This window comes from Streptomyces sp. NBC_00328, from assembly GCF_036139655.1.
Classification (GTDB): domain Bacteria; phylum Actinomycetota; class Actinomycetes; order Streptomycetales; family Streptomycetaceae; genus Streptomyces.
This window is the reverse complement of record NZ_CP108013.1, coordinates 1,208,615-1,266,285: the sequence shown is the minus strand read 5'-3', so window position 1 is coordinate 1,266,285 and position 57,671 is coordinate 1,208,615. Positions and strand designations below refer to the sequence as shown.

The following is a 57,671-nucleotide window of genomic DNA, read 5'->3' as shown; positions in this document are numbered from 1 at the left end:
CACCGCGCTCGTCTACTCCTACGGCAAGTCCTCGCCCGGCTCCGTCCGCGACGTCCTGACACGCCAGCTGGACCCGTACTACGTGGCCCCGCTCTGGCCCGACTCGGTCGCCCTCGCCGCACTCCAGGCGCAGGCGCTCATCGACGCGGGCGAGACCGACGAACTCGCGCTCGCCTCGGTCGCCGCCCGCAGCAGGACCTCCGCGACCGCCAACTCTCATGCCCAGCTGCGGGGTTCCGTACCGCAGGGCGACTACCTCGTACGACCGCTGCGCACCGGAGACTGCCCGCCCATCGGCGACGGCGCGGCGGCCGTGATCCTCGCGGCGGGGGACCGGGCCCGTGAACTGTGCGAACGGCCCGCCTGGATCCGGGGCATCGACCACCGCATCGAGGCGCACTCCCTCGGCGTGCGCGACCTGACCGACTCCCCGTCCGCCCGGCTCGCCGCCGAACGGGCGGGCGCCTTCGAACGACCCGTCGACACCGCCGAGTTGCACGCGCCCTTCTCCTCCCAGGAAGTCGTCCTGCGCAAAGCGCTGCGGCTCGGCGACAGCGTGCGCGTCAACCCGTCGGGAGGCGCCCTCGCCGCCAACCCGATCATGGCGGCAGGGCTCATCCGCATCGGCGAGGCCGCCGCACGCGTCCACCGCGGGGAGTCCGACCGGGCGCTCGCCCACGCCACCTCCGGCCCCTGCCTCCAGCAGAACCTGGTCGCCGTACTCGAAGGGGACGCCCGATGAGCAAGGAGCCCGTGGCCGTCGTAGGGATCGGCCAGACCAAGCACGTGGCGGCACGCCGGGACGTGTCCATCGCGGGACTCGTCCGCGAGGCCGCCCAACGCGCGCTGGCCGACGCCGAGTTGACGTGGGCCGACATCGACGCCGTTGTCATCGGCAAGGCGCCCGACTTCTTCGAGGGCGTCATGATGCCCGAGCTGTACCTGGCGGACGCGCTCGGAGCGACCGGCAAACCCATGCTGCGGGTGCACACGGCGGGCTCCGTCGGCGGCTCGACGGCACTCGTCGCCACCAACCTCGTCGCCGGCCGTGTCCACGGCACCGTCCTGACCCTCGCCTACGAAAAACAGTCCGAATCCAACGCCATGTGGGGCCTGTCCCTGCCCATCCCCTTCCAGCAGCCGCTGCTCGCCGGCGCGGGCGGCTTCTTCGCACCGCACGTACGCGCCTACATGCGGCGCACCGGCGCACCCGACACCGTCGGCTCGCTCGTCGCGTACAAGGACCGCCGCAACGCGCTGAAGAACCCCTACGCACACCTCCACGAGCACGGCATCACCCTGGAGAAGGTCCAGGCCTCGCCCATGCTCTGGGACCCGATCCGCTACTCGGAGACCTGCCCCTCCTCCGACGGGGCCTGCGCGATGATCCTCACCGACCGCGCGGGCGCGGCCCGTTCACCGCGCCCGCCCGCCTGGATGCACGGCGGCGCCATGCGCAGCGAGCCGACCCTCTTCGCCGGCAAGGACTTCGTGTCCCCCCAGGCCGGCAAGGACTGCGCGGCGGACGTGTACCGCCAGGCCGGGATCGCGGACCCCCGCCGCGACATCGACGCCGTCGAGATGTACGTCCCGTTCTCCTGGTACGAGCCCATGTGGCTGGAGAACCTCGGCTTCGCCGACGAGGGCGAGGGATGGAAACTCACCGAGTCGGGCGTGACCGAACTGGAGGGCGACCTGCCCGTCAACATGTCGGGCGGCGTCCTCTCCACGAATCCGATCGGCGCCTCCGGCATGATCCGCTTCGCCGAAGCGGCCCTCCAGGTACGCGGCCAGGCCGGAGAGCACCAGGTCGACGGGGCGCGCAGGGTGCTCGGCCACGCCTACGGCGGCGGATCCCAGTTCTTCTCGATGTGGCTGGTCGGCGCCGAGCCGCCCACCTCCTGACACCGTCCCCCTCACATGGCCTGTGCGTGGCACGGACCGATCGCTAGGCTGGCCGCGGACGACGAACCGGGAGGAGCAGGACGTGGCCGAGAGCACCATCGAGCAGCACCCGCTCGCGGGCTGGGACAAGCCGGAGCTGGACCTCAGCAACGCCGACTGGCAGTCCAGCAGCCGAGGGCGCGGAGATGTCCAGATCGCCTTCGTCGAGGGTTTCATCGCGATGCGCAACAGTGGCCTCCCCCAGAGCCCTTCCCTGATCTTCACGCCCGCGGAGTGGGGGGCGTTCGTATCGGGGGCCCGCGAAGGGGAGTTCGACCTGACCTGAACCGACGGCCGACGGGCCCGCCCCGCCCCCCCGGTGAGAGGAGGGCGGCGGCCCTGGCCCGCGCCCGGAACGCCGCCCACCGGCCGGTCCTCCCACGGCTCCGCCGTCGCTCACGAGGTTCTGACCAGGAGCGTCCGAACGGGCTGCCCCGTGGATGATCGGGGCGTACGCTGAGGTGCCTGGAGGTCACGGTGCGCATCCGCATCCCCGCGCGGACGCGTGATCGTGGCAGGGGGTGATCATGGGGCAACGCAGCCTTCGCAGCCGTCGGACGCTCTTCGAGCGTGAGAGTGAACTCTCGGCCGCAGACGAGGCGTTGAGCGACCTCGTCGGCCTGCGCCGGGAACCCGGCGAGCCGCCCGGCCGCCCCCGCGGCGCGCTCCTCGCCTTCGCCGGACGTGCCGGGATCGGCAAGACGACCCTCCTCGGCGAGGTCCGCAGGCGCGCCGCGGCCAAGGGCTGCACCGTGCTGAGCGCGCGCGGCGGAGAACAGGAACAGCGCGTCGCCTTCCACGTCGCCCGACAGCTCCTGCAACCGCAGCTCGCCGGATTCACCGAGGCCGAACTCCGTGCCTCCCTGGGGAGTTGGTACGCCATCGTCGGCCCCGCGCTCGGCCTCTGCGCGCCGTCCGAGGGCGCCCCGCCCGACCAGCAGGGCCTGCGTGCCGGACTCGACTGGGTGCTCACCCACCTCGCCGTACAACGCGCCCCCATGGTGCTCCTCCTGGACGACGCGCACTGGGCCGACGCCGAATCGCTCAGCTGGCTGGCCGCGTTCGCGCCCCGCGCCGAGCAACTCCCGCTGCTGCTCGTCGTCGCCTACCGCCCCGACGAACTCCCCGAACACGCCGAGGCGTTCAGGGGACTGCCCGGTCGTGCCGGACAGCGCCCCATAGGCCTCGAACCGCTCAGCGCGGCGGCCGTCGCCCGGCTCGTCCGCGAAGACCTCGGCACCCAGGCCGACGACGCGTTCTGCCGCGAGTGCTGGGCCGTCACCGCGGGCAACCCCTTCGAGGCCGTCGAGCTGACCGCCAAGGTCCGTGACCGCGGGCTGACCCCGACCGAGGACGGAGCGCACCTCCTGCGCGACCTCGCCGCCGCCGTCAAGGGCAGTGGCATCGTCGCCCGCCTCGAACGCCTCGGCACCGCGACCGTCCGCTTCGCCTGGGCCTGCGCCGTGCTCGGCACCGAGATCCACCCGACGCTCGCCGCGGCCGTCGCGGGCCTCGGCTCCGAGGAGGCCGCCGACGCCGCGGACGCCCTGCGCACCGCCCGCATCCTGACCGGCGCCGACCCCCTCGAATTCGTCCACCCGCTGATCGCCACCGCCGTCTACCGGGACATCCCCGGAAGCGTCCGCGTCGCCCTGCACGGCCAGGCCGCCTGGTGCGTGATCGACGAAGGCCTCGGCCCGGCCGCCGCCGCCCGCCACCTCATGGAGACCCACCCCGACGGCGACACCTTGATCGTCCAGCAACTGCGCGCCGCCGCCCGCGAGACCCAGCGCGCCGGCGCCCCGGACGCCGCCCGCCGCTATCTGGCGCGCGCCCTGCGCGAACCGCCGCCCTTCAAGGACCGTGCCGCCGTCCTGTACGAACTGGGCTGCGCGTCCCTGCTCACCGAGCCGGGAACCACGGTCAACCATCTGCGCGCGGCCCTCGAGGAACCGATCACCGACCCCGATCTGCGCCACAACATCGTCTACCGCCTCTCCCAGGTGCTCGCCCACAGCGACCGCCTCGCCGAGGCCTCCGAGACCCTCGCCCGCGAGATCCCCGTCACCGGCGACGCCCGGGTACGCCTGCGCATGCAGTCCGAGCAGTTCATGTGGGACGCCTTCCGCGCCGACGAACCCGACTCGCCCGCCCGCTCCCGACGGCTGGCCCGCCTCGCCGACCGGCTCACCGGCCACGACCTCACCGAGCGCTATGTCATCGGGCTCCGCGCCTGGGACGCCACCCTGCGCGGCGAACCCGCCCCCGTCGCCCTCCACCACGCCGAGCGCGCCCTGGCCGGCGGCCTCGGCTGGGCCGAGGCCGACCGCGGCTTCGAGGTCCCGGTCCTGGTCGCCATGACCTTCATGTACGCCGACCGGCCGGGCCGGACCGAAGAACTCTTCGCCACCGGGATCGCCGACTTCGAATCCCAGGGCTGGCACGGCGCCCACCTCTCCTTCGGCTACACGATCCTCGGATACGTCCGCTTCCGCCGCGGCCGTCTCGCCGAGGCCGAGGATTTCGTCCGCGCGGGGCTCAGGCTCGCCGAACGCGTCGGTCCCGGTACACCCGTCCACTGGTACGCGGTGGGCACCCTCATCCAGGTCCTGCTCGCCCGGGGCCAGGTCGAGGAGGCCGCGCGCACCGGCGAGGCCTACGCCTTCCACGCACCCTTCTCGGCCGCCGTGACCTTCCCCGACGCCCAGACCGTGTACGGCGAACTCCTGCTCGCCCGTGGCCTCACCAAGGACGCCGCCGACGAGCTCGCGTCCGCCGGCCGCCGGCTCGACCGGCGCGGCATGCGCAACCCCGCCTGGTGCCCCTGGCAGCTTCACCTCGCCCGCGCCGAGAGCCACGACGCCCCGGAGCGCGCCGTCGACACGGCACTCGAAGCGGTGAACCGCGCCCGCCAGTACGGCGCCCCCTCCACGATCGGCCAGGCTCTGCGTGTCGCCGCCGAGGTCTCGCCCGGCCCGGCCCGCGTCCAGCTCCTCGAGGAGTCCGTCGGTCATCTGGAGCGTTCCCCGGCCGCCTACGAACTGGCCTGCTCGCTGGTCGCCCTGGGCACCGAGCTGCGCCGGTCCGGACGCCCCAGGGAAGCCGCCGAGCACCTCTACCGCGGCCTCGACGCGGCGGTCCAGTGCGGTGCCGACGGACTGATCGAGGACGCCCGGGACGAGCTGGCCTCGGCGGGGCTGCGGCCGCGCCGTCTGCACAGCACCGAGACGGACACCCTCACCGCCCGTGAGCGCACCGCCGCCGCGCTCGCCGCACGGGACCGGACCCCGGCCCAGATAGCCGAGGAACTGCACATCGACGAGCACGCCGTGACCCGGCTCCTGTCGGCGGTCTACCGCAAGGTCGGCACCGACCGCAGGGGACTCGGGGCGGCCCTGGGGGACCAGGCCACGTCCTGACGCGGCCGGTCCGTCCTCCTCCCCCCACACGCGCAGCTGCCATGAGCCCGGTAGGAACAGCACCCGCGGGCCGGGTGCGCACAGCTTCCGTGGGACCGGTACGCACAGCTCCCGTGGGCCCGGTACGCGGCCGTGCACGTACCATTGCGGCATGTCCTTCCTCCGCCGCCGCAGTGCCACGCCCGCCGGGCCCGAGTTCGATGTTCTGGCCATGGATCCGGGCGACTGGCCCGGCAATCTCGGTGCGGGCCTGCTGCCCGCCCCCGACGGCAGCTGCCAGGGCGTCTTCCTGCGCTACGACCTGTTCGGCGGCCGCGGTCCCGCGATGATCATCGGCAATCTGCCCGAGGGCTCCCAGGCCCGGGACGTCGCCGAGAACGAGGTCCCCTTCGAGGTGGCCCAGCTCCTCATCGCGCTGGAGAACAACGAAGAGGTCACCGTCACCGGGACCGAGGACATGCCGGTGATGCAGGGCGACAACCTTCTGATCGTGCGCAGGCTGAAGCTCTCCGAGACCCGTATCTCCTGCGTCCAGTTCGACCGCAGCGACAACGTCCTGGTGACCATCGCCGCCTGGGACCGTCCGATCACGGACGACCTGTACGCGCTCCTGAAGCCGCTCCCGGCGGAACTCTTCCAGCAGGGCTGAGGCCCGACGCGGCCTGACAGCCCACCCGGCGTCACAGTTTGAGGGTGAACCAGGTGGTCTTGCCCGCGTCGGTGGGACGCACACCCCAGTTGTCGGCGAGCGCGCGGACCAGGATCAGACCCCGTCCCGACTCCTCGCCCTCGCCGGCCGTCCGGGGCTGCGGCAGATGAGGGCTGCGATCGCTGATCTCCACGGTCAGGTCGGTCGCGCTGCGGCACAGATGCAGACCGATGGGCCCCTGCGCGTGCTGCACGGCGTTGGTGAGGATCTCGGAGAGCAGCAGCCGGGCGTCGTCCGCCGCGCGAGCGCAGTCCCAGGCGGTCAGCGCCTTGCTGAGGAAGGCGCGGCCCTCCGGGACCGACTCGGGTACCGCGGGCAGGTCGGTGTCGACGGTGGCCAGGGGCCCCTGGGGCAGCCGGGTGAGCAGCAGCGTGACGTCGTCGTTGTGCCCGTCGGTGTCCGGCAGCAGGGCGGACAGCACGTGGTCGGCGGCGTCCTCCAGATCCGGCGCGGCGACGAACAGGTCCGTGAGAGTCGTGGTGAGCTCGGTGAGCTGGTCCTCGATGTCGCTGCCGGGCGTCTCGATGAGACCGTCGGTGTACAGGACGAGGGTCGCCCCGGGCGGGATCACCGACGTCGCCTGCTCATAGAGGATGTCACCGACACCGAGCGGCGCGTTCACCGGCGCGGGAAGCGGCCGGGCGCCGACGCCGGGCGTGGCCACCAGGGTCGGCAGATGCCCGGCCGAGCAGACCGTCACCTCGCCCGCGTCGGCGGAGATGACCAGATAGCAGCAGGTCACCAACTGGTCGGGCACGTCCAGATCACCGACGACGGCCTCCAGCGCCTGCATCAACTGGCGAGGCTGCATACCGGTCTTGGCCAGGGCGTGCGCGGCCGACCGCAGTTGGCCCATCACGGCGGCGGCCTCCAGACCGCGGCCCATCACATCGCCGATCAGCACCCCGACCCGGCCGGCTCCCAGCGGGATCAGGTCGAACCAGTCCCCGCCCACGCCCGCTCCCTGCGTGGCGGGCCGGTAGCGGCTCGCGGTGGTCAGACCGGGGATGGCGGGCGGGGTGCCCATGAGGCTGCGCTGGAGGGTCAGGGCGATGTGCCGCTGCTGCTCGTAGAGGAAGGTCAGCTCCGCCTCGGCCTTCTTGCGGTCGCTGATGTCCCGGACGATCGCGCACGCGCCGATCACCGTGCCGTCCGCGTCACGGGTGGGCCACAGCGTGATGTCCACGTCCAGCAGGGCGCCCGAGCGGGTCAGCCGCAGGGTCTCGAAGTGTTCGACCTTCTCACCGCTGCGCAGCCGGTCGAGGAGCAGGTCGATCTCGCTCCGCCGTTCCGTGGTCGCGAGAAGGGACACGTGCCTGCCCATCACCTCGGCACGCGAGTAGCCGTACAGCCGCTGCGCCGCCGCGTTCCAGTAGGTGATGTGACCGTCCAGGGTCTTGGCGAGGATCGCGTCCTGCGAGGACTCCACGAGACCGGCCAGTTCGTTGATCCGGGCCTCGGCGCGCTTGCGCTCGCTGACGTCGCGGACGGCGGCGGAGACGAGGAGCCCGTCGGTGGTCTCCAGCGGGCTGAGACTGATCTCGACGGGGAACTCGGTGCCGTTCTTGCGCAGTCCGTGGAGTTCGAGTCCCGCGCCCATCGGGCGGACCTGCCGGTTGTCGGCGTATCCGTCGCGGTGACGGTGGTGGTGGCCGCGGAAGCGCCCCGGTACGAGCAGTTCCACGGAGTGACCCAGAAGCTCCTCGCGCCGGTAGCCGAAGAGGGCTTCGGTCTGGGCGTTGACGAGTTTGATGGTTCCGGTGTCGTCGACGATGACCATGGCGTCCGGCGCCGCCTCCAGCAGACCCCGAAACCTTTCCTCAGCGGCCTTGCGGTCGCTGACGTCGCGGACGGCGGCGGAGACGAGGAGCCCGTCGGTGGTCTCCAGCGGGCTGAGACTGATCTCGACGGGGAACTCGGTGCCGTTCTTGCGCAGTCCGTGGAGTTCGAGTCCCGCGCCCATCGGGCGGACCTGCCGGTTGTCGGCGTATCCGTCGCGGTGACGGTGGTGGTGGCCGCGGAAGCGCCCCGGTACGAGCAGTTCCACGGAGTGGCCCAGAAGCTCCTCGCGGGTGTAGCCGAAGAGGGCTTCGGTCTGGGCGTTGACGAGTTTGATGGTTCCGGTGTCGTCGACGATGACCATGGCGTCCGGCGCCGCCTCCAGCAGACCCCGAAACCTTTCCTCGGCCCCCGCCGGCGCGTCGTTGCGCGGTTCCCCACCGCACTCGCATCGCTGGGGGACCGCCGCACCGGCCGGCCGCGTTGAAGTCTCTTTGACGAAGTTGCCCATGCCTGCCCCAGGGTGTCCCGTGTTCCGTGAACGGCCCATCAGAGCGCACGGAGAGCGGCCACGCCGTTACATGTCGTTAACTGGCCCGACCGCGGCCGAACCTGTCCTCGACGGCGCTTTCCCTGGCCGGTTGCCGGTGTCAGTCATTGTCTTCGGCGATCCGGACGCCGGGCCCGCCCCGCACGGGCCCGGACCGGACCGCCGGACGCCCTACGGAACCAGGTCCACGTCCGCCGCCCGCACGAACTGCACCCGGTGCCCGAACTGGATCTCGTAGTACATGTCCGCACCGATCACGACCCGGTGCGGTGTGGTGTCGAAGGTCGGTGCGTAGAAGTACTCGCCGGGCACCTTGTCGCCGGCCGCGTAGCGCTGGCCGGCGAGGATCTTGTACGGCAGGGGTGAGACCGCCTGGACGGGCACGCCCGCCGGGTACGCCTCCTTCTCCGGGTACGCCCTGCCGTACACGGGGATCTCCGCCAGGCCTGCCTTGGGTGTCACGGCCGGCCCCGACGCCCTCACGGCGGTCGGCTGCTTGCGCGGGTTCTCGAACCAGGCCTTCTGGCCCAGGTACCAGATCGCCGTCCAGTCGCCGTCGCGTCCGGCGAGCGCGTACCGCTGTCCGGTGGAGACACGCGAGGCGACGTCGTTCACCCCGGTCGTCGAGGCGTCGCCCTTCGGGTACAGGCCGATGTCCTGGACCAGTGGCGCGTTCTCGTCCGGCTGGGAGTACAGCCGTACCTCGCTGGAGCCGTGTGCGGCGCAGGGCTCGCCCTTGGTGACGCAGCCCGTGTACACCGGCTGGTTCGCGTCGAAGTCGGGCAGGACCGTCACCAGGTCACCGCCCTTGCCGAGCGCGGGGTGGAACGGGTGCCCGAGGAGAGTGAAGTAGTGCTGCCAGTCCCAGTACGGGCCCGGGTCCGTGTGCATCCCCGGGATGGTGGAGGCGGTGGGGCCCGGTACGTTGTCGTGCCCGAGAATGTGCTGCCGGTCCAGCGGGATGTCGTACTTCCGGGCGAGGTACCGCACCAGACGGGCGGAGGCCCGGTACATCTCCTCGGTGTACCAGGTGTCGGGCGCGGTCAGGAAGCCCTCGTGCTCCAGGCCGATCGACTTCGCGTTGATGTACCAGTTGCCCGCGTGCCAGGCGACGTCCTTGGCCTTCACATGCTGGGCGATGTGCCCATCGGTCGAGCGCAGGGTGTAGTTCCACGACACATAGGTCGGGTCCTGGACGAGGTTCAGCACACCGTCCCAGGTGCCTTCCGTGTCATGGATGACGATGTACTTGATGCTCTGCGACGCGGGCCGGTCGCCCAGGTCGTGGTTGCCGTAGTCGCCCTCGCCGAACTCCTCGTACGGGGCGGGGATCCACTCGCAGGACACGGTCCTCGGGCACTCGGTGTTGTCGGCGGAGGCCGTCCGCAGTCCCGCACGGCGCAGCTGCGCGGTGTCCGGGCTCAGTCCGGGCCGGGCGGCGAGCGTCACCTGCTGGCCGGCGTCCGTGGTGCGCCGCTCACCGGTGCGCATCACGTCGTACGCGTCGTCGGCGTAGGCCGCGGCGGTGCCGCTGTCGTCCGCTCCCGAGAAGCGTGCCACCGCTCCGTACCAGTCGGAGGGGTCGTCGCTCAGGGGCTGGCCGAGGTCCCGCTGCGCGGCGGCCAGGAGCGCCGCGCCGCCCGCGACGTTCGCCGCCGCGTCGGTGCGCAGCCGCTCCGCAGGCAGGCCGGTGAGGCCGGCGGCCTTGGTCAGCGTGGTGAGCCGGGCCGGGAGCCGGGACTCCGCGGGCACCCGCGTGTCAGGCAGGAGCGCGGGGCGCGAACCGTCGCCGCGGGCGTCCTCCGTGCCGTCGCCGTGATGCGGAGTCGCGGCGATCGCCGTCCGGGCGTCGGTCAGGTGCATGGGGCCGTAGCCGCCGGTGACGCTCGGAGCACCGTCGTGCGTGTCCCAGCGGGACTGGAGATAGGAAACCGCGAGCAGCACACTCTGCGGAACGTGGTACTCGCCGGCCGCGGCGGCGAAAGCCTGCTGCAACCGGGTCGTGGGCACTTCCTCGGCCGACCCCGAAGGGGCCGCGCCGAGCAGCGGCAGCAGCAGCGCCGCCGAGGCGACGGCTCCTGCGGTTCTGCGCGCGCGTCTGTGCCTGGTGGTGCCCTGGGGTTCGGTGACGGACCGGTGCAAAGCAGCCTCCTGGGACGGTCGGGCGCGGTGGGGCGTGCGAGAGCCGAACGCGTCAGTGCTATCGGCTCTCGGACGATCCGTCAATCATGCGCAGCAGGAGGCGATTTCCCATGTCAACGTAGGGTGAGCGGGGTTTCGTGGCGACTGCCTCCCGGCCTGCGGGGCGTCAGTGGCCTGGACCATTGCCCTGAACGGCGGGTCGTGCATGAGGGAGGTCCGCGGTGCGCCGGTGTGTCGGCGTCACCGCGGACCTCCCTTCCCCTTCAGCGAGTGCCGACAGCCGCGCGTACGGCCCGGCGGGCCAGCTGGCAGTCGTCGTGCAGCCGCCTCAGCAGCAGCCGCTGTTCCTCGCCGGACGGCGCAGCAGCCGGGTGGGCGGGGCCCGCTGCCGCCGGGGCCGCGTCGTGCAGGGAACGCTGCACGGCCATCTCGTACGTACGGATCTCGCGGGTCAGGACGATCATCAGGTTCACCAGGAAGGCGTCCCGAGCCGTCGGGCCCGCCGACTGCGCGAGCTGGCTGATCTGACGGCGCGCCACGGGAGCGTCGCCGAGGACAGCCCACAGCGTCGCCAGGTCGTAGCCCGGCAGATACCAGCCCGCGTGCTCCCAGTCCACCAGCACTGGACCGGCCGGGGAGAGAAGCATGTTGGACAGGAGGGCATCGCCGTGGCAGAACTGGCCCATGCCCTGGCGGCCGGAGGACGTCGCGATGCCGTGCACCAGCTTCTGCAGGTCACCCATGTCCCGGTCGGTGAGCAGCCCCAGCTCGTGGAAGCGGGAGATTCGTTCCGCGTAGTCCAGCGGGGCGTTGAAGGTCCCGGCCGGCGGCCGCCAGGCGTTCAGCCGGCAGATCGCGCTCAGCGCGGCGCGGATGTCCGCTCGGGGCGGGGCCTCGACCGGGTGGCGCTGGAGCGCGGCGACCCGGCCCGGCATGCGCTCGATCACCAGTGTGCAGTTGTCCGGATCCGCCGCGATCAGCCGGGGCACCCGAACAGGCGGGCGGTGCCGGACGAACAGACGGTATGCAGCTATTTCGTGCCTGATCCGCTCGGCCCAGACGGGGGAGTGGTCCAGTAAGCACTTGGCGACGGCCGTACTGCGTCCCGTCGTGCCGACAAGGAGCACGGAGCGTCCGCTGCGGCGCAGCACCTGGACCGGAGCGAACTCCGGACAGATCCGGTGCACCGACGCGATCGCCGTGCGCAGCTGGGCGCCCTGAGGGCCGGACAAGTCGAGTCTCCCGCTGAGCGGTTGGGTGCCGAGCCCCGGCACGCGCCGCGTCCGGCCGGCACCGAGCACGGGGGCCGCCTGACGTGCGGGGTCGAGGTAAGGGCCGCTGCCCACCGGGCGGGGGTGCAACGACCGGGGCGGAGCGGACACGGAGGACGATGCTGTGTACATGGGCGAAACAGATCCCTTCGTGTGCCTGCGAGTTGCCGCGCTGCCCGCCCCGGCCGCCTGGTTCATCCTGGGGAATGTCCCTGGCAACCGGGTCGGGGTGGCGCGTTCCTACCTGACACCCGACGTCCACTGGCACACCATCTGGCGCACCCTGGCGAACCCTGGCGAATAGTCGCTCAGCAACTGACAGGCGGTTACTGTCGAAATCAGCCGAGAACCTGGGGGCTTGACGTGAACGGACAACCCAACACTCGTCTGTCGGACCTGTTCGGCCTGGCCGGCTGGTCCAAGGGTGAACTCGCGAGGCTGGTCAACCGGCAGGCGGCGGCCATGGGCCACCCCCAGCTGGCGACCGACACCTCGCGGGTGCGGCGGTGGATCGACATGGGAGAGATCCCGCGTGATCCGGTGCCGCGGGTGCTGGCTGCTCTGTTCACCGAGCGTCTCGGCCGTGTCGTGACCATCGAGGACCTCGGTCTGGTCCGGCACGGGCGCGCGGGGAAACGGCAAGGCGCCGCCGGGAGTGCGGAACATCCCGACGGAGTGCCGTGGGCGCCCGACCGAACCGCCGCGGTCCTCACCGAATTCACGGGAATGGACCTCATGCTCAACCGACGCGGCTTGGTGGGCGCGGGTGCCGCGCTCGCCGCGGGATCCGCACTCAGCCCTGCCATGCACGACTGGCTCCGCAACGATCCGGCCCTCGCGGCCGACGCTCCGAAGTTCGAAGACCCCCTGCACGCCGACCCCGCCGGGTTCGACCGCTACGAGGCCGCCCCCATCGGGTCGCAGGAGATCGAGGAACTGGAGCGCTCCGTCGAGGTGTTCCGGGCCTGGGACGCGGCCCGCGGTGGCGGGCTGCAACGCAAGGCCGTGGTGGGCCAGCTCAACGAAGTGGGAGGCATGCTCTCCTACCGGCACCCCGACCATCTCCAGCGACGCCTGTGGGGCGTCGCCGCCAATCTCGCCGTCCTCGCGGGCTGGATGTCGCACGACGTCGGCCTGGAGCCCACGGCTCAGAAGTACTTCGTCATCGCGGCCCACGCGGCCCGCGAGGGAGGCGACCGGCCCCGCGCGGGGGAGGCGCTCTCCCGGGCCGCCCGTCAGATGGTGCATCTGGGCCGTCCGGACGACGCGCTCGACCTCATGAAGCTCGCCAAGTCCGGATCCGGTGACGAGGTGCTGCCCCGCACCCAGGCGATGCTCCACACCATCGAGGCCTGGGCACAGGCGTCCCTGGGCAAGGGGCAGGCCATGCGGCGCACCCTGGGTGTGGCGGAGGACCTGTTCGTCTCCGACCGGGGTGACGTCCCTCCTCCCAGCTGGATGCAGTTGTTCGACGAGGCCGACATGCACGGCATGCAGGCACTCGCCTACCGCACGCTCGCCGAGCACGAGCCGGCCGCCGCGGCGACCGCGCAGCGTCACGCCAAGGAGGCGCTGAAGCTGCGGGAGTCGGGGCGGGACCGGTCGAAGATCTTCGACCACATCTCGCTCGCCTCGGCCTGCTTCATCGCAGACGATCCCGAACAGGCCGACCGCTACGCGCGACTGGCGCTGACGTCGATGGGCGCCAACTCCTCCCATCGCACGTGGGACCGGCTGCGTGAGATGTACCGGCTCACCGGGCAGTACTCCAGCTATCCGAAGATCAGCGATCTGCGTGAGGAGATCAAACTCGCGCTGCCGAAGGGTTCGCTCAAGCCCCGGCGCGGCGACGGCGCGCGAGTCTAGGCGCCGACTGCGGGGGCCCGGGTGCTCTACGTCTCCCGCGCGAGCGGGCGTTCGGCGCCGGCCGCGCCGTGGCGGCTCGGTTGACAACGGCGTCAGCCGCCGTCAGGGGAAGATGCCGGTCCCGGCCGTCTCTCCGTCTTGTCCGGCTCGGTCTCGTCCGGCTCCGTCTCCTTGGGCTCCGGTGCCGTCGGGCTGCGGTGTTCCAGGCGTTCCCGTCGTCCTCGTCGTCCTCGGCGTCAGGATCCGATCCGGGCGATGAGCACGCAGGCGTCGTCCTCGCGCTCGGCCGCGCCGCATTCCTCGACAACCATCCGAATACAGTCCTGGGCCGTACGGGCCTCGCCGAAGCGGGGGGCCAGGCCGAGCAGCCTCTGGACGGCCGTCATCGCTCCCTGACGTTCGGTTTCGTCCGGGAGCGGGGCCCCTGATCGCCGGGGAACCAGCCCCTCGGTGTGCAGGAGCAGCAGGTCGCCCGCGCGGAGGGTTTCCTCGGCCTGCCCGTAGACCGCGCCGGAGGTGGCTCCGAGCAGGACGCCGTCCGGTGCGGCCAGCGCGCGCCCCGTCCCGTCGCGGTACAGCAGCGGGGCGGGGTGTCCCGCCTGCGCCCAGCTGAGGGTGCGGGTCTCGGGGAGGTAGCGGCAGCACACGGCGCTGCCCAGGGCGGGCTGAACGGTGGCGTCGAGCAACTGATTGAGCCAGGAGAGGAGTTGACCGGGCTGGGTGCCCGCCACCGCCATGCCGCGCAGGGCACCGAGCAGCATCGCCATTCCCGACGTCACGCCGACTCCGTGGCCGGTGAGGTCGCCGACGCTCAACAGGGTTTCCCCGTCGGGGAGTTCGAGGGCGTCGTACCAGTTGCCGCCGATCAGCGCGCTGGTCGACGACGGCAGATAGTGGGCCGCCACGTCCAGTGCCCGGGGTCCCTGGCGCGGGAAACGCAGGGAGCCGCGCCAGGGCGGCAGCACGGCCTCCTGGAGTTCGACCGCGAGTCGGTGCTCGGTCTGTGCGACGTGCCGCTGGCGCTGGAGGGATTCCCGGGTCTCGCCCACCGTCCGCTGGCTGCGGCGCAGCTCGCTGACATCGCGCAGCACGGCCCACATCGAGGCGGTGCTGCCGTCGGCGTCGAGCACGGGCTCGCCCATCATGTGCACGGTCCGCACTCCGCCGTCGGGTCGCACGATGCGGAACTCCCCGTCGATGGGTTTGGCGTCGATGAGGCAGTCGGTGACCATCGTCGTCAGCATCGGCCGGTCCTCGTCGAGGACCAGTGAGGGCAGCTCGTCGAGGGTGAGCGGGGGAGCGGCGGCGTCGCGGCCCAGGATCTGGTAGAGCTCGCCGGACCAGCTCGCCTCGTCCGTCAGCAGGTTCCACTCGGCGCTGCCGACCCGGCTCAGCAGGGAGCCCTGCCGGGGTGCGGCCGGCGCGGTCCGGGTGGCGGCGGTGGCCTCGGGCGGGACGGGCAGCTCCGTCGGTCCGTCCCGCAGTTGGGCCAAGTGGGCGTCCAGGTCGTTTAGTTGATGCAGTGCCAGATTGCAGAGCGCGCGCTGCCAGCGTCCCTGCGCGTCCTCTTCGTCGGCGGGTGCCTCACGCCGTACGGCGTCCACCTCACCGCGCAGGCGCCGCGTCTGCGAGATGAGCGCGTCGACCGTGCCGCGCCGGGGCGGCTGGGCGGCGGGGCGGTCCGCAGAGAGATGGGGTGGCATGACGTACTCCGATGCGGGGACGGTACGACCTGGGCGACGGAAGGACCATGACGACTGTCGCACAGCCCGCGACGCACTGTAAGGGATTTGGCAACACCCGATACGGTCATGCTTCTGGTATATGCCGCAGTCCTCCCGGAGTGGGCGACCGGTCCCGATGAGGTAGTCGTCGTTCGGCGTCAAGTCGTAGACGCCGTACGCGACTTGACGGTCGCAGGCGGTCCTGCGCGAGGCTTTCACTCTGCTGTTCGAGGGGCGTTTGTGCGACTGCTCGGAGTCCGTTCAGGGTGAGTGTACGAACTCCGCCACCTCGGCCTCGTAGAGAGGGGACGGGTCGATGCCCATCGACGTGAAGTTGTCCTCGATCTCCAGGGCGACGATGCCGTGCAGATGGGCCCACAGCAGCGTGGAGCGTGCGGCGACCGCCTCCGGCACGTCCTCGAAGCCGTGCCGCTCCCGCCACTTGGTGAACTGCGCCGCCGTGCCGCGCGGGACGTGCGGATCCGGCTCGGCCAGGGCGCTCACCGCGTCCAGGAGTACGGTCATGGCCGGCTGCGAGGCCTCGACCAGGCTCGCGGCCTGGGCGTCGTAGCCCTGGAGCGGCGCGCGGAAGAGCAGCCTGTAGCGGTGCGGCTCGGCCAGTGCCCAGGCCCGGTAGGCGTGGACCAGTCCGGCCAGCCGGGCGGCCGGGTCCGCCGGGCCGGCCTCGGCGGTCGCCCGGGCGAGCGCCGACGCCAGGTCTCCGTAGGCGTCGACGACGAGGTCGGTCAACAGGCTGTCGCGGTTGGCGAAGTAGCGGTAGAGCGCGGGGCCCGTCATGCCCAGCTGCTTGGCGATCGCGTTGAGCGACAGTGCCTCCGGGCCGCCCTCGGCGAGCTGGCGCAGCGCCGCCGTCTTCACCTCCTGGCGCACCTGCGCGCGGAACCGGTCGCGCGGGCCGGTCCCGCTCCGGGTGTCTGCGGCCACGTCGTCGCCTCTTCGTGTCGGGGTGCGGAAACCAAGTTGGTTAGAGCCTATCACGAACGAGACAGACAGTAACGTAAGAGTCTCGTGTACTCGATACGCGATGGCCGGGGTCCGTACTGGCATATGCCCCCGGGTGGCACGGTACGTCTACGACTCCGAGACCAGCGGCGTCAACGCCCACCGCACGCCGGTGGCCCGGTCAGGCGTAGAGGTCCGGGCGCGGGGCGAGTTCGACGGTCACCCGGCCGCCGCTCTCCAGCGCCCGGACTCCCGCCTCGGCGACGGCGGACGCCGCGTACCCGTCCCAGACCCCGGGTCCGGTGACCCGGCCCGCCCGGGTGGCGTCCACCCAGGCCTGCACCTCACGGTCGTAGGCGTCGGCGAAGCGCACGAGATAGTCCCGCGCCACCTCCTCGTGTCTGCCGCCCGCCGTCGTGACGGCCAGGGAGCGCTCGTCCCCGATCCGGGCGCTCCCCGACTCGCACACCGCCTCGCACGCCACCTGGTAGCCGAACCCGCAGTTCACGAAGACCTCGACGTCGACCAGGGCGCCGCCGGCCGTCTCGAACAGGACGAACTGAGGGTCGATCAGCCCCTCGGGCGCGGTCGAGGACGACCGGGGGCGCAGCACGGTCACCGCCGTGAGCTCCTGCCCCAGCAGCCAGCGCGCCACGTCGATCTCGTGCGAGACGGAACTGTTGACCAGCATCGCCGAGGTGAAGCCGGGCGGCGAGGACACATTGCGGTGGGTGCAGTGCAGCATGAGCGGGCGGCCCAGTCGGCCGCTGTCCAGCAGGGACTTGAGGCGCCGGTACTCGGCGTCGTACCGGCGCATGAACCCGACCTGCGCCAGCCGCCGCCCTAGTCGTACCTCCGCCTCCATGACCCGCAGCGCCCCGGCCGACTCCGGCACCAGCGGCTTCTCGCACAGCACGGGAAGACCCCGGGCGAACGCCGCGAGCAGGGCCTCCTCGTGCGCGGGGCCGGGGGAGGCGACCAGTACGGCATCCACCCCGGGCGCGTCGAGCGCGGCCGCCGCCTCGGCGTGGACCGACACGCCGTCGATGCCGGCCGCCGCCTCCTCGGCGCGACCGGTGTCGGGATCCGCCACAGCGACGACTCTTGCACCGCTCACCACCTGATCCAAGCGGCGTACATGGTCGGCTCCCATGTGGCCGGCACCCAGTACCGCCACACCCAACAGCTCACTCACGCGGTACGCACCTCTCCGACGACTGCCCGGGCCGTTGCGTCCCGGTGATCCGATTGTCGGCCGCGAAGATCGATGACGCAGCACCCTGACGCCGGCCTTTTCGTCGCACAATCCGGGCAATTGATTGCTCATCGCACCCGCGTCGTCGTCGCCGCGGTGCTGGGACTGTCTGGACTGCGGGCGGCGGCCACTGCATGACCTGCCCCATCGTGCGGGCCCCGTGGACTTCTGACCGCCGGCGCAGGCCGGGCCGCTCGACGGCTCAGAAGGAGTCCGGATCGGCGGCGGCCCAGTCCGCCGCCCAGGCCGAGGGCGGCTCGGCCAGCAGCACCCCGGGCTCGAGCCACTCGTAGAGCTCCGCGTACGACCTCACCGTCGTCGGTCCGACGCGCCGCAGCAGCCGGTGCGGTGCGAGTTCGCCCGGATCCCGCACGCCCATCGCGGCCATGATCCGGCTCGCGCTGTGCACGGTGGCCCGCTGGTAGCGCCGCACCCGCTCGGCCTTGTCGGCCACGTCCAGCGCGCGGAACCGGCGCGGATCCTGCGTCGTCACACCGGCCGGGCAGGTGTTCGTGTGGCACCGCCGGGCCTGGACGCAGCCGACGGCGAACATCATCGCGCGGGCGGCGTTGGTGTAGTCGGCGCCCTGGAGAAGGCGTCTGACGATGTCCGAGCCGGTCGCGACCCTGCCGCTCGCACCGATCCGGACCCGGTCGCGCAGCCCGGCGCCGACCAGCGCGTTGTGCACCGTGATCAGACCCTCGGTCAGCGGTGTGCCGATGGTGCCGGCGAACTCCGGGGGCGCGGCACCCGTGCCGCCCTCCGAGCCGTCCACGACGACGAAGTCGGGTGTCACCCCCTCGGCGAGCATCGCCTTGCAGACGGCCAGGAACTGGCGCCGCGAGCCGACACAGAGCTTCAGGCCGGTCGGCTTGCCGCCCGCCAGCTCGCGCATCCGGGCGACGAACCGCACCAGCTCCCTCGGGGTCGAGAACACCCGGTGGTAGGGAGGCGACACCACGGTGACACCCTCGGGCACCCCGCGCGCCCGGGCGATCTCCGCGCTCACCTTCGCCCCGGGCAGCACCCCGCCGAACCCCGGCTTCGCCCCCTGGGAGAGCTTCAGCGACACGCACTTCACCTCGGGCAGCGCGGCCTTGTCCTTGAACTCCCGCTCCTCGAAGTCCCCTTCGGCGGTACGGCAGCCGAAGTACCCTGTGCCGATCTCCCAGATGAGGTCACCGCCCCCGCGCAGGTGATGGTCCGACAGACCGCCCTCGCCGGTGTCCTGCGCGAAACCCCCCAGCGCGGCACCCCTGTTGAGCGCCAGGACGGCGTTCGGGGACAGGGCTCCGAAGCTCATCGCGGAGACGTTCAGCAGAGCCATGTCATAGGGCTGGGTGCAGTCGGGGCCGCCCACCCGGACCACGGGCGGTTCGTCCGGAACCTCGACCGGGCGCATCGACGGCTCCAGGAACTCATGGCCGTCCCCGTACACGTCACGCTCCGTGCCGAACGGCTCCTCGGCCTCGACGCCCTTCGCCCGCTCGTACACCAGGGTGCGGACCGCACGGTCGAAGGGCCGCCCGTCGACGCGGCGCCCCACGAGATGCCGCCGGCGCTCCGGGTGCCGCTCCTCCGGCGGGAAGCCCAGACGGCCGAGCAGCGGATAGTTGCGCCGCACGGAGTGGCGGCGCTGCGCCAGGTCATGGCCGCCGAGCGCGGTCAGTGCCAGCAGCGGGCCCGCCGCGCACCACCACCACGCGGAGACGGCGCCCGCCAGAAGCAGCGCCCCGGCCGCACCGAGGGCGACGAGCAGCAGTGGGAGCATCCGGCGCACACCAGGAGTCAAACCCATGGAGGCGAAAGCCGCTGATCGGGGACACCCACGCGGGCCGTCACGCTCACCCGGTGGGGTGCCCGTCAGTAGCCGTCCGTGTCCCGCGGACCGCACGAGCTGCCGCCGGCCGGCAGCGACCCGTACAGCAGGAAGTCGTCGACCTTGCGGTGCACGCACTTCGAGGACGCGTACCCGGTGTGCCCGTCGCCCTTGTTGTCGAGCACCACGGCCGAGGAACCCAGACGCCTGGCGGTCTCCACGGTCCAGCGGTAGGGGGTCGCCGGGTCCCCGCGGGTGCCGACGAGCAGAATCTTCGAGGCGGGTACGTCGCGGACCTTCTCGCGTATGTAGTCGGTGCCCTTCGGGCGGCCGTAGCACATCAGCACCTGGGCGAGCCGGTACCGGCCGAAGACGGGCGACGCCTCCTCGTAGGCGGCACGCAGTCCGGCGACCTGCTCGGCGACCTGGCCGGCACTGGGCCGGTCGGGGTCGTCGGCGCAGTTGACGGCCATCAGGGCGGCCGGGAGGTTGTCGAGCGGGACGTCCTCGGCGTCGACGAGCCCGCCGTTCTGCCGGGGCCCCTGCCGGACGGGCGTGGAGGTGGCCGGCAGGGAGGCGCCGCCGGAGAGCTGGGTGAGCCCGTGGGTGTCACCGTCCTGGACCAGCAGACTGAGGGCCTGTTCGAGGACGGGCCACATCTCCTTGCTGTAGAGGGCCTGGCTGATCGCGCCCACCAGGTCCTGCCCGGAGAACGCCTGGCCGTAGTCCGACGGCACCGGGTCCCGGTCGAGCGACTTCACGAGCTCGACCACCTGTTCGCTCGCGCTGCGCCGGTCCTGTCCGAACGGGCAGGCCATGTTCTTCGCGCACCATGTGACGAAGTCGTCGAGCGCGGTCTGCTGGCCTTCCGCGCCTATGCGGCCCTGCTCGGTGAGCGGCTCGGTGAGCGTGTCGACCCCGTCGAGCACCATCCGTCCCGTCTTCTTCGGGAACTGGGCCGCGTACACCGCGCCGAGCCGCGTTCCGTAGGAGAAGCCGAGGTAGTTGAGCTTCTTGTCGCCGAGCGCCTGACGCATCACGTCCAGGTCCCGGGAGGCGTTGACCGTGCCGATGTGCGGGAGGACGGCCCCCGAGTGCCGGGCGCAGGTGCCGGCGGCCTTCTTGACCGCCTTGAGCGCCGCGTGCACGTCGGTGCCGGCGGCCGTCGCCCCGAAGATCTCGTCAACACCGTCGCCGCAGCTCACGGGCGAGGAACGGCCGACGCCGCGGGGGTCGAAGGTCACCACGTCGTAGCCGTTGGTCAGGCCCATGAAGTCCTTGCCGGCCGCGGCGAGCCCGGGAACGCCGGCACCGCCGGGACCGCCGAAGTTCAGCACCACCGACCCCCGTGAACGGCCCGTCGCCCGGTAGCGGGCCAGTGCCAGGTCCAGCGTGCCGCGGCCCGGCCTCGCGTAGTCGAGGGGGACGGTTATCTTGCCGCACTGGAGGTCCTTGGGCATGCCGTCGCCCTCGCAGGCCGCCCACGTGACCTTCTGGCGGTAGAAGCGGGACAGGCCGGGCCCCTCGTCGGCGGTCGCCACCGTCGGCAGACCCGCCGCCAGCAGGGTCAGCGTCGCGGTGGCGGCTCCCACGACCGCGAAGCGTTGGTGCACGGACAGCATGCCTGCCTCCAGGGTCGCCTGCGGTGGACCGGCGATACCTCCCGGATCACGATAGACGCGGCCCCGGTGGCACGCCTCTGGGCGAGCGGGGCCGGCCGTCGCCGCCCGCCCCGCGCCGGGTCGTCCCCGGGGTGCGGAAGCTGTTCGAAATGCGTGACGCTCGATGGGGTGAAAGGCCGATGAGCCATAACTCGGATGGTCCGCAGGCGTTCTTGGCACTGTGGGCGAGTGCCCACGTTGGTGTCAGGAAGGCAGTGAACGTATGAAACGGGTGACCCGAAATGGTTTGATCGCCGCGGCCGCCGCCTCGGGCGCGCTGGCCGCGGCCATGCCGGCGCACGCCGACTCCGCGGCGGACGGCGCGGCGGCAGGCTCGCCCGGCCTGATCTCCGGCAACACCGTCCAGCTCCCCGTGCACATCCCCGTGAACCTGTGCGGGAACACGGTGAACGTGGCCGGGCTGCTCAATCCCGCCGCGGGCAACCGCTGTGCCAACCAGGGCGCCGGGGGCGGGGCCGCCGCGACCGGTGGCGGGCGGCACGGGGGAGCCGGGGCACACGGTGGCGCCGCCGGCCGGGGCGGTACGGCCGGTGGCCACGGCGCCGACAGCCGTGACGGTGGGGGCGCGGTCGCGCACGGTCACGGAGAGGATTCGCCGGGTGTGCTCTCGGGCAACGGCCTTCAGCTCCCGGTGGATCTTCCGGTCAACGTCAGCGGAAACTCGGTGACGGCGGTCGGCCTTGGCAACGCGGCCGTCGGCAATGAATCGGTCAACACCTCGGGTGCCGAGCCCGTGCGGGCGCACCACGCCGTGAAACCCGCCCCGAGGCCGTCCACCCCGTCCGCCGGGACTCCCGTCACCGCGGCGCCGGAGCGGGTCCGGCCGCGCGGCGGGGCCGTGGCCACCCTCGCTCACACGGGCGCGGACGCCGCGATGCCCGCCATCGCGGCGAGCGCGGCGATGCTGCTGGGCGGTGCCGTCCTGTACCGCCGGTTCCGGCCGGCCGCGGTGCGCTGACCCGCGGCGTTCACGATCGGAGGCTCCATCGGACGGGTGACCGGTGGAGCTTCCTCGCTGTCCGCCTCCTCCTGTCCGGGGTCCTGGCGGCTGGGGGTTCGTGGGGTTACGGGGGTTCCTGGGGTTCCTGGGGTCTCGGGGAGCGGCGTCGTCATCGCTGTCGCGGGCCCGGGCCGCCCGGGGCATCGCCAGGTCCGTGTGGCATGGCGCCCCACCGTGCCGGCCGTGGGCGCCGAAGTGGCCGAATCCGCTCCCGTGTGCGGCGCTCGTCGCTGCGATCGGTACGGAGATCGGGAAGGATGCTGCGCGAGCGACCGGCCCGGCGCACCGCGCGCCTTGAACGCCGGCGCGCACCCGACCTGTACGCATTGGAGCGCCCCATGACCTCACCGGGACCCGACGGCCTCGTCGTCAGCCAGGCCACCCTCGACGACTGGAAGGTCGTCGGCGGCTGGGCGGCGGACGAGGGATGGAATCCCGGCCTGTCCGACAGCGCGAGCTTCTTCGCCCAGGATCCCGCGGGCTTCTTCATCGGACGCGTCGACGGGGAGCCGGTCTCGGCCGTCTCGGTGGTCAACTACAGCGCCGACTACGCCTTCCTGGGCTTCTATCTCGTACGCCCCGACCTGCGCGGGAACGGATACGGCCTGGCCACCTGGGAGACGGCCCTCGCCCACGCGGGCGGCCGGACGGTCGGCCTCGACGGCGTGGTCGCGCAGCAGGACAACTACCGCAAGTCGGGTTTCGAACTCGCCTACCGGACCGCCCGGTTCACCGGTGTGGCCCCCGTGGGGGAGGAGCCGTCGGGGGTGCGGGCGGCCGGACCGGCGGATCGCGCGGCGATCACGGCGTACGACAGCGCCTGCTGTCCGGCCGACCGGCCGGTGTTCCTGGAGTCGTGGCTGACCGCCCCCGGGCACCGCACCTTCGTCCGGCACGACGGCGCCGGCAGGCTGAGCGGGTACGCCGTGATCCGTCCGGCGCGTGACTCCCTGCGGATCGGCCCCCTGTTCGCCGACACCGCCGACGACGCCCGCGCCCTGTTCGCCGCGCTCGCCACCGCCGCGGACGGCAGCGCGCTCGCCGTCGACGTGCCGCGGGCGAACACGGCGGCCGTCGCCCTCGTGGAGAAGCTCGGCCTGACCCCCTCCTTCGAGACGGCCCGCATGTACACCGGGCCGGTCAGGGCGTTCGCGCGGGAACGCGTCCACGGGGTGACCTCACTGGAACTCGGTTAGCCCGGCACGAACCCGGTTAGCCCGGCACGAACCCGTCCGGCCCGGCACGGCGTTCGGCCCCGCACGCGGCCACGCACGGGAGCGGCGGCTCACCGCGGGGGTGAGGCCGCCGCCCCGGTGAGCAGGATCATCCCGGAGTCCCCGTAGTCCGGCAGGGTCGGGTCCGAGGGGATGCGGCCGACCTCGAGCCGGTCGGTGAGCGGGGTGAACACCTCGGTGATGACGTCCGTGTCCACCGGGCAGCCGGGCCAGCGGGACGCCGCGCCGATCCGGTAGGTCGGCATGTTCTCCATGAAGGCGGCGACCAGATGTCCGCCCGGTACCACGCACCGGACGAACCGGCGGCAGAAGTCCTTGAACTCCTCGAAGTCCTCGGTGGCCCCCTCGGCCACGAAGTGCATGGAGGCGAGGTCGTAGCTCCCCGGTTCGATGGACCTCAGGTCGCCGTGCACCAGACGCACCGGGGACAGCGCCTCTTCCAGGGTCTCGGGTATGTCCGGGTTGAGGCTGCGGCACAACGTGTGGAACGGCAGCCAGCTTTCTTCCGGTGTCCCGTTCAACTGCCACTCCAGATAAGCGGTGTTGGAGGCACCCGCCTCCACGGCGTCGATGCGGCGGCTCGCGGCGGACGCGAGGATCAGCGGATAGAGATTGGGTCCGGCCCCGATCTCCACGGACCGGCCGACGCTGCCCGGTGCGAACTCGCGGTAGAACGCGCAGTGGTGGGTGATGACCGCCGTGTCCGAGGGATGCAGCTCGCGGTAGTTCTCCGCCAGATAGTCCTCGACGGGCCAGCTGTCCCAGTCCACGTCGTCATTGAGAACCGCCATCGCGGACTCCGTCTCCCGGCCGCAGCCGATAGCGCTCGGTGAGCCGGGTGAGCGTGTCGTTGAGCTGCTCGATGTCCTCGTCGGAGTTGAGGGCGGTGAGCTGGAGCCGGAACCCGACCCGGTCGCGGGGTACGAGGGGGTAGGCCGCCAGGGTCACGTAGATGCCGTTGGCCCACAGGAACCCGCCGACCGCGTCCAGGTCGTCGGCGTCGGCCAGGGGGATCTCGATGATCGGCAGACGGTCCGTGTTGAGCGTGCCGACCCCGAGTTCCTCCAGGTGGTCGAGCACACGCCCGGTCTTGCGGTACAGGTCGGCCCGGATCTCGTCCCCGCGACGGTCGTTGACTTCGAGACCGGCCAGCGCCGTGGCGAGGGAGGCGGTGGGCGAGGGACCCGAGTAGAGGTAGGGGGCCGCGGCGGTCTTGAGGCGGTCCTTGAGCGAGCTGGGCAGCGCGAGGAAGGCCAGCAGCGACGAGTACGCCTTGGAGAAGCCGCCGACGAGCACGAGCCCCTCGTACGACTCTCCCGTGTGCCGCACGATGCTGTTGCCGCGGTCCCCGTACGGACACGACTCCTGCGGGCCGCGCTCCCCGATGACGCCGAAGCCGTGCGCGTCGTCGATGTACATCAGGGCGTTTCGCGGCCTGCACACCTCGATCAGCCTCGACAGGTCGGGGATGTTCCCGCTCATGCTGTTCACACCGTCCAGGCAGACCAGCCGGGGCAGGTCGGCGGGTACCGCGTCCAGCATGACGGCCAGTTCGTCGGGGCGTTCGGCGTGGAACCGGCGCAGCGTCGCGCCCTGTCCGCGGGCCCCCACACATCCGTCGAACACGGTCCGGTGCGCCGTGGCCTCGACGAAGACATGGCCCTGGCCCGCGAGGGCGGGGATCACCGAGGCGTGGATCAGGGTCAGCGTGGGCAGCAGCAGCGTGTCCGGCGCGCCGAGCAGGTCGGCGAGCCGTTCCTCGATGTCGGGGTACAGGCGGGGACTGCCGATCAGCCGCGACCAGCTGGGGTGGGTGCCCCAGAGCTGTACGGCCGGCTCGATGGCCTGGATGATCTCCGGGTCGCAGTCGAAGCCGAGGTAGTTGCAGGAGGCGAAGTCGATCATCCAGTGGTCGCCGCTGCGGATGTGCCGGCCGCGTACCTCGTCCAGCACGGCGTCGCTCATGGGGTTGGTCTTCCGCAGGTGTTCCAGGTCGCGCCAGCGCCTGGAGCGGCGTGTGCTCGCCGTCTGCGTGTCGTCGGTCCCCGCAGCCTCGGGCAGGGCGGACGGCTCCTTGCCCGGGTCCGCGGACGGCTCCTTGCCCGGGTCCGCGGACGGCTCCTTGTCCGGGTCCGCGGCCGGCGGCCCGATCCGTCCCATTCCGTATCTGGGCTCCGCCGTCGCGGTGGCGGAGCGGGCCGGGGCGCGAACCCCGTCGCGCTGCCGCAGCAGGAACTCGCTCTGCTGCACGGTCATGGGCCGGGCGAAGAGGAAACCCTGTCCGAACCGGCATCCCATGCCGGCCAGGAGATCCCGCTGCACCACGTCCTCGATCCCCTCGGCGATCACCTGGATGCCGAGGGTGTCGGCCAGACCGACGATTCCCTCGACGAGTGCGACCTGCCGGGTGTCCAGCGCGATGTCGTCGATGAACGTCTTGTCGATCTTCAGTACGTCGACGGGGAAGTCCCGCAGATACCGCAGCGACGAGTAGCCGCTGCCGAAGTCGTCGACGGCTATGTGGACCCCGAGGTCCTTCAGCGAGTACAGGACCGCCTGGATCTGCGCGTCCCGGCGCATCAGCACCGTCTCGGTGAGCTCCAGCTGGAGCGACCCCGGGGCGAGCCCCGGGGTCTCCAGCGCCTTGCGCACCTCGCCCAGGAACCCGCTGTCGCGGAACTGGCGGGGGGAGACGTTCACGCTGACGTACGGAGGGTCCGCCCCGTCGGCCGTCCGCTGGAGTCCGGCCATGTCGGTGGTGGCGTTCCTCAGGACCCAGGCGCCGAGCGGCGTGATGTGCCCGGTCTCCTCGGCGAGGGCGATGAACTGGTCCGGCGGAACCGGCTCGTGATGCGGATGCGGCCAGCGGGCCAGGGCCTCGAAGCCGACGACCTCGCCCGCGCCGATGTCGACGACCGGCTGGTAGCGCAGGGTGAACTCGGACCGGGCCACCGCACCGTCGAGCCGTGCCTGGAGATCGTGCCGCTCGACCATCCGCACCCGGAGTCGGGGGAGGAACCTGCGCCACTGTCGCTTGCCCGCCGCCTTGGCCGCATAGAGGGCCAGATCGGCGTGGCCGAGGAGTTCCTCCGCGTCCGTGCTGTCCCTGGCGGTGGCCACGCCGACGCTCGCGGACACGCTGACCGAGCCCTCGCGGAGGCTGAACGGCCTGCTCAGCGCCTGGATCACCTGTGCCGCCAGGAGTTCGGCGTCCAGCGGCTTCTTCGCGTCCTCCATCAGCACGGCGAACTCGTCGCCCCCGAGCCGGGCCGCGGTGTCCGTGCGGCGCAGGGCCCCCGAGAGCCGTTCGCCGACGGCGCTCAGCAGGTGGTCGCCGGTGGAGTGCCCCATCGTGTCGTTGACCATCTTGAAGTCGTCGAGGTCGATGAAGAGCAGACAGGTGAGCGTCGTCCCGCGGCGGCTGCGCAGGAGAGCGCGCTCGATCCGCTCCAGGAGCAGGGTCCGGTTGGGCAGACCGGTCAGCGGATCGTGGAACGCCCGTTCCGTCAGCTCGTGCTCCAGGCGCCGTTGCTCGGTCACGTCCCGCAGGGTGATGACCAGTCCGGCCACCGTGGGGTCCTTGCGCAGGTCGCTGCACCGCACCTCGACCTCGATGCGGCTGCCGTGACGCAGCACCCACCAGTGGTCGTGGGTCTCGGGGGCCCCGCCGTTCCGCAGGGCGGCGAGTCCTCTGACCACCCGGGTCCGGTCGCTGGAGTCCACCAGTTCGGGCAGCGGTGCCCCGGTGAGTTCCACCTGGCCGAAGACGGCTCGCGCGGACGGGCTCGCGTACCGGACCGTGTTGTCGTCCTCGACGATCAGGATGACGTCCGAGGCGTTGCGCACCAGCGTGCGGAAGTACGCCTCGCTCTCCTTGCGGATGATCTCCTGGCGCAGCGCGATCCGTTCCACGGCCAGTCCGGCGTGCGAGGCCAGGATCTCCAGCGAGCTCTGGATCTCGCGGAGTTGCTGCTCGGGGCCCGCTGCCATCAGCACGCCCGGCAGTTCACCGGCCGGCTCGTCGGGCGGGATCATCGGGCACACCAGGGTGGTCGGCAGACCGTGGAGCCGGCCCGCGATGTCCGCCCCGAGCTCCGCCGTGGGGACCAGGTGCGAGCGGCGTGTCGTCAGCCCGCTCGCGTACTCGGCCGGCAGGACCAGACTCCGGTGCGCGACCTTGGACCCGAACAGGGTGCTGACGGTGGTGTCGCACGCCCGCGCCACATCCTGTGGCCGGACCGCCGCGACGAGGGACGTGGCCGCCGTGCGCAGCGCCTGCTCGCGTGCCACGGCATTGCGGTGGGCCACCACCATCCCGGAGAGTCTGAGGATCACCAGCAGGAAGAGCGAGGCGGAGAAGACCGCGATCACGGCGGCGTCCTGCGCGTCGCCCCGCCGTCCCTCGTACAGGAGGATGCCGGGTGCCACCAGGGTGGCCGCGGCGAGCATGAGCAGGCGACGGCGTGTCGGCCGCAGGGACTCCTGCCGCTCCACGGGCCGGGTCAGTTCCACCATCGAGGGATGCAGTCCGGCGAGCCCCCAGGCGGTGTAGAACACGATCCAGCCGGAGTCGAGCACGGTCCCGGTCTGCCACAGGTTGTTCAGCTGGAGAATCCCGTACGCGATGTCGAAGGTGAGCAGGGTCGCGGTTCCCAGCACGAGGAGCTGCAGGGAGCGGATACGGCCGGAGCCCGGGCTCGCGGACAGCAGGCGGGCCAGCATCGCGAGGACGAGGACGTCGCCGAGCGGGTACGCGATGCTGATGGCGCGCTGCTGCCAGGTCAAGCCCGGCACATGGGCGAGCGGCTGCACCAGGAAGACCCAGACCGGCAGGGCGAGCCCCAGCGCGAAGATCAGTGCGTCGAGCAGACTCGGCAGGTCGTGCCCCGGCCAGCGGTAGCGGACGAGGCCGTAGAGACCGGCGGCGAACAGCGGATACGTGGCGAGGTAGCAGGCGTCCGCGGCGGACGGGAACGGATTGTTGAAGTTGAAGTACGACTCCATCACGTTGTACGACGTGTCGCCCGCCGCGAACGCCAGCAGCCCCGCGGCCAGCAGGAGCCAAGGCCAGCGGTGGTTCGGGCGGTTGACGAGGATTCCCGTGAGCATGGCCGCGACCCCGCCGAGTCCGATGACCGCCCACAGGGGGGTCCGGGTCGTGCGAACGGCCATGTAGACGATGGTGGTGGCTGTCACCAGGAGGGCGTACGCACCGAGGCGTCGTGGCCGCAGGAGGCCGCCGGTGAGGCGATGTACCCGCAGCAAGCCGAACCGCCTCCCTACGTCGGACGGCACTGGACCGTTCGCCGGGTTACGGGGCATTGCTGATCGTACGCACGCGGGGAGGACCGGTGCATCTTCAGTCCGGGCGGCGCCGTGCGACGGAGTCGCACCTCCGGGGTCTCGCCCGGGCCCTTCCGGACGGCCGCTGTGGGAATCGGCGTCCTCGGGCCGCTGTGCATTCATGTGCGAAGTGCCTCCATAGTCCGCGCGTGCCCGGGTTCGTTCCTGTCCGAAGCCGTTCGGCGTCCGGCGCGTGCCCGGGTTCGGTCCTGTGCGAAGCCGTCGCGGTATCCAGCGCCGCATCTTGTTCAGTCCTGTGTGAAGCGGTCGAGCAGGGCGTCCAGGCCGGCGTCCAGGCCGTCCTGGCCGCCCCGCTCGGCGAGGGTCGCGGCGATCTCGCGGAGCCGGGGCAGCTCCTGAGGCGGCATCCGGTGCAGGCCCAGCCGGAAGGCGGTGTCCTCCTCGTCGGGGTTGTCCACCATGGCGCGCAGCTCCACGGACACGTACCCGAGCACCCAGCCGGTGAAGGCGCGGAAGACGGCCGCCGAGCGGGCACGGCCGAGCCCCGCCTCGTGGAGCAGCGCGAGCACCCGCTCGTGTTCCTTGAGCACGGCCGGCGGTCTGCGGGCCAGCGGGACGGCGAGCATGCGGGTGGCGAGCAGCGGCACGACCTGGGGATGGGCCAGACAGACCTCGTAACTCGTCCGCGCGATCCGGTGGAGTTCGTCGCGCCACGCGGCCGGGCCGGGCGTCGTGGAGCCCTCCGGCGCGGAACCGGCGGTGAGGCGTTCCTCCAGTTCGAGGTAGAGGGCCTCGACCAGTCCGTCCAGCAGGGCGTCCTTGCCGTCCGCGTAGCGGTACAGCGCCATGGCCTCGACTCCGAGCCGGGCGCCGAGGCGGCGCATGCTCAGAGCCGACAGGCCCTCCTCGTCCACCAGGCCGAGGGCGGCGGCGAGCACGAGTTTCCGGCTCAGCCGGCCGTAGTGGCCCCGGTCGCTGGCCCGTCGCGCAGGCTCGGCCGCCCCGCCGTCCTCGTCCCGCGTCCGTTGCCTGGCCATGACTGCCTCCCTACGGCCCACCGCCCGAAATCCTGCTCGTCGACTCCATGCGTCGACGAAGTCGCCTATCAGGTCAAGTGTACGTATACGACGTATATAGAGGAAAAGGGTGCTGTTCCGGCCATTCGGGCGCGGGTGGCGGCGGTGTTCTTCCTCGTTCCTCCTCGCGGCGCGGTCCGGGCGGTCGCCCGCGCGCCGTTCCGGTCCTGGCTCGGTCGGGGTGATCCGCGGCCCGGATCGACCGGCCGGATTGACCGGAAACGACCCGAGGGGTAAAGATGTACGTATACGTCGTAAATATACGTATTTCGCACCTGCTCATCGGTGGTGATCGTTGATGCTGTACAGGACCCTCGTCCCCCGCTCGGTACGGCCGGACGGTACGGCCGGAAGCGGGCCCACGCCGCCGCGGGTGGCACCCGTCGAGGCGCTGCCCCCGGCGCCGGTCCTGCCACGGATCAAGGTTCTGCACGTCATCACCCGCTTCTGGGCGGGAACCGGGGACGGCACGCTGCTCGCGGCCGAGGGCATGGACCCCGACCGCTACGAGGTGTGGGTCGCCGGCGTGCCGAGTGCCGACCTGTGGGAACCGGCGCGGGCCGCGGGGGTGCGGACTCTCGAGACACCGGGGTTCCGGCACATCCTGGGCCCCGCGGACATGCTCGTCCTGGGACGGCTCGTGCGGCTCATCCGCCGCGAGCGGTTCACGGTCGTGCACACCCACTCCGCGAAGGGCGGGTCTCTCGGCCGGGTCGCGGCACGGTTGTTCCGTACCCCCGTGGTCGTGCACACCCTTCACGGACAGAGCTTCCACCCGTACATCGCTCGCCCCCGGCGCACGGTGCACCGCGGCCTGCGGCGTGTGACACGCCGACTGGCCGCGCGGTTCCTCGCGGTGGCCCCGCGCGGGGCCACCGCGGCGGCCGAGGAGCGTCCGGCCACGCCGGGCCGGGAAGACGTGGTGCCCTCCGCCGTACGGCTGGGCACCGTCCCCGAGACCTTCGACCCCGCCGCCCGCGCCCTGCTCGGGGTCCCCCGGGAGACGGCACTCGTCGGCACCGTCGGCCGCGTCGACACCCGGAACGACCCCCTCGCCTTCGTCCGCATGGCGGCCGCGATCCGGGCGGAACACCCGGACACCGCGTTCGTCATGATCGGGGACGGCCCGCTGGTGGAGGAGGTACGACGGCTCGCCGCGGACCTGGACGTCGAGGTGACGCTCACCGGACAGTGTCCGGGCGCCGAGCGGCTCGTGGCCGGACTGGACGTCTTCGTGACCACCTTCCTGTACCAGGGGCCGGGCCGGGCGCTCACCGAGGCGCTCGCCGCCGCCCGGCCCGTCGTCGCCACGGCCGTGAACGGGGTGCCCGACCTGGTGGAGCACGGTGCCACGGGACTGCTCGTGGCACCGGCGGACCCGGCGGGCGCCGCACGCGCGGTCGGCTGGCTCCTCGGCCATCCGCGCGAGGCCGCGGAGATGGGCCGGCAGGGCAGCCGGCGGGTCCGCGCCGCACTCGCCCCCGAGGCCCTGCGCGGGGCCGTCGACGACTGCTACCGCGGCCTGCCGCGCCTGCCCGCCACCGGGCGCCGAGGCCTGCCCGTCATCGGGCGCGCCCCGGGAGGCGTCCCCCGCCCCTGACCTCTCACCCCACGAACACCCACTAGCCTGCCGGCCACGAGCCGACCACAGGCCGACCACGGAGAACGACATGCGTCTGACAGTCATCGGCACGGGATACGTCGGCGCGGTGCACGCCGCCTGCATGGCCGACATCGGGCACGAAGTGCTCGGCGTCGACGTCGACGCCGACAGGATCGCCGCCCTGACCGCGGGTACGCCCCCGTTCTTCGAACCAGGCCTGTCGGAGACGCTCGTGCGAGCCGTGGACTCCGGCCGGCTGCGTTTCACCACTTCACCGGCCGAGGCCGCCCGCTTCGCCGACACGCACTTCGTCTGCGTCGGCACACCCCAGCACCCCGAAACGGGCGCGGCGGACCTGCGTCATGTCGAGGCGGCCGTCGACGCCCTGGCGCCCTGGCTTCGCGACAGCGGTCACGAACGGGTCCTGGTGGTCGGCAAGTCCACCGTTCCGGTCGGCACCGCGGCCCGCCTGGGCGAACGGCTGCGCGCCACCGTTCCGGGGGCCGAAGTGGCCTGGAACCCGGAGTTCCTGCGCGAGGGCCGCGCCGTTCGGGACACCCTGCGGCCCGAACGCATCGTGGTCGGCACGAGGAAAGGCACCGGCACCAGGACGCCTACCGGCACCGAGACGAGCACCGCCACGGAGAACGGCACCGACTGGGCCGTGGCGCGGCTCAGAGAGATCTACGCACCGCTCCTGGAAGCGGGCACCCCGTTCATCGCCACCGACCCGGCCACCGCCGAACTGGTCAAGGTCGCCTCCAACTCCTTCCTCGCCACCAAGATCTCCTTCATCAACGCCATGGCCGAGATCTGCGAGGCCACCGGGGCGGATGTCCTCACCCTGGCCGAGGCGATGGGCAGGGACTCCCGCATCGGGCACCGCTTCCTCGCCCCCGGACTCGGTTTCGGCGGCAGTTGTCTGCCCAAGGACATCCGGGCCTTCGCCACCCGGGGCGAGGAACTCGGACTCGGCGGCTCCGTCGCCTTCCTGCGCCAGGTCGACGAGATCAACACGCGACAGCGCCTGCGCACCGTCGGCCTCGCCGCACGCCTCCTGGGAGGCTCCTTCGGCGGCCGGAGCGTCGCGGTGCTCGGTGCCGCCTTCAAGCCCGGCAGCGACGACGTCCGGGACTCGCCCGCCCTCGTGGTCGCCGACGAGATCCGCCGCCGCGGAGCACAGGTCCGCGTGCACGACCCCGAGGCGATCGACAACGCCCGAGAGGCCTACCCCGCGCTCCAGTTCGCCCTGGACGTGGCCAAGGCCTGCGAGCGGGCCGATGTCGTCCTGCACCTCACCGAGTGGCCCCAGTACCGGGACGTGGACCCCGCCGCACTCGCGACGGTGGTGCGTTCGCCGGTCCTCGTGGACGCACGGAACACCCTGGACCCGGCCCGGTGGCGCTCGGCGGGATGGGCGCTGCACGCGCCGGGCCGTCCGGGGCTCACCTGACCGGCGGGAGGAGAGAGCATGCGTGTCGTCGTGTCCGGCGGAAGCGGCTTCCTGGGATCGCATCTGTGCGAGGCCCTGCTGAACAGAGGCGACAGAGTCTGCTGTCTGGACAACCTCTCCTCGGGCAGACCGGCCAACATCGCCGGGCTCCGGCACAACCCCCGGTTCGCCTTCGAGGCCTGGGACATCACCGAGACGTTCAGCGTCGCGGGCGACGTGGACGCCGTGGTGAACCTCGCGAGCCCCGCGTCGCCCGTCGACTACCAGCGCTTCCCGCTGGAGACACTGGCCGCGGGCAGCAGGGGGACGGAGAACATGCTGCGCCTCGCCGACCGTCACTCCGCCCGGTTCGTCATGGCGTCCACCAGCGAGGTCTACGGCGATCCCAAGGTGCATCCGCAGGACGAGACGTACTGGGGACACGTCAACCCCATCGGCCCGCGCAGCGTCTACGACGAGGCCAAGCGATACGCCGAGGCCCTGTCCATGGCGTACCGGCGGAACCGGGCGGTCGACGTGGGAATCGTCCGCATCTTCAACACCTACGGCCCCCGCATGCGTTCGTACGACGGCCGGGTGGTCTCCAGCTTCATCCGGCAGGCGCTCCGCGGCGAGCCCCTGACCCTCTTCGGGGACGGCAGCCAGACCCGGAGTTTCTGCTACGTCGACGACCTGGTCCGGGGTCTGATCGCCATGATCGATTCACACCGGCCGGGCCCGTTCAACCTCGGGAATCCCGGCGAGCGGACCGTGCGGGAGCTCGCGGAGCTCGTCGTCATGATCACCGGATCACGCAGCGGGCTGCGCTTCCGCCCCCTGCCCGTCGACGACCCGGTCCGCCGGCGCCCTGTCATCTCCCGCGCGCGAGAGGCGCTCGGGTGGTACCCACGGGTGTCCCTGGAGGACGGGCTGCGGCACACCATCGACTGGTTCACGGCGGAGTCGCGGGGAACCCTGCGGCCTTCGGAGCCGTCCCCGGTGGGGCGGAGCTCATGAAAAGGACTCGCCCTGCGCGGCGGAGCGCGCTTCATGAATCACCTGGTCAGGATGCGAACTCCGGTGCTGTGGACATATCCTGAACAGGCGGCGAAGAACACAGCGGCGTGGCTTCGATCATGAACGTACCCATCGAGGACTACGCCCTCATCAGCGATCTGGAAACCGCTGCCATGGTTGGCAGGGACGGTTCCATCGACTGGCTGTGTCTGCCCCGGTTCGACTCCCCGGCCTGTCTGGCCGCGATGCTGGGCACACAGGACAACGGCTTCTGGCGCATCGCGCCGGCCTCACGAGCGGTGCGTGCTCCCTGCGCCGACCGCGCCTACCGGCCCGACACACTCGTCCTGGAGTCCCGCTGGGAGACGCCCACGGGCGTCGTGCGGGTCACCGACTTCATGCCGCCGCGCAGTCAACTGCCGTGCGTCGTGCGTATGGTGGAAGGACTGTCGGGCTCCGTGACCATGCGCAGCGAGCTACGGCTGCGCTTCCACCAGGGCAGGGTGGTGCCGTGGGTCCAGGTCGGTGAGGCCTGCACGGTCGCGGTCGCCGGGCCGGACGCCGTCTGGCTGAACACCGAGGACCTGGAGGCGGAACCCGGCGGCGAGCGCTCCATCGTCCACGAGTTCACGGTCCTGGCCGGGCGAAGGACGACCCTGACGTTCGTGTGGGCGCCCTCGTACGTGCCCGAGCCTCCCACTCCGCTGTCCGTTCCGCCGGAGACGGTCCTCAAGGAGACCACTGACTTCTGGCGGAGCTGGACCGCCCAGTGCCACTACCAAGGGCCCTGGCGCGACGCCGTGGTGCGGTCCCTGATCACGCTCAAGGCGCTCACCTACGCGCCCACCGGGGGCATCGTCGCGGCCCCGACGACCTCGCTGCCCGGCCGCATCGGCGGCGAACGCAACTGGGACCACCGCTTCTGCTGGCTGCGCGACTCCGCGCTGACGCTGTCCTGCCTGCTTCGATGCGGCTACCGCGACGAGGCGACGGCCTGGCTGGGCTGGCTGGTGCGGGCCATCGCGGGGCAACCCGCCGATCTTCAGTCCGTGTACGGCGTCGGCGGGCAGCGGCTGCTCCGGGAGACGGAGGCGCCGTGGCTGCCGGGCTACGAGGGCTCGCGGCCGGTCCGCTTCGGGAACTCCGCCATGAGCCAGTTCCAGCTCGACGTGTACGGCGAGGTGCTCGACGCGCTCCTGCTGTCGCTGCGGGCCGGCATCCCCATGCCGGGCCATGTGTGGAGCCTGGTGGAGGCCATGATGGGCCAACTCCGCCGCCAGTGGCGCCAGCCGGACCAGGGGCTGTGGCAAGTGCGCGGCCCGGCGCGGCAGTTCGTGCACTCCAAGGTGATGGCCTGGGTGGCCGCCGACCGCGCGCTGCGGATGGGAGAGCTGCTCGGCAGGAACGGGCCCTCGGACGTCTGGAGGGCCCTGCGGGACGACGTGCACCGGGAGGTGTGCCGGGAGGGGTGGGACGCGGGACGCGGGTCCTTCGTCCAGTCCTACGGTTCGTCGGCGCTGGACGCCTCGGCGCTGCTGATTTCGCGGCTGGGTTTCCTGCCCGCCGAGGACGAGAGGGTGCTCGGCACCGTGCGGGCGATGCGGGAGCTGACCCACGGCGGGTTCGTGCGGCGGTACGCCCCGAACGGGCACGGCCCGCACGGCGTGGACGGGATGCACGGCGGCGAGGGCACGTTCGTGGCGTGCTCCCTCTGGTACGCCGACGCGCTCGCCACGACCGGACACCGGGAAGAGGCGACGGAGGTGTTCGAGCGGGTGCTGGAGATCCGCAACGACCTCGGTCTGCTCTCGGAGCAGTGGGACCCCGACGCGGGCCGCCAACTGGGCAACGCACCACAGGCGTTCAGCCACATCGCACTGGTGGAGACGGCGTTCCTGCTGTCGGAGGAGTGACGGGGAGACCGCGTTCCCGCTGTCGGAGCGACCGGTGGAGACCCAATTCCCGCGGCCGGAGCGGCCGGTGGAGACCGCGTTCCCGTGTCGGAGCCACAGCCACAGGCGGAGCCCCTTCACGGAACGAGAACCGGAGCCACAGCCACGGAACGAGAACCGGAGCCGGAGCAAGAGCCACAGCCACCGAGCCGGAGCCGGAGCAGCGGAGTCGGAGCCCGGCGGGTGTCAGCCCTTGCCGGACGAGCGCCGGGCGGACCCGGCGTAGCCTTGCGGGTTGAGTTCCTGGAACCGCCACGCGTCCCGGCACATGTCGGCGAGGTCCCGCGAAGGGTGCCAGCCCCAGGCGCGCCCCACGGCCGAGGCGTCCGCCACGAGTTCGGCGACATCGCCGGCGCGGCGCGCGACCATCTCGTAGGGCACGGGCCTGCCGCTCTCCGCGGAGAAGGCGGCGATCACGTCGAGGACCGAACTGCCCCTGCCTATACCGAGGTTGTACACGCGCATGCCCTGTTCGTCGGCGAGGCGGTCGAGGGCGACGCGATGCGCCTCGACGGTGTCCATGACGTGCAGATAGTCGCGGATCGCCGTCCCGTCCGCCGTGGGGTAGTCGTCGCCGAAGACACGGAGACGTTCCTGTCGCCCGATGGCCACCTGGGCCAGGTTCGGCAGCAGGTTCTCCGGAGAACCGGCGGGGTCCTCGCCGAGAAGCCCACTGGGATGGGCGCCCGCCGGATTGAAGTACCGCAGACACAGCACGGTGTACTCGGGGTGACGGTGGCAGACGTCGGCGAGGATCTGCTCGCAGATGAACTTGGAGGCGGCGTACGGATTCGTCGGCCGCGCCGGGGTCGACTCGTCGAGCGGTCCGTGGCCGGCGTCGCCGTACACGGAGCAGGACGAGGAGAAGACGAGCTGGTGCACATCGTGCTCGTGCATGGTGTTCAGCAGCGAGGTCGTTCCACCGACGTTGGTGTCGTAGTAGTCGATGGGCATCCGTGTCGACGTGCCGACGGCCTTGTGCGCGGCGAAGTGCACGACGGCGTCCACAGAGTGGCGGTCGAAGACGGCCGACAGGGCGTGTCGATCACGGATGTCCAGTTCGTAGACGGTGCCGAGGAAACGGCCCGCGATGCGTTCCACGCGGGCGAAGACCTGGGGGCTGCTGTTGGAATAGTCGTCGACCACGATCAACTCGTAACCGTGGTCGAGCAGTTCGACGCAGGCGTGACTACCGATGAATCCTGCGCCGCCCGTGACGAGAATGGTCGAGGGGGCGCTCATGGGCCCGGCTCCTTCGTGCGCGCGGGCGGCGATCGGAAGGCGAGCGTCGCATCGGCACGGCAGGCCCGGTGTCCGGGGGAGGGGCGGACCGGTGCCAGGGGATCCCGGCTCCGGCGGCCCCGCTCCCGGAAGATTCCGCGCGACTGGGCTTGCCGTGCGCCATGGTGCGACGCTCCTGAGTGAAGCCAATGGACAGACGACGTATGTTTACGGCGTATATGTACCACTCTGCCCCCGGCCGCCCCTTGCGTCAAGCGGCGACGGCACCCGTCGCCGCGGGCTCCGTCAGCCGGCCAGCTCCCGGGCGCGACGCGCGGCCTCGCGCACCGGTGCGCGGTGCGCGGGCCCGTGTCCGGGCAGCAGCACATCGGCGGCCAGGGCCTCGATGCGGTCGAGCGAGGCGAGCGCCCCGGCGCGCTCGGTGTCGAACATCCTGGGCAGCAGCTGGGGCCCCTGTATCCGCGAGGTGGGGTGACCGCTCACCAGGGCGTCACCGGAGATCAGTACTCCGGCCTCCGGCAGGTGGTAGACGCAGTGGCCGGGCGTGTGGCCCGGAGTGTGCACCGGGACGGGCCGGCCGGGCAGGTCGAGCGGACCCTCGTGCGGGAACGCCTCGGGCTTCGTCATGGTCACGTCCGCCGTGCCGCCGGAGCGGATGGCGTGCACCGCCCAGGGCAGCACGCCGGGGCGCCATGCCTGCCGCATGACCTGCCCGATGCTCACCTGGTGGAGGAACTCGCGGCGTGCGTGGGGCACTTCGGCCTCGTGGAGCTGGACCGGAGTTCCGTAGGTGCGGTTCAGGAACTCGGCGGAGCCGAGGTGGTCGCTGTGGGCGTGGGTGATGAGCACGGCCGTCACCGCCTCGGGCTCGTGCCCGAGGGCCTTCAGCGACGCCAGAAGGTTCTCGCGGTCGCCCGGATAGCCCGTGTCGATCAGGGTGACCGAGTCGCCCTCGGACAGCACCACCCAGTTCGTGTTGCTGCCGTGCACCAGATGCACTCCGGGTGCTGCTTCGACGATCGCTTCCTCGCGCATGACCATCCTGACGTCGGACAACCGCTGATGCCCAGGGGGCTCTGACAGGGCGAAAGGTATCGCGAGCGCCTTCCCGGCGGCGCACGGCCGTCGCTTCCCGACCTGCTGCGCGCCCCGGAGGGAGGTGTGGAGGCGAACGGCCTTGTGCGGCACGGGACTTGACGTGGCGCGGTCAAGACGCTGCCATATGGCGAGCCGCGTTCGCTTTTGTTCGACTCTGCGAACAAACCCCTCAAGGGAGAGCCGCATGTCCCCTCTTTCGAACATGCTCTGTCTGGCACGTCTCCTCAGACGCGCCGGTGTCCATGGCGCCGTCCTGCTGCTCACCGTCGCCGCGCTGACCGGACTCGGCCGCCCGGCCGCGCCGCTGCGGGCCACTCCGGCCGCCGTCGCCACCACCCAGGCCGCGGTCACCCCGGCCCCGATGGGCTGGGCGTCATGGAACAGCTTCGCCAGTGCGATCGACTACGCCACCATCAAGGCCCAGGCCGACGCCCTCGTCTCCTCCGGGATGGCCGCCGCCGGATACACGTACGTCAACATCGACGAGGGCTGGTGGCAGGGCGCCCGCGACAGCGGCGGCAACATCAGTGTCGACACCGCCCAGTGGCCGGGCGGCATGAAGGCCATCGCCGACTACATCCACGGCAAGGGGCTCAAGGCCGGCATCTACACCGACGCCGGGAAGAACGGCTGCGGCTACTACTACCCGACCCCCTCCACGACCCCGGCCACCCCCGGCACCGGCCTGGAGGGCCACAGCCAGCAGGACCTCCAGACCTTCCAGAACTGGGGCTTCGACTTCGTCAAGGTCGACTGGTGCGGCGGCGACGCCGAGGGCCTCGACCAGGAGACGACGTACAAGGCGATCCGCGACGCGAACACCGCGGCCACCGCGGTCACCGGCCGCCCGCTCGTCCTGTCCCTGTGCGAATGGGGGACGGGCAACCCGTGGAACTGGGCCGCCGGCACCGGAGACCTGTGGCGTACCAGCACCGACATCGTCTACTGGCCCGACAACCCCTCGATGACCAGCGTCCTCGCGAACTTCGACAAGTCGCTGCACCCCGCCGCCCAGCACACCGGCTTCTACAACGACCCCGACATGATGACCGTCGGCATGACGGGTCTGAGCGCCGCCCAGAACCGTACCCACATGGGACTGTGGGCCATCTCCGGCGCACCGCTCCTCGCGGGCAACAACCTGGCCACCATGAGCGCGTCCACCAGATCGGTCCTCACCAACTCCGAGGTCATCGCCGTCGACCAGGATCCGCGCGGTCTCCAGGGCGTCAAGGTCGCCGAGGACACGACGGGACTTCAGGTCTACAGCAAGGTCCTCTCCGGCACCGGCAAACGCGCGGTCCTGCTGCTGAACCGCACGTCCGCCGCCGCGAACATCACCGCCCGCTGGACGGACATGGGCCTGACGACGGCCTCCGCCACCGTACGCAATGTGTGGACCGCCACCAACGCCGTTTCCTACGCGACGAGTTACACCGCCTCCGTCCCCGCGGGCGAGGCCGTCCTGCTCACCGTCGGCGGCACCGAGGGCTCCGGGACGACGTACGAGGACACCACCTCGGCGACGACCCCCACCTTCACCGCCGTCAGCACGTCCACCGCCGGCACCCGGCTGGTCGACATCAGCTACGCCAACGGCGGCTCCACGGCGCGCCGGGCGACCCTCCAGGTCAACGGCCAGTACGCGCAGACCCTCGCCTTCCCGCCCACCGGGTCGTCGAGCACGTACCGCACCGTCTCCGTCCTCGCCTCGACGGCCAAGGGCTCCAACACGCTGAAGTTCGCGGCGGCTTCGGGCACGGCGCCCGACATCGACGCGGTCACGGTCCGCGCCCTGCCCGGGACCGACGGCACCGCGATCGTCGGCACCGGCTCCGGGCGCTGCCTCGACTTCTTCAAGAGCGCCATCGCCGACAACACCCAGGCCGAACTCTGGGACTGCGGCGGAGGCCAGAACCAGACGTTCACCGCCACCTCCCGCGGCGAACTCGTCGTCTACGGCAACAAATGCCTGGACGCCTACAACAGCGGGACCGCGAACGGCACCCGGGTCGTCCTGTGGGACTGCAACGGCGGCACCAACCAGAAATGGACCCTCACCTCCGGCGGCACCGTCACCAGCAACGTCTCCGGCCTGTGCCTCGACGCGTCGGGCAACGGCACGGCGAACGGAACACCGATCGTCCTGTGGTCGTGCAACGGCGGATCGAACCAGCGGTGGAGCCGCAACTGAGCCGGCGCACCGCACCCGCCCACCGGACCGCTCACGGAAAACCCGGTGCCGGACCCGCGCCCGGTTCCCTACACTCGCCACGGAATCGCACACCACCTCTCCCGGTGCCGTGTGCGCCGTGACGAACGAGGGGAGCCGGGCCGTGCGTTACCGCACCGCTGTCGTCGTCCCCCCGTCACAGTACGAGGTGATCCTGGTGTCCTCGTGGGCCCGGTACCGGCTGCGCGGCCGGAACCGGACGCCCGCGACGACCTTCTGACCTCCGCCCGCACGGCGGCGACCGCATGCCCGGTCGCCCCGCGCCGTGCCCGCCGGAGGCCGCCATCCGCCTGATCCCAGGCGTGTCGTCCGGGAATCGCGCCGACCCGATTCCGGATCGTCCGAAAGGCCTCGGCCGTGCGTACCGACCTGCACCGTCACCTCACCAGCTCTGTCACCAGCCCCCTCGCCGCCGTCCGCAACCTGGGCATCCTCGCCCATGTCGACGCCGGGAAGACCACCGTGACCGAACGGATCCTCTACCTCACCGGCACCATCCACAAACGGGGCGAGGTCCATGACGGCACCACCGTCACCGACTTCGACTCCCAGGAGCGCGACCGCGGCATCACCATCTTCGCCGCGGCCGTCACCTGCGCCTGGAACGGCCACCGGATCAACCTGATCGACACCCCGGGCCACGTCGACTTCTCCGACGAGGTGGAGCGCTCGCTCCGCGTCCTCGACGGAGCCGTCGCGGTGTTCGACGCCGTGGCGGGCGCCGAGCCGCAGAGCGAGTCGGTGTGGCGGCGGGCCGACCGGCACGGCGTCCCGCGGATCGCCTTCGTGAACAAGCTGGACCGCGCCGGCGCCGACCTGGACACCGCCGTCGACTCGATCTGCGAACGGCTGCATCCGGCACCCCTGGTCGTCCAGTTGCCGATCGGCACGGAGGACGCCTTCACGGGCGTGGTGGATCTGCTGCGGATGCGCGCGCTGGTGTGGGCCGACGGCGCCGAGTCGGCCGAGGACATCCCGGTGCCGCCGGAGCTGCTGGAGGAGGCCCGACGGCGACGCCGGCTGCTGGAGGAGGCGGTGGCGGAACTCCATCCGGCGGCCCTGGAGGAGTTCTGCGCCCGCTCCACCCTGACGGCGGGGACCCTCACGGCCGCGCTCCGCGACCTGACCCGGACCGGCGAGGGCGTGGTCGTGCTGTGCGGCTCGGCCTACCGCAACCGCGGTGTCGAACCGCTGCTGGACGCCATGGTGGCCTACCTGCCCTCGCCGCTGGACGTGCCCGCCGTCCGCGGCACGCACGACGGCGTGGAGCAGGAACGGGCGGCGGACCCGCAAGCGCCGTTCGCGGGGCTGGTGTTCAAGGTGAACGCCACCGCCACCGGACGGATGACGTATCTGCGTGTCTACGCGGGCACGGTGGAGAAGGGACAGACAGTGCTGGACACGGGAACGGGACGCACCGAGCGGATCGCCCGCATCCTGCGGGTACGGGCCGACCGTCACGCCGAGCTGGAGCGCGCGGTGGCCGGGGACATCGTCGCCGTGATCGGGCCGAAGTCCGCCCGGTCCGGTGCCACCCTGTGCGCCCCCGCGGCGCCGTTGCTCCTCGAACCGCCGGTCGTCGCCGATCCGGTGGTGTCCGTGGCGGTCGAGGCGCGCAGGAGCACCGAGACCGACCGTCTGGTGTCGGCGCTGGCCCGGCTGGCCGAGGAGGACCCCTCACTGGTCGTGCGCACCGACCCCGAGACCGGGCAGACGGTGCTGTCGGGCATGGGAGAACTGCATCTGGAGGTGGCGGTGGAGAAGATCCGGCGCGCCCACGGGCTCGACGTCGCCGTCGGGCGGCCGAGGGTGTCCTACCGGGAGACGGTGGCCCGCGGGGTGTCGGGTCTGGTGTACCGGCATGTCAAACAGGACGGCGGCTCGGGGCAGTTCGCCCATGTCGTCCTCGACGTGGAGCCGCTGGGGACGGACCCCGGCGGTCCGGAGGGCACGGCGGCGGACTTCGTCTTCCGTTCGGCGGTCGTCGGCGGCCGGGTGCCGCAGGAGTACGTCCGTGCCGTGGAGGCGGGCTGCCGGGACGCGCTCGCCGAGGGTCCCCTCGGCGGTCACCCGGTGACCGGGCTTCGCGTCACCCTCACCGACGGGGCGACCCACGTGAAGGACTCCTCGGAGACGGCGTTCCGCGCGGCCGGCCGGTTCGGGCTGCGTGAGGCGCTGCGCGCCAGTGCGATGGTCCTGCTGGAGCCGGTGGCCGAGGTCACCGTCACCGTGCCCGAGGACGCGGTGGGCGGGGTGCTCGGCGACCTCGCGGCCCGGCGCGGCCGGGTCTCGGGTTCGCTCACCCGCGGGAGTACGTCGGTGATCACCGCCACCGTGCCGCTGGCCGAACTCTTCGGCTACGCGACCCGGTTGCGCAGCCGGACCCAGGGCCGGGGCGTGTTCGCCACGCGTCCCGCCGGTCTCGCCCCGGCCCCCTCCCAGGGCGCGCCCGCCCGGTAAATCGGCGCGGTCCCGCTCCTGACGACGGCCCCGCCCCGACAAGGGGCGGGGCCGTCCGCTCAGCCCCGGCAAGGGGCGGGGCCGTCCGCTCAGCCCATCTGGTCCTCGTCCGAGAGGTGTTCGACCGTCTTCCCGGTCTCGGTGAAGGTGCGTGTCACATGGCCCGAGGAGTAGACCCACAGGATGCGCAGCGGGCGGTCGCCGACGTTCCTGAAGAGATGGGGGACAGGGGAGGGGACGTAGGTGGTGTCGAATCGCCTCAGCCTCGTCACCTCGCCGTCGACGACCACCTCCGCCTCACCCTCCAGGACCGTCACGTGCTCGTCGCAGTTGTGCGAGTGCAAAGGCGCTCCGGAGCCGACCGGATAGACGCTCATCCCGCTGGTGATGCGGTTCTCCCCGCCCGCGGAGCGGGTCGTGATGAGTGGTGTCGTCACGACGGCCCCGCCCCGGTCCAGCAGGGGCACGGACGCGGCTTCGATGATCGTGGTCATCCGGAGTTCCTCTCCCGTCGACGGTGATGCGTCGACCGACGTTAGGTCGCGTCCCCGTGAACGGGTGCCGTCCGGCGTGCAGTTTTACCTTGCATTCCGGGAAGGGTGAGCTTCCCGCACCCGGCTGTACCGTCGGCTGGCATCGCACGGCATTCCCGTACGTGCCGGAAACACGCCGGAAAGAAAAGGCAGGTAGCAGCCACATGAGGCTCCCCGTTCTGACCGATGAGGACATGGAACCGCGCCAGCGGGAACTGGCCGCCCGCATCGCCGGCCGGCGCGGCGCCGTCCGTGGTCCCTTCCGGGTCTGGCTGCACAGCCCGGAGATGTGCGAGCGCGCCGAATCTCTCGGCGCCTTCGCCCGGTTCGACTGCAGTCTGCCCAAGCACCTGCGCGAACTCACGCTGTTGATGGCCGCCCGGAACTGGGACGCGCAGTACTCCTGGAACGCGCATGTGGACCAGGCGATCGAGGCCGGTGTCCCCGAGGCCGCGGTCAAGGCCGTCGCCGAGAGGCGGGAGGCGGTCTTCGAGGACGAAGCCGACCAGGCCTTCTACCAGTTCTGCCGGGAGGTCCTCGACGAGCACTTCGTGCGCGACGAGACCTTCGCCCGGGCGCTGGGCCACTTCGGCCCCAAGGGCCTGGTGGACACGATCGGCGCGCTCGGCAACTTCACCATGCTCGGGATGTGCCTGAACACCTTCCAGGTGGATCTCCAGGCCGACCGCGAACCCCCGTTCCCCGACATCCGCGGCTACGGGCGGCTCGGCCACGACGACGGACCGCGGCCGTGACCACCCTCACGGACCCGGACGCGCAAGGAGGCGCCGCCGTGACCCCAGGGAATCCGACGACGACGTCCGCCGGTGACGCCGGGACCGCCCGCGGACCCGTGCTCCGCGTCCGCGGAGTCACCAAGAGCTTCGGCGGGGCGGCGGCGCTCACGGACGTGGACCTCGACGTGTACCCCGGCGAGGTCCACGCGCTGATGGGCATGAACGGCGCCGGGAAGTCGACGCTGGTGCAGATCCTCTCCGGGGTGCACCAGGCGGACTCCGGCACCGTCGAGGTCGACGGCCACGCCCAGCACGGACTGACCGTACGCAGGGCGCGACGGCTCGGCATCGCCTCGGTCCCCCAGCGCCGCGAACTGGCGATGGGCCTGACCGTCGCGGAGAACGTGATGCTGGGCGATCTGCCCACCCGGCGCGGCGCCGTGCACTGGAGGACCCTCAAGTCCGAGGCGGCGCAAGCCCTTTCGGGGCTCGGCATCGACATCGACGTGGAGCGGACCGCCGGTTCGCTGACCGTCGCCGAACAGACCATGGTGGAGGTGGCCCGCGAGGTACGCCGCGGCGGCCGGATCCTGGTCCTCGACGAACCGACCGCCTGTCTGAGCGCGCAAGCCGCCCAGCAGATAAGGGAGTTGGTGCGCACCCTGCGCGACGAGGGTGTCGCCGTCGTCTACATCTCGCACTACATCGACGAGGTGATGGCCGTCGCGGACCGCCTCACCGTGCTCCGCGACGGAGCCGTCGTGCGCAGCGCACCGGCCACCGAACTGGACCCGGACTCGCTGGTGCGCGCCATGGTCGGCCGGGACGTCGTCTCGCGGCGCGCCGAACGACCCGCCCCCAAGGACGAGATCGGCCTCGCGGTGCGCGCTCTCCGCGACGGCCGGGCCGTCCGGGGCCTGGACGTCGAGGTGCGCAGGGGCGAGATCGTCGCGGTGCTCGGACCGGCCGGCGACGCACAGTCCCGCCTCTTCGACCTGCTCTCCGGCCGGCGCCGCCCCGACACCGGGGAACTCCTCGTCGACGGCGCCCCGGTGCCGTTCGGCCGGGTGCACGCCTCGCTCGCCGGCGGTCTGCGCTGCGTCACGGGCGACCGGCGGGCGCTCGGACTGGTCCCGGGCATGTCCCTGGACGAGAACCTGATGCTCGCCGGCGACCGCTTCGCCCGCAGGCGACTGCACCGCCGCGGCGAACTCGCCCGCCGCGCCCGCCCGTTGCGGCGCAGCTACGGAGTCGTCTCCCTCGCGGGCAACCCGCCCGTGAGTGCCCTGTCCGGCGGCAACCAGCAGAAGGTGCTGCTCGCCAAGTGGCTCCAGACCGAGCCGGTCGCCTGCTTCCTCGAAGACCCCACGAACGGCGTGGACATCGCCGCCATGGCCGACATCCACGCCCTGATCGACGACCTCGCCTCCCGCGGCGCGGCCGTGCTGCTCGCGTCCTCGTCCGCCGAGGAGGTCATGCGGCTCGCCGACCGGGTGATCGTCGTCAGCGCGGGCCGCACGGTCGCCGAGCACGACATCACCGCCATCACCCGCGACCAACTCGTCGCCACCGCACTCGGAGGTCAACCCCAGTGAGCGTCAAGACACTTCCCGATGCCCCGGGGACCGCCGACCCGCACGGCCGGAGGCGGCCGGGAAACCGGCTCGGTGCTCTGCGCCGCGCCCCGCACACCGGTCTGACCGCCGTTCTGGTCGTCGTGGTGGTGGCCACCGTGCTGCGGACCGACGCGTTCGCCACCGACACGAACGTGATCAACATCCTGCGGCAGGTGAGTGTCACCGCCGTGATCGCCGCCGGTCTGACCCTGCTCATGACCGCGGGCGGCATGGACTTCTCCATGGGCAGCAACGTCTCCGTCACGACCGCACTCGGGGCGCAGCTCTTGTCGCACGGTCACTCCACCGTCTTCACCGTGGCCGCCACGATCGTTCTCGCCACGGTGATCGGCCTGGTGAACGGGCTGGTGGTGACGTTCACGAACGTCGCCCCGTTCGTCGTCACCCTGGCCACGGCCACCCTGCTCGACGGCGTCGCGCTGCTGGTGCTCGACAGCGTCAGCGTCTCCATCGGCACCAGGATGTTCTCGCTGGGCAACGACAAGATCCTCGGCATCCCCTATCTGCTGATCCTGGCCGTCCTGGTGCTCGTCGCGACCGCCCTGGTCATGCGGTTCACCGTGTTCGGCCGCGACGCCTACGCCATCGGCGGCAACGAGCACGTGGCCCGGCTCAGCGGTATCGACGTCACCGCGCGCAAGCTCACGCTGTACGCCCTCACAGGCGCCCTGTCCGGTCTGGCCGGCCTGATGCTGCTGTCCCGGCTCGGCTCCAGCAGCCCCGGCACGGGCGGTCTCTCCCTTCAGCTCACCGCCGTGGCCGCGGTGGTCATCGGCGGTACCTCGCTGGCCGGCGGCCACGGCACGGTGACCGGTACCGCGCTGGGCGTCGTGCTCCTCGGCGTCGTGGCCAACGCGCTGAACCTCCTTCAGGTCTCCAGCAACTACCAGCCGGTCTCCGTCGGCGGGGTGCTGCTCGTCGCGGCCGTCGCCAACGAGTTCCACAAGTCCCGGTCCGCGCGGAACTGACGCCGCCCCGACCGCATATCCATCTCCCCGTTTTCCGCGGGCGATTTCCCTCTCCCCGTTTTCCGCATGCGCTCCCCCCTGCCCTCGCCCGTCATGAAAGGCGTACGACCATGAGACTTTCCGTCCGTTCCCGCCGCGCACTGATCGCCGCGGCCGCCGGCACCACCCTGGTGCTGAGCGGCTGCGCGAAGAACGACAACACCGGTTCGGCCGGGGCGAGTTCCGGTTCCGTCACCATCGGGTTCGTCAATGGCGCCGACACCGCGTTCCACACGTGTCTGCAGAAAGCCGTCGAGGGGACGGCGAAGTCGGAAGGGGCCAAGGTGTACACGGCCAATTCCCACCAGAACGCGGGAACCGAACTGTCCAACATCGAGGACATGATCTCCCGCAATGTCAGTGCGCTGATCGTGCAGACCGTCAATGTCGACTCGCTCGACGGCGACATAGCCAAGGCCAAGGCTTCCGGAATCCCGATCTACCTGACCTCGGTCGCCCCCAACGACGCGAACGGCATCCTGGGCGCGGCCGTCGTCGACCTCCAGAAGGTGGGCGCCCTGGACGCCGACTGGGTCGTCAGGGACGCCGCCGGCAAGAACGTGAAGGTCGGTGTGATCGCGGGTGCGCCCGGTGCCGCCTCTGACCTTCTGGTCGGCGGGTTCACCAACGAGCTGCCGTCCACCGCGAAGGTCGTCGCGAACCAGCCCGGCATGTTCAACCCGGTCAAGGCCCAGGAGGTCGCCGAGAACATGATCCAGGCGCACCCCGACCTGGACTACGCCTTCGTCGCCAACGAGGAGATGGGCTTCGCCGTCCGCAAGGCGTTCGACGCGGCCGGCGCCAAGGACGTCCGGATCGTGACCGTCAACGGCACCGACGAGGGGCTGGCCGCCGTGAAGGACGGCCGTTTCTCCGCCACCGTGGCCAACTCGGCCATGGTCATCGGCCAGACGGCGGTGAAGAGCGCCATCGGTCTGCTGGGCAAAGAAAAGGTTGACAAGATTGCCAACATTCCACTTCTCTTGGTCACCAAGGACAACCTGACCAAGGCCCCGCAGTACTGCCCCACGTCGTAGCGCCCGCACGGTGAGCGGCGCCTTCCTCAGCGCGTCCCGAGCCGCCCGTCCCGTCGTCCCTGGAATGTCCTCACGGAGCCGCCCGTCAGGGCATTCCGGACCGGCGCGGCCCAGGCCCGCACCGCAGCGAGGCCTGCTCCGGGGAAGGAAGTACCGCCCGCACACCCGAACGACCGGCACCGCCGCCGGGGCCCACCCCTGGCCGTAGTGGGCCTCCGGAGGAAACATGGACCGCTTGCTCCTCATGCACAGCTTCGTCACCGTCGCGCAGGTCGGCAGCTTCAACGGCGCCGCCAAGAAGCTGGGCTCCTCCGGCTCACTGGTGTCGCGCCATGTCGCCGAACTGGAACGGCAGGTGGGCGTCAGGCTGGTCAACCGCACGGCCCGTTCCGTCAGCCTCACCGAACCCGGCCAGCGCTACGCCGACTTCGCCGCGCGCATCCTGGAGGAGATCGAGGCCGAGGACGCGGGGATAGCCCAGCTGCACGACCGTGCCGAGGGCACGCTCAGCATCATCTGCCCCAAGTGGATCGGGAGTCTGGATCTCGGTGACGCCATCGCGGCGTTCTCCGCCTCCCACCCGAAGATCCAGGTCCGCTTCGAACTGGGAGGCATGTCCGACCGGACCTACGACTTCCTCGACAGCGGATTCGACGTGGCCTTCCACACCCGGGACCTGAGGGACTCCAGCGTCCGGCTCAAGAAGATCGCCTCACTGCCGTTCGTCCTGTGCGCCTCCGAGAAGTACCTCGAACGCGGCGGCCCGCTCACCGAGCCCAACGAGATCGCCGCCCACGAGTGCCTCGTGCACGTCAACGACCCGGTCTGGCGTATCGGCCACGGCCACGCCTCCACCCTGCACAAGATCCGCAACGTCGCCTTCTCGTCGAACTCCTACATCGCCCTGCAGAAGGCCGCCGTACACGGGCGCGGTATCGCCCTGCTGCCCCAGCGGCCGGCGTACGACGACCTCATCTCGGGCGCTCTTCAGGTCCTGCTGCCCGAACTCGCCGTCCCCGACCGTCCCTTGTACGCGATCTACGGCCCCGGACAGGGAACTCCGCGCAAGGTCAGCGTATTCCTGGATTTCCTCACCACCTGGTTCTCCCAGAATCCCATTCCGGTGATCCGTTCCTAGAAGGCATCCGCACGGAACTGTCCGTACCGAGCCGCCCGCACGGAACTGTCCGCACGGCGTTCTCCGGCCGCAAGAAACGATTGCGCATTCGGTCGAGCCGTGACCGTTGAACCCGCTGCCGCCCGAAACCTACGCTCACCAGGCGACCCGCGAAACGAGGAACCCATGGGAATCCAGAGAATCGAATCGGTCACCTACAGCATCGACGACCTCGGCGAATGCGTCCGGTTCTTCGACGACTTCGGGCTCTTCCTCCTGGAACGGACCGACGAACACGCCGTGTTCGAGACCCGCACCGGCCAGACCCTCCACCTCGACACCGCACCGGGCGCACCGCTCCCGCCCCCGGTGGAGGACGGCCCCACCCTGCGGGAGGTGGTCTGGGGTGTCGACACCGCGCAGGAGCTGGAGCGCCTGGTCACCGCGGCCGGCCGCGACCGGCCGGTCCGGCAGGACGCCGCAGGCGTGTTCCACACCGTGGACGAGACCGGCTTCGGGGCCGGTCTGACCCTCGCCCGGCCCCGGCCCGCCGACGTCACACCCCGGCCCGCCAACGCGCTGGGCAGCGTCACCCGCTGGAACACCGCGCTGGAGCCGATCACCCGCGTACACCCGCTCCGCATGTGCCATGTCGCGCTCAACATCCCCAAGGAGGGCCGCGAGGAGGCCGTCGCCTTCTACGTGGACCGCCTCGGCTTCCGGCCGACCGACGTCGTCGAGCCCATGGGCGTCTTCATGCGGGCACCGGGGGACGACGACCAGCACACCATGCTGCTCTGCCACCGCCCCGACAAGGCAGGCGTCAACCACATCGCCTACGAGGTCCCCGGCTTCGACGACGTCGTCGAGGGCGGCAACCACATGATCGACCGGGGCTGGCGCGAGGCCCGCAGACTCGGCCGCCACACGGTCGGCTCCAACGTCTTCCGCTTCGTGCACGCACCCTGCGGCGGGCGCGTCGAGTACGCCGCCGACATGGACCGCGTCGACGACTCCTACGAGACGCGCGTCCACACCGACACCCCGCCACACCACATCTGGGCCCTGCGCACCAACCGCGACCAGCAGGAAGCCGCCCCCGCCACCTGACCCGCGTTCCGCCCCCCGCCCCGGCCGCCGAGCCGTGGGCTCCCACCGTCTCGTCCGCCGGCCTGAGAGGGCTCCCACCCATGACCACCGACCACGGCTATCCCGCCGTCCGCCTGCACATAGCGGGGCAATGGTGCCCAGGCGGCACCGGACGCACCGCCCCGATCCTCAACCCGGCCACCGAAGAGGTGATCGGAGAAGTCCCCCTCGCCACCACCGACGACCTGGACCGCGCCCTAGACGCCGTCGCGCGGGGATTCAGGACCTGGCGCGACACCCCCGTCGCCCGGCGCACCGCGATCCTGCACACCGCCGCCGACCTGCTCACCGAGCGGGCTGGCGAGGTCGGCCGGATCATGACCCTCGAACAGGGCAAGCCGCTGGCCGAGGCCACCGGGGAGGCCCGCCGCGTCGCGGACACCCTGCGCTGGCACGCCGACGACGCCCGCCGCGCCTACGGCCGCATCATCCCCTCAGCCCCGGGCACCCTGCTGTCCGTACGCCGTGAACCGATCGGCCCCGTCGCCGCGTTCGTCCCCTGGAACTTCCCGGCGGGCGGACCGATGCGCAAGATCTCCTCGGCCCTCGCCGCGGGCTGCTCCATCGTCATCAAGGCGTCCGAGGAGACCCCGGCCACGGCCGCCGCACTCGTCGGCTGCTTCGTGGACGCGGGCCTGCCGGCAGGTGTCCTCAACCTCGTCTTCGGCGAACCGGCCGAGGTGTCGGCCCACCTGATCGCCTCACCCGTCATCCGTCTCGTCGCCTTCACCGGCTCGGTCCCCGTCGGCAAGCTGCTGGCCGCCGCCGCGGGCGAGGCCATGAAGCCGTCCCTGATGGAGCTCGGCGGCCACGCCCCCGTGATCGTGTGCGCGGACGCCGACCCCGCCCGCGCCGCCCGCCGCGCCGCCCAGGCCAAGTTCGCCAACGCCGGCCAGGTCTGCACCTCGCCGAGCCGGTTCCTCGTCCACGAGAGCCTCGTCGGCGACTTCACCGCCGAGTTCGTGAAGGCGGCCGAGGCGGTCGTCGTCGGCGACGGCCTGGCCGAGGGCACGACCATGGGCCCCCTCGCCAACGAACGCCGGCTGCGGGCGATGGAGCGGCTGACCGCCGACGCCGTACGCCGTGGCGCCACCGTGCGTACCGGCGGCGAACGGCTCGACCGGGCGGGCTACTTCTTCGCGCCGACCGTCCTCACCGACGTGACCCCGGACGCGGACCTGATGCGCGAGGAACCGTTCGGGCCGCTCGCGCCCATCACCGCGTTCAGCGACCTCGACGCGGCGCTGCGCACCGCCAACGAACTGCCCTACGGTCTCGCCGCGTACGCCTTCACCGAGTCGGCGGCCACCGCCGAGCACCTGGTGCGCGAACTGGAGGCGGGCATCCTCTCGGTCAACCACTGCGGCGGCTCGGTCCCCGAGGCGCCCTCGGGCGGCGTCAAGGAGAGCGGTTACGGCAGGGAGGGCGGGCCCGAGGCGCTGGAGGCCTATCTGGTCACCAAGCGCGTCTCCCACCTCCTGGCGGGCTGAACACCATGAGGTACACCCGTGTGTCGGCTGGCGGACGGGCGGTGTGGGGCCGCGTGGGGGAGGAGGACATCGAGCTGCTGTCCGGGTCCCCCCTGAAGGCCATGGACCGGCACGGTTGCGACGATCCCGGCCTCACCGTCATCGGCACCGTGCCCCGGGCCGAGGCCGTCTGGCTGCCGGTCGTCGTCCCGCCCGTGTTCTACGCCGTGGGCCTGAACTACCCACGCCACATCGCGCATTGCGGAGCCGAGGTCCCCGCACGCCCCGAAGTGGGCTACCGGGCCAACAGCGCGCTGACCGGCCACGGATCGCCCATCGTCAAACCGGCGGACGTGTCCGGCCGGTTCGAGGCCGAACCCGAACTCGTCGCCGTCATCGGCCGTACGCTGCGGCACGCCACGTACGAGGAGGCCCGCGCCTCGGTCTTCGGCTGGACGATCGGCAACGACGTCAGCGCCCGTGACTGGCAGCACCGGGACCGCACGTTCTGGCGCAGCAAGAACAGCGACACGTTCAAGCCGATGGGTCCCTGGATCGAGACGGACGTCGACGCCCTCGCGCAGACGACCACCCTCCGGGTCAACGGCGAGGAACGGGCGGTGTTCCCGACCGGCGACATGGTCTTCGACCCGTACGACTACATCGTCGAGATCACCCGGCACATCACCATGCGCCCCGGCGACGTGCTGTGGATGGGCGCCGAGTCGACCTGCCGGATCGAGCCCGGGGACACCATCGACATCGAGATCAGCGGTATCGGCGTGCTCTCCAACCCCGTACATCCAGAAGGGAATTCCGTATGAGCAAGGCCCCGCGCTACATCCATCACGTCAACTTCCCCACCACCGACCCCGACCGTACCGCCGAGTGGTACACGAAGGTCTTCGGGATGAAGCGGATCATGCCCAAGTCCAACACCCGGGTCGTCCTGATGACCCGCGGCAACTTCGACCTCCACTTCACCCCGGTCGAGGAGATGGAGCGCATGGCGCCCTACCACTTCGCCGTCGAGGTCGACGACTGGGACGAGTTCCTCGCCCATCTGAAGGAACTGGGCATCCGGCACACCCGCCCGATCGAACGCCCCGAGAACCAGTCCAAGTTCTGCTACATCCACGACCCCGACCACACCATGATCGAGCTGGTCTTCCACGGCAGGCGCACCGACTGAGCGCGCGCGGCCAGGATTCCCCTCCCCCCGTACCTCCAGGAGTTCCCTCCATGCCTTTCGCCGACTCCGACGGCACCTCCCTCTACTACGAGCGTCACGGCAGCGGTCCGGTGATCCTCTTCGTGCACGGCAGCGGCGGCAACCACGCCGCCTGGTGGCAGCAAGTGGCCGCGCTGCGCGACGAGTTCACCGTCGTCACCATGGACCTGCGCGGCTTCGGCAAGTCCGACTCCGCCATGCCGGAGTTCGACGGCCAGGACTTCCCCGGCGACGTCCTCGCCGTCCTGGACGCCGAGGACCTCACCGATGTGATGCTGGTGGGCCAGTCCATCGGCTCGGTGGCCGCCCTGCGCGCCGGCCTGCTGCGCCCCGACCGGGTCGGAGCCGTCGTCCTCGGCCACTCCCTCGGCGGCATCAGCCACCCCGAACTGCGCGAACTGGCCGCGGCCGACCGCGCCGAGGCCGTCAAGCTGCCCGTCATCGACCGGCTGCTCACCCGGCGCTTCCAGCGGGAGCACGCCGACCGCACCTTCCTCTTCCAGCAGATGGGCACCTTCAACGTCGCCAGGATGGCCGACCTGCGCAACCTCGACACGGACGGCCCCTCGCTGCGGGACATCGAGGCGTCGGGCGTCGAGATCGCCTTCCTGCTCGGCGAGAAGGACGCGGTGCTCAGCGTGAAGACCGTGACCCGCGCCCACGAACTGCTCCCGGGCTCCCGGCTGGAGATCGTCCCGGAGGCCCCGCACTCCATGTACTGGGAGACACCCGGCCCGTACAACCGGGCCGTCGCGCGCCTGCGCCGCACCCTCGGACAGAAGGAACCCGCATGAACAGCCTCACCCTCGACGCCGCCGATGAGATCGTCGCCGCCGCGCTGAAGCGGGCCCAGGCGCTCGGGAAGGCGGTCAGCGTCGCCGTGGTGGACGCGGGCGGCTTCGTCGTCAGTGTCCGCCGCTGCGACGGCGCCCGCCCCCTCACCCCGGACATCGCCCGCGCCAAGGCGTACACCGCGGCCGTGATGCAGCGCCCCGGAAAGATGCTGAAGAAGTGGCAGGAGAGCCAGCCGGTCTTCTTCGCGCAGCTCTCCCAGCTCCCGGGCGCCGCCCTGCCCATCATGGCCACCGAGGGCAGCGTCACCATCAAGAAGGACGGCGAGATCATCGGCGGACTCGGCATCGCGGGCGGCACCGCGGACGAGGACCAGCGGGTCGCCGACGAGGTCCTCGAATCCCTCGGCTACGAACTGGAGTTCGCGGCCTGGGGTGTCGCGGGCGCAGCGGCCGGCGACCACGGGAAGACACGGAGCGCCGAGCACGCCGAGCAGGCACGGAGCGCGGACAGCCCCCAGAAGGCACGGAACGCCGAGAACACCGAGAAGGGTGCCTGAGCCATGGCGGACACGTTCAACTACCGCATCGACCACCACGGCAGCCTGGTCCGCCCGGCCGGCCTCAGGGAACGGGGCGACGACCCCGGGGCACTGGACGACGCCGTCAAGGAGGCGGTGGCCCTCCAGCGCAGGGTGCGTTCCACCGTCGTCACGGACGGCGACTTCCCGCGCGAGGACTTCCGCGGTGCCGTCCTCGGCGCCGTCTCCGGCTTCCGCCGTACCGGCGACACCGGACCCGACGGACTGTCCCGCTGGGTGGCCGAGTCCCTGCCCAAGGCCGACGGCCCCCTCCTGGCCGACCGGGCGGCCCGGCTGGCCGAGCTGACGGTCATCGCGCCCAAGGTGTCCCTGCCGTCCCCGGCCTACCTCGCCGCCACCACCTTCGACCCCGCTCTCGCGGGTACCGGCGGTCCGGCCTCGGCCCGCGAACTCGGCGAAGCCCTGGCGGAGATCATCCACACGGAGATCGGACTGCTCGTCTCCCGCGGCGTCCGGCTGATCCAGCTCAACAACCCCCTGCTGCTTGGCCACATCGCGGCCGATCCGGCCACCGCCGGCGCGCTGGCCTTCGAGGACACGCTCGCCGTGGAGGCACTCGCGGTGCGCCTGGACGAGCGCCCCGAGGGCGTGCGGATCGGCGTCTGCCCCGGCTGGCGGGCACCGGACGCGGTGGACCGGGCCAGGGCCGAGCGGCTGTACGGCGAGATTCCGGCCGACCGCTGGATCCTCCCGTACGACCGGGGGACGGCCGCCGAACTCGACCTGCTCAGGGCACTGCCGGAGGACCGGGACGCGTGCCTCGGGGTCGTGGACGCGACCACCCCCGAACCGGAGGAGATCGACACGGTGCTGGCCCGCATCGACGCCGGCGCCGAGATCAAGGACATCGAGGACATGGCGCTCTCGCCGTCCCGCGGCTTCGCCGACGTCGCGACGCGACCGCTCCTCGGCGCCGAGGACCAGCGCCGCAAACTGGTCCTCGTGGAGACGCTCGCCCGCTACTGCTGGGGCAACGAGTTCTGACCCGGTGACCGATGCCGGCCGGGAGCCACGAGCGGCCTCCCGGCCGGCGGTTCACAGCACCTCGGCGAACGTCACCGCGCGTTCCGTGAGCAGCGGCAGGACGACGCCCACGATGAACTCCGTGAAGTGGTCCGCCGCCCGGTGCGCCTCGAAACCCGCGCGGTCCGTGTACCGCTCGTAGAGCACGAACGACCCCGGCCGGTCCACCTCGGCGTGCACCTCGTAGGCGAGGTTCGCCGGCTCGCCGGGGGTGAGTTCGCGCATCTTCAGAAGCGCCGCGCGCACGGTGTCCGCGTCGGCGGGCGCGCAGCGGTAGTGGGCGACGACGGCGAGAGCCATGGGTGTCCTCCGTGGGAGCGGGGTCGTCGGGCCCGCCGATTCCAGCACGAATCCCCTGATGAGCGACCCGCGCGGCGCGCAAGCAATGTCTGCCGCCGCGGGACTGGCCGACCCGGCCCCCGCTCGTGTGTTGTCGTTGCGGCCCCTGCGGCCGTCCCACCCGGTTGACCGCGGCCCCGCACCGCGGCGGACGAGAGAAGTGATCTTGATGCGAACCCTGGAAACCCTCCTCGGTGGGGAGTGGGTGGCGACCGGCGCGTGGATCGACGTCCACGACCCCGCCGACCTGCGCGCCCCCGTGGCCCGCGTTCCCGCGCTGAGGGCGGCCGATGTCACCGACGCCTACGACCACGCCGAGCGGGGCTTCGCCGTCTGGAAGCGCACCAGCCCGTTCGAGCGCGCCCGGATCATGACGGACGCGGCCCGGCTGCTGCGCGAGCGCGTCGCGGAGATCGCCGAGGACCTCAGCACCGAGATGGGCAAGACCCGCGTCGAGGCGACCGGAGAGACCCTCAAGGCCGCCGACTTCCTGGAGTACTACGCGGGTCTCGCCCGCCAGGGCTACGGCACGCTCGTGCACGACGTACGCCCGGACACCCGCACGCACCACCAGCGCGAGCCGGTCGGTGTCGTCCTCGCGATCACCCCCTGGAACGACCCGCTGATCACCCCGGCCCGCAAGCTGGCCCCGTGCCTCGCCGCGGGCAACGCGGCGATCCTCAAGCCGGCCACCGACACCCCGCAGGCCGCACTGCACCTGGCCCGCGCCCTGCACGACGCGGGGCTGCCCGCCGGTGTCCTGGGCGTGGTCACCGGACGTGGCGCGGAGATCTCCGAGGCACTGCTCGGCGATCCGCGCCTCGCCGCGGTCACCTTCACCGGCAGCAACGAGGTCGGCGAGGGCCTGCGGGCCGCGCTCGCCCACACGAACGCTCGCTTCCAGGGCGAGCTGGGCGGCAAGAACGCCACCGTGGTCCTCGCCGACGCCGACCTGGGGGCCGCCGCCAAGGCCGTGGCCGCCGCCGGCTTCGCGCAGGCGGGCCAGCGCTGCACGGCCACCAGCAGGGTCGTCGTCGAGCGGCCCGTGTACGAGGAGTTCACCGCGCTGCTGCTCGCCGAGGCCGCCGCCCTGCGCGTCGGACCGGGACTCGCCGCCGGCACCACGATGGGGCCGCTGGTCAGCGCCCGGCAGCGGGACGGCGTCCTCTCCGACATCGAGCGCGCCGTCAAGCAGGGCGCGACGGTCCTCGCCGGCGGCGACCGGCCCACGGACGAGGCCTTGAGCCACGGCTGTTACGTCAACCCGACCGTGCTCGCGGACGTGTCCCCGGACCTCGACATCTGGCGCGAGGAGGTGTTCGGACCGGTCGTCGCGCTGTGCGCGGTGGACTCCTTCGACGAGGCGGTCGAGGCGGTCAACGACTCGGTCTTCGGCCTCGCCGCCGCCGTGTTCACCCAGGACCTGGGCGCCGCCCACCGGTTCGCGGACGAGGTGGAGTGCGGCCAGGTCGCGGTGAACACCACCACCTCGGGCTGGGACGTCCACCACCCGTTCGGGGGTTTCCGCGACTCCGGCTCGCCGTTCAAGGAGCAGGGCGAGGAAGGGCTGCGCTTCTACACCCGGGTCAAGACCGTCGCCATCCACTTCGGTGCCTGACGGGGCCGTGAGCGGTGAGAGGAGGAGAGCGGATGGCTGACGAGACGATCGCCGTCGTCGGCGCCGGGATCGTGGGTCTGGCCACGGCACGGGAGATCGCCCTGCGCCGGCCCGGTACGCGGGTCGTGGTCCTGGACAAGGAGCAGGAGGTCGCCGTCCACCAGACCGGTCACAACTCGGGCGTGGTGCACGCCGGTATCTACTACCGGCCGGGCAGCCTCAAGGCCCGCCTGTGCACCCGGGGCATGGCGATGATCCGCGCGTACTGCCAGGAACGGCGGCTGCCCTACGACGAGTGCGGCAAGCTCGTCGTCGCCGTCACGGACGACGAAGTGCCGCGGCTGGAGGCCCTGTACGCCACGTCCCTGGAGAACAGGGTGCCGGGCCTGCGCCGGGTCCACGCGGACGAGATCCACGAGATCGAGCCGTACGCCGTGGGCCGGGCGGCCCTGCACTCACCGCGTACCGCCATCACCGACTACACCGCCGTCGCCCGGTCGTTCGCCCGGGACGTCGTGGACTCCGGCGGCGAGGTGCGGCTCGGCTTCCCGGTGACCCGCGTCACCCGGCTCACCGGCGGGGGCGTCGAGGTCGCCTCCGGTGGCG

45 protein-coding genes (2 of these 45 running past the window's edge) are annotated in these 57,671 nt (G+C 71.6%); 30 read left to right on the top strand and 15 right to left on the bottom strand.

The annotated features are described in order from the left end of the window. The 5 genes from OG485_RS05395 to OG485_RS05375 form a co-directional block, all read left to right on the top strand. A protein-coding gene (locus tag OG485_RS05395; protein ID WP_328664859.1) for a thiolase domain-containing protein crosses the window boundary here: on the top strand, positions 1–742 show its 3' portion. It extends 314 nt beyond the left edge of the window; 742 of the gene's 1,056 nt are visible here — the last part of the coding sequence; the start codon falls outside the window, past its left edge; its stop codon occupies positions 740–742. Further along, the gene (locus tag OG485_RS05390; RefSeq protein ID WP_328664858.1) at positions 739–1,905 is read left to right on the top strand and encodes a thiolase domain-containing protein; all 1,167 of its coding nucleotides are present in this window, start codon (positions 739–741) and stop codon (positions 1,903–1,905) included. Before OG485_RS05395 ends, OG485_RS05390 begins: the two co-directional genes overlap by 4 nt. Positions 1,906–1,987: 82 nt before the next feature. Beyond that, entirely contained in the window at positions 1,988–2,230 is a 243-nt protein-coding gene (locus tag OG485_RS05385) for a DUF397 domain-containing protein (protein ID WP_328664857.1), read from the top strand. 241 nt (positions 2,231–2,471) lie between these two features. Then, positions 2,472–5,363, top strand: a complete 2,892-nt coding sequence (locus OG485_RS05380) for an ATP-binding protein (RefSeq protein ID WP_328664856.1) — start codon at positions 2,472–2,474, stop codon at positions 5,361–5,363. A 151-nt stretch (positions 5,364–5,514) separates the two neighbouring features. Further along, positions 5,515–6,012 carry a hypothetical protein gene (locus OG485_RS05375; RefSeq protein ID WP_326789595.1) on the top strand — a complete coding sequence of 166 codons (498 nt, stop codon included), beginning with the start codon at positions 5,515–5,517 and terminating at the stop codon, positions 6,010–6,012. Between the two features lie 31 nt (positions 6,013–6,043). On the opposite strand, the gene OG485_RS05370 is transcribed toward OG485_RS05375, so the two are convergent. From OG485_RS05370 to OG485_RS05360, 3 genes are all read right to left on the bottom strand, one after another. Beyond that, positions 6,044–8,362 (bottom strand): SpoIIE family protein phosphatase, encoded by a 2,319-nt coding sequence (locus tag OG485_RS05370; protein ID WP_443048657.1) that lies wholly within the window; start codon positions 8,360–8,362, stop codon positions 6,044–6,046. A gap of 210 nt (positions 8,363–8,572) precedes the next feature. Continuing rightward, entirely contained in the window at positions 8,573–10,543 is a 1,971-nt protein-coding gene (locus OG485_RS05365; protein ID WP_328664855.1) for an N-acetylmuramoyl-L-alanine amidase, read from the bottom strand. A 263-nt stretch (positions 10,544–10,806) separates the two neighbouring features. Further along, positions 10,807–11,946: an aminoglycoside phosphotransferase family protein gene (locus OG485_RS05360; RefSeq protein WP_328664854.1), complete on the bottom strand. Its 1,140-nt coding sequence runs from the start codon at positions 11,944–11,946 to the stop codon at positions 10,807–10,809. Between OG485_RS05360 and OG485_RS05355 the strand changes: the two genes are divergently transcribed. Both OG485_RS05355 and OG485_RS05350 read left to right on the top strand, forming a co-directional pair. After that, positions 11,945–12,118 (top strand): hypothetical protein, encoded by a 174-nt coding sequence (locus tag OG485_RS05355; protein ID WP_326789599.1) that lies wholly within the window; start codon positions 11,945–11,947, stop codon positions 12,116–12,118. The genes OG485_RS05360 and OG485_RS05355 overlap by 2 nt on opposite strands. 59 nt (positions 12,119–12,177) lie before the next feature. Beyond that, the gene (locus OG485_RS05350; RefSeq protein ID WP_328664853.1) at positions 12,178–13,680 is read left to right on the top strand and encodes a DNA-binding protein NsdB; all 1,503 of its coding nucleotides are present in this window, start codon (positions 12,178–12,180) and stop codon (positions 13,678–13,680) included. Positions 13,681–13,916: 236 nt separating this feature from the next. Here OG485_RS05350 and OG485_RS05345 read toward each other — a convergent pair whose 3' ends face one another. The 5 genes from OG485_RS05345 to OG485_RS05325 all read right to left on the bottom strand — a co-directional run bounded on the left by OG485_RS05345 (position 13,917) and on the right by OG485_RS05325 (position 21,063). Then, positions 13,917–15,383, bottom strand: coding sequence for a PP2C family protein-serine/threonine phosphatase (locus OG485_RS05345; protein ID WP_328664852.1), 1,467 nt, complete (start codon positions 15,381–15,383; stop codon positions 13,917–13,919). A 282-nt stretch (positions 15,384–15,665) separates the two neighbouring features. Continuing rightward, positions 15,666–16,349, bottom strand: a complete 684-nt coding sequence (locus OG485_RS05340; RefSeq protein ID WP_328664851.1) for a TetR/AcrR family transcriptional regulator — start codon at positions 16,347–16,349, stop codon at positions 15,666–15,668. 199 nt (positions 16,350–16,548) lie between these two features. Beyond that, entirely contained in the window at positions 16,549–17,562 is a 1,014-nt protein-coding gene (locus tag OG485_RS05335; RefSeq protein WP_328664850.1) for a Gfo/Idh/MocA family protein, read from the bottom strand. A 262-nt stretch (positions 17,563–17,824) separates the two neighbouring features. Beyond that, complete coding sequence (locus tag OG485_RS05330; RefSeq protein WP_328664849.1) at positions 17,825–19,393, bottom strand: FMN-binding glutamate synthase family protein; 1,569 nt, start codon at positions 19,391–19,393, stop codon at positions 17,825–17,827. Positions 19,394–19,485: 92 nt separating this feature from the next. Then, positions 19,486–21,063, bottom strand: a complete 1,578-nt coding sequence (locus OG485_RS05325; protein WP_328664848.1) for an alpha/beta hydrolase — start codon at positions 21,061–21,063, stop codon at positions 19,486–19,488. A gap of 262 nt (positions 21,064–21,325) precedes the next feature. On the opposite strand from OG485_RS05325, the gene OG485_RS05320 reads away from it, so the two are divergent. Together OG485_RS05320 and OG485_RS05315 are read left to right on the top strand one after the other, a co-directional pair. Beyond that, positions 21,326–22,081, top strand: coding sequence for a chaplin (locus OG485_RS05320; protein WP_328664847.1), 756 nt, complete (start codon positions 21,326–21,328; stop codon positions 22,079–22,081). Between the two features lie 380 nt (positions 22,082–22,461). Beyond that, positions 22,462–23,319 (top strand): GNAT family N-acetyltransferase, encoded by an 858-nt coding sequence (locus OG485_RS05315; protein WP_328664846.1) that lies wholly within the window; start codon positions 22,462–22,464, stop codon positions 23,317–23,319. Positions 23,320–23,408: 89 nt separating this feature from the next. Here the strand turns inward: OG485_RS05315 and OG485_RS05310 are convergent, their stop codons facing one another. The 3 genes from OG485_RS05310 to OG485_RS05300 form a co-directional block, all read right to left on the bottom strand. Next, positions 23,409–24,149 (bottom strand): class I SAM-dependent methyltransferase, encoded by a 741-nt coding sequence (locus OG485_RS05310; protein WP_328664845.1) that lies wholly within the window; start codon positions 24,147–24,149, stop codon positions 23,409–23,411. Then, positions 24,133–28,530: an aminotransferase class I/II-fold pyridoxal phosphate-dependent enzyme gene (locus tag OG485_RS05305; RefSeq protein WP_443048901.1), complete on the bottom strand. Its 4,398-nt coding sequence runs from the start codon at positions 28,528–28,530 to the stop codon at positions 24,133–24,135. Before OG485_RS05305 ends, OG485_RS05310 begins: the two co-directional genes overlap by 17 nt. A gap of 419 nt (positions 28,531–28,949) precedes the next feature. Then, the gene (locus tag OG485_RS05300; RefSeq protein WP_328664843.1) at positions 28,950–29,699 is read right to left on the bottom strand and encodes a TetR/AcrR family transcriptional regulator; all 750 of its coding nucleotides are present in this window, start codon (positions 29,697–29,699) and stop codon (positions 28,950–28,952) included. A gap of 337 nt (positions 29,700–30,036) precedes the next feature. Between OG485_RS05300 and OG485_RS05295 the strand changes: the two genes are divergently transcribed. The 4 genes from OG485_RS05295 (at position 30,037) to OG485_RS05280 (ending at position 35,703) form a co-directional block, all read left to right on the top strand. Continuing rightward, on the top strand, positions 30,037–31,338 hold the full coding sequence (locus OG485_RS05295) for a glycosyltransferase (RefSeq protein WP_328664842.1): 1,302 nt from the start codon (positions 30,037–30,039) through the stop codon (positions 31,336–31,338). A 70-nt stretch (positions 31,339–31,408) separates the two neighbouring features. Continuing rightward, positions 31,409–32,794 (top strand): UDP-glucose dehydrogenase family protein, encoded by a 1,386-nt coding sequence (locus OG485_RS05290; protein ID WP_328664841.1) that lies wholly within the window; start codon positions 31,409–31,411, stop codon positions 32,792–32,794. A gap of 18 nt (positions 32,795–32,812) precedes the next feature. Continuing rightward, a complete protein-coding gene (locus OG485_RS05285; RefSeq protein WP_328664840.1) occupies positions 32,813–33,790 on the top strand; it encodes a UDP-glucuronic acid decarboxylase family protein in 978 nt (325 codons plus the stop codon). A 119-nt stretch (positions 33,791–33,909) separates the two neighbouring features. Beyond that, on the top strand, positions 33,910–35,703 hold the full coding sequence (locus OG485_RS05280) for a glycoside hydrolase family 15 protein (RefSeq protein ID WP_326789612.1): 1,794 nt from the start codon (positions 33,910–33,912) through the stop codon (positions 35,701–35,703). A gap of 225 nt (positions 35,704–35,928) precedes the next feature. On the opposite strand, the gene galE is transcribed toward OG485_RS05280, so the two are convergent. Beyond that, positions 35,929–36,984, bottom strand: coding sequence for a UDP-glucose 4-epimerase GalE (gene galE / locus OG485_RS05275; RefSeq protein WP_328664839.1), 1,056 nt, complete (start codon positions 36,982–36,984; stop codon positions 35,929–35,931). A 285-nt stretch (positions 36,985–37,269) separates the two neighbouring features. Continuing rightward, positions 37,270–38,019 (bottom strand): MBL fold metallo-hydrolase, encoded by a 750-nt coding sequence (locus tag OG485_RS05270; protein ID WP_328664838.1) that lies wholly within the window; start codon positions 38,017–38,019, stop codon positions 37,270–37,272. Positions 38,020–38,266: 247 nt separating this feature from the next. Here OG485_RS05270 and OG485_RS05265 point away from each other — a divergent pair, with 247 nt between their 5' ends. The 3 genes from OG485_RS05265 to fusA all read left to right on the top strand — a co-directional run bounded on the left by OG485_RS05265 (position 38,267) and on the right by fusA (position 42,775). Next, entirely contained in the window at positions 38,267–40,276 is a 2,010-nt protein-coding gene (locus OG485_RS05265) for a lectin (protein ID WP_328664837.1), read from the top strand. Between the two features lie 118 nt (positions 40,277–40,394). Further along, positions 40,395–40,535, top strand: coding sequence for a hypothetical protein (locus tag OG485_RS05260; RefSeq protein ID WP_162684056.1), 141 nt, complete (start codon positions 40,395–40,397; stop codon positions 40,533–40,535). A gap of 137 nt (positions 40,536–40,672) precedes the next feature. Next, positions 40,673–42,775, top strand: a complete 2,103-nt coding sequence (gene fusA / locus OG485_RS05255) for an elongation factor G (RefSeq protein ID WP_328664836.1) — start codon at positions 40,673–40,675, stop codon at positions 42,773–42,775. Positions 42,776–42,864: 89 nt separating this feature from the next. On the opposite strand, the gene OG485_RS05250 is transcribed toward fusA, so the two are convergent. After that, positions 42,865–43,269, bottom strand: a complete 405-nt coding sequence (locus tag OG485_RS05250; RefSeq protein WP_328664835.1) for a cupin domain-containing protein — start codon at positions 43,267–43,269, stop codon at positions 42,865–42,867. A gap of 233 nt (positions 43,270–43,502) precedes the next feature. On the opposite strand from OG485_RS05250, the gene OG485_RS05245 reads away from it, so the two are divergent. From OG485_RS05245 to OG485_RS05190, 12 genes are all read left to right on the top strand, one after another. Next, positions 43,503–44,063, top strand: a complete 561-nt coding sequence (locus tag OG485_RS05245; RefSeq protein WP_328674240.1) for a carboxymuconolactone decarboxylase family protein — start codon at positions 43,503–43,505, stop codon at positions 44,061–44,063. Positions 44,064–44,101: 38 nt separating this feature from the next. Further along, the gene (locus OG485_RS05240; protein WP_328664834.1) at positions 44,102–45,640 is read left to right on the top strand and encodes a sugar ABC transporter ATP-binding protein; all 1,539 of its coding nucleotides are present in this window, start codon (positions 44,102–44,104) and stop codon (positions 45,638–45,640) included. Next, entirely contained in the window at positions 45,637–46,650 is a 1,014-nt protein-coding gene (locus OG485_RS05235) for an ABC transporter permease (RefSeq protein WP_328664833.1), read from the top strand. The genes OG485_RS05240 and OG485_RS05235 overlap by 4 nt, the downstream gene beginning before the upstream one ends. A gap of 110 nt (positions 46,651–46,760) precedes the next feature. Further along, the gene (locus tag OG485_RS05230) at positions 46,761–47,726 is read left to right on the top strand and encodes a sugar ABC transporter substrate-binding protein (protein WP_328664832.1); all 966 of its coding nucleotides are present in this window, start codon (positions 46,761–46,763) and stop codon (positions 47,724–47,726) included. Between the two features lie 226 nt (positions 47,727–47,952). Further along, complete coding sequence (locus tag OG485_RS05225; protein ID WP_328456003.1) at positions 47,953–48,864, top strand: LysR family transcriptional regulator; 912 nt, start codon at positions 47,953–47,955, stop codon at positions 48,862–48,864. Positions 48,865–49,029: 165 nt separating this feature from the next. Next, the gene (locus tag OG485_RS05220; protein WP_328664831.1) at positions 49,030–49,953 is read left to right on the top strand and encodes a VOC family protein; all 924 of its coding nucleotides are present in this window, start codon (positions 49,030–49,032) and stop codon (positions 49,951–49,953) included. A gap of 80 nt (positions 49,954–50,033) precedes the next feature. Beyond that, positions 50,034–51,482, top strand: coding sequence for an NAD-dependent succinate-semialdehyde dehydrogenase (locus OG485_RS05215; protein ID WP_328664830.1), 1,449 nt, complete (start codon positions 50,034–50,036; stop codon positions 51,480–51,482). Positions 51,483–51,487: 5 nt separating this feature from the next. Beyond that, complete coding sequence (locus OG485_RS05210; RefSeq protein WP_328664829.1) at positions 51,488–52,285, top strand: fumarylacetoacetate hydrolase family protein; 798 nt, start codon at positions 51,488–51,490, stop codon at positions 52,283–52,285. Continuing rightward, complete coding sequence (locus tag OG485_RS05205; RefSeq protein ID WP_326789625.1) at positions 52,282–52,653, top strand: VOC family protein; 372 nt, start codon at positions 52,282–52,284, stop codon at positions 52,651–52,653. Before OG485_RS05210 ends, OG485_RS05205 begins: the two co-directional genes overlap by 4 nt. 50 nt (positions 52,654–52,703) lie before the next feature. Further along, on the top strand, positions 52,704–53,486 hold the full coding sequence (locus tag OG485_RS05200) for an alpha/beta fold hydrolase (RefSeq protein WP_328664828.1): 783 nt from the start codon (positions 52,704–52,706) through the stop codon (positions 53,484–53,486). Continuing rightward, the gene (locus OG485_RS05195) at positions 53,483–54,043 is read left to right on the top strand and encodes a GlcG/HbpS family heme-binding protein (RefSeq protein ID WP_328664827.1); all 561 of its coding nucleotides are present in this window, start codon (positions 53,483–53,485) and stop codon (positions 54,041–54,043) included. Before OG485_RS05200 ends, OG485_RS05195 begins: the two co-directional genes overlap by 4 nt. Before the next feature lie 3 nt (positions 54,044–54,046). Next, positions 54,047–55,069 (top strand): methionine synthase II (cobalamin-independent)-like protein, encoded by a 1,023-nt coding sequence (locus tag OG485_RS05190; RefSeq protein ID WP_328664826.1) that lies wholly within the window; start codon positions 54,047–54,049, stop codon positions 55,067–55,069. A 51-nt stretch (positions 55,070–55,120) separates the two neighbouring features. Here the strand turns inward: OG485_RS05190 and OG485_RS05185 are convergent, their stop codons facing one another. Beyond that, entirely contained in the window at positions 55,121–55,408 is a 288-nt protein-coding gene (locus OG485_RS05185) for a putative quinol monooxygenase (RefSeq protein ID WP_328664825.1), read from the bottom strand. Positions 55,409–55,616: 208 nt separating this feature from the next. Between OG485_RS05185 and OG485_RS05180 the strand changes: the two genes are divergently transcribed. Together OG485_RS05180 and lhgO are read left to right on the top strand one after the other, a co-directional pair. Beyond that, positions 55,617–57,065, top strand: coding sequence for an aldehyde dehydrogenase family protein (locus OG485_RS05180; protein WP_328664824.1), 1,449 nt, complete (start codon positions 55,617–55,619; stop codon positions 57,063–57,065). A 32-nt stretch (positions 57,066–57,097) separates the two neighbouring features. Then, positions 57,098–57,671: the 5' end (the start) of an L-2-hydroxyglutarate oxidase gene (gene lhgO, locus OG485_RS05175; protein WP_328664823.1), read on the top strand. 638 nt of this gene lie beyond the right edge of the window; only the first 574 of its 1,212 coding nucleotides appear in the window; it begins with the start codon at positions 57,098–57,100; its stop codon lies off the right edge, out of view.

Excerpts from the sequence above, each read along its gene's own strand:
- OG485_RS05230 (WP_328664832.1), top strand. The coding sequence starts at position 46,761 with ATGAGACTTTCCGTCCGTTCCCGCCGCGCACTGATCGCCGCGGCCGCC.
- OG485_RS05180 (WP_328664824.1), top strand. The coding sequence starts at position 55,617 with ATGCGAACCCTGGAAACCCTCCTCGGTGGGGAGTGGGTGGCGACCGGC.
- OG485_RS05245 (WP_328674240.1), top strand. The coding sequence starts at position 43,503 with ATGGAACCGCGCCAGCGGGAACTGGCCGCCCGCATCGCCGGCCGGCGC.
- OG485_RS05325 (WP_328664848.1), bottom strand. The coding sequence starts at position 21,063 with ATGCTGTCCGTGCACCAACGCTTCGCGGTCGTGGGAGCCGCCACCGCG.
- OG485_RS05315 (WP_328664846.1), top strand. The coding sequence starts at position 22,462 with ATGACCTCACCGGGACCCGACGGCCTCGTCGTCAGCCAGGCCACCCTC.
- OG485_RS05200 (WP_328664828.1), top strand. The coding sequence starts at position 52,704 with ATGCCTTTCGCCGACTCCGACGGCACCTCCCTCTACTACGAGCGTCAC.
- OG485_RS05360 (WP_328664854.1), bottom strand. The coding sequence starts at position 11,946 with ATGTACACAGCATCGTCCTCCGTGTCCGCTCCGCCCCGGTCGTTGCAC.
- OG485_RS05355 (WP_326789599.1), top strand. The coding sequence starts at position 11,945 with ATGGGCGAAACAGATCCCTTCGTGTGCCTGCGAGTTGCCGCGCTGCCC.
- OG485_RS05330 (WP_328664849.1), bottom strand. The coding sequence starts at position 19,393 with ATGCTCCCACTGCTGCTCGTCGCCCTCGGTGCGGCCGGGGCGCTGCTT.
- OG485_RS05380 (WP_328664856.1), top strand. The coding sequence starts at position 2,472 with ATGGGGCAACGCAGCCTTCGCAGCCGTCGGACGCTCTTCGAGCGTGAG.
- OG485_RS05285 (WP_328664840.1), top strand. The coding sequence starts at position 32,813 with ATGCGTGTCGTCGTGTCCGGCGGAAGCGGCTTCCTGGGATCGCATCTG.
- OG485_RS05305 (WP_443048901.1), bottom strand. The coding sequence starts at position 28,530 with ATGGCCGTTCGCACGACCCGGACCCCCCTGTGGGCGGTCATCGGACTC.
- OG485_RS05310 (WP_328664845.1), bottom strand. The coding sequence starts at position 24,149 with ATGGCGGTTCTCAATGACGACGTGGACTGGGACAGCTGGCCCGTCGAG.
- OG485_RS05280 (WP_326789612.1), top strand. The coding sequence starts at position 33,910 with ATGAACGTACCCATCGAGGACTACGCCCTCATCAGCGATCTGGAAACC.
- OG485_RS05205 (WP_326789625.1), top strand. The coding sequence starts at position 52,282 with ATGAGCAAGGCCCCGCGCTACATCCATCACGTCAACTTCCCCACCACC.
- OG485_RS05320 (WP_328664847.1), top strand. The coding sequence starts at position 21,326 with ATGAAACGGGTGACCCGAAATGGTTTGATCGCCGCGGCCGCCGCCTCG.
- galE (WP_328664839.1), bottom strand. The coding sequence starts at position 36,984 with ATGAGCGCCCCCTCGACCATTCTCGTCACGGGCGGCGCAGGATTCATC.
- OG485_RS05210 (WP_328664829.1), top strand. The coding sequence starts at position 51,488 with ATGAGGTACACCCGTGTGTCGGCTGGCGGACGGGCGGTGTGGGGCCGC.
- OG485_RS05290 (WP_328664841.1), top strand. The coding sequence starts at position 31,409 with ATGCGTCTGACAGTCATCGGCACGGGATACGTCGGCGCGGTGCACGCC.
- OG485_RS05295 (WP_328664842.1), top strand. The coding sequence starts at position 30,037 with ATGCTGTACAGGACCCTCGTCCCCCGCTCGGTACGGCCGGACGGTACG.
- OG485_RS05185 (WP_328664825.1), bottom strand. The coding sequence starts at position 55,408 with ATGGCTCTCGCCGTCGTCGCCCACTACCGCTGCGCGCCCGCCGACGCG.
- OG485_RS05375 (WP_326789595.1), top strand. The coding sequence starts at position 5,515 with ATGTCCTTCCTCCGCCGCCGCAGTGCCACGCCCGCCGGGCCCGAGTTC.
- OG485_RS05215 (WP_328664830.1), top strand. The coding sequence starts at position 50,034 with ATGACCACCGACCACGGCTATCCCGCCGTCCGCCTGCACATAGCGGGG.
- OG485_RS05190 (WP_328664826.1), top strand. The coding sequence starts at position 54,047 with ATGGCGGACACGTTCAACTACCGCATCGACCACCACGGCAGCCTGGTC.
- OG485_RS05225 (WP_328456003.1), top strand. The coding sequence starts at position 47,953 with ATGGACCGCTTGCTCCTCATGCACAGCTTCGTCACCGTCGCGCAGGTC.
- OG485_RS05345 (WP_328664852.1), bottom strand. The coding sequence starts at position 15,383 with ATGCCACCCCATCTCTCTGCGGACCGCCCCGCCGCCCAGCCGCCCCGG.
- OG485_RS05220 (WP_328664831.1), top strand. The coding sequence starts at position 49,030 with ATGGGAATCCAGAGAATCGAATCGGTCACCTACAGCATCGACGACCTC.
- OG485_RS05265 (WP_328664837.1), top strand. The coding sequence starts at position 38,267 with ATGTCCCCTCTTTCGAACATGCTCTGTCTGGCACGTCTCCTCAGACGC.
- OG485_RS05300 (WP_328664843.1), bottom strand. The coding sequence starts at position 29,699 with ATGGCCAGGCAACGGACGCGGGACGAGGACGGCGGGGCGGCCGAGCCT.
- OG485_RS05250 (WP_328664835.1), bottom strand. The coding sequence starts at position 43,269 with ATGACCACGATCATCGAAGCCGCGTCCGTGCCCCTGCTGGACCGGGGC.
- OG485_RS05390 (WP_328664858.1), top strand. The coding sequence starts at position 739 with ATGAGCAAGGAGCCCGTGGCCGTCGTAGGGATCGGCCAGACCAAGCAC.
- OG485_RS05370 (WP_443048657.1), bottom strand. The coding sequence starts at position 8,362 with ATGGGCAACTTCGTCAAAGAGACTTCAACGCGGCCGGCCGGTGCGGCG.
- OG485_RS05270 (WP_328664838.1), bottom strand. The coding sequence starts at position 38,019 with ATGCGCGAGGAAGCGATCGTCGAAGCAGCACCCGGAGTGCATCTGGTG.
- OG485_RS05195 (WP_328664827.1), top strand. The coding sequence starts at position 53,483 with ATGAACAGCCTCACCCTCGACGCCGCCGATGAGATCGTCGCCGCCGCG.